Genomic DNA, 51,869 nt, shown 5'->3' with positions numbered 1-51,869 from the left:
TGATACATCGTGGGCTGAAACTCGTAGATCCGCACCCCGGCCTCGAGCAATTCGCCCCAGAAATAGCGCGAAGCTTTCCGGACTATCGGGACATCCGTCAGGGAATTGGGAACGATCACGTCGACGGCCACGCCTCTTTTTCTGGCGTCCAATATCTGTTGTAGGGCGATGTCGTCCGGGACGAAGTAGGCCATGCCGATGCGCAGGTGGTCTTTGGCCGCGGCTATGGCGGCCAGCATCATCAGCTCCATGTTTTCGGAGCCGTTCGGCTGCGATGAAAGGATCAGCTGGGCCTTGAGCGCACCCGCTGCTTCGGGCGGCGGGTAGAACTTCTCGCCCTGCAACGTCTCGCCCACCGCTTCCAGCCAGTTCTCGGCGAAGGCCGCCTGGAACCCGGGCACGGCAGGCCCTTCGATCTGGTAGTGCGTGTCGCGCCACTCATTGGGGTTGCGCGCATCTCCCAGCCAGTTGTCCGCGATGCCGACCCCTCCTGTGAAGGCGACCCGCCCGTCCACAATGAGCAGCTTGCGATGCGTCCGGTTGTTGACGCGGTCGAGCGTGTACCAGTAGATCGGCCGATAGCGCTGGAACCGAACGCCTGCGCTCGTCATGATGTGGATCAGCTTCTCATCGAAGGGAAGACTGCCAAGCCAGTCGACGAGCACGCGCACTTCGACACCCTCTCGGGCTTTCGCAGCCAGCGACGTGGCGAACTCGTAGCCGACCGAGCCCGACCAATAAATGTAGGTTTCCATGTCGATGGTCGATCTGGCCGAACGGATCGCTTGCAACATGGCCGGAAAAATCTCGTCGCCGTTGACCAGGGTCTGCACGGCGTTCGCGTCGAACATCTGCCCCTGCGAATAGCTGCTCATGCTCCTTGCGAATTGCGGATCTGCCGCATCGAAACGGTGCGGCACGATCGTGCGGATGACACGGTTCTCCGGAATCAGGTTGATGGCGAGCAACGTGACCAGACTGGCGACAAGCGCGACGCCCAAATACTTGAGGCTGCTGAGCAGCCTCCGCCGGTTCCGACCAAATCTCACGGTTGGCGCCGCTGGAGGCGCCAAAAGGCAGGAAAGCACATCTCAATCGCCCTGCTGTGTACGGCTGCGATGCTTTTCGATTTCCTCGGGTTCCTCATCGTCAATGCGGGTGATGTTCGAGGCCGCGCTGTTTGATCGCAGCATTTCATCCAACTTGGCGTGGATTGCCTGGGTGTCGCGATGCTCCGCCCGCTGGATAAACAGCGTCATAGCCCAGGTGGAGAGGGTGGCCGCCCCATGCCAATTCAGACTTTCGCGATCGAAAACGACCCACAGCGCCGCGTACGCCAGCAGCACCAGGAATGCCGCGGGACGGGAGGTTAACGTGCCGATTGAGGTCAGCAGACTCGTTATCGGGTGATTTGCCATGCTCAAGAACTGTTGATCCTGACGCAGGTTCCAGCCCTTGAGCCGGGAGTTTGAAGTGCAAGTCTGAAGCAACGACAACTTTCGACAAACGCCTGCATCCTTCGCACGCAATCGGCGTTGAAGAATGATCCTATAGGGCGGGTTTTGACATGGACACGAAGCCAACTGACGCTGAAACGGTTCCCGCTCAGGAGCCGGATGTCATCGTGAACAAGACCGCACATTTCGTCGGGGAATGGATCGACGAGCACAAGGCGGAAGCAGCGGCTGCAATCCCGGCCGAGATCGCCGCCGAGAAGCTCGCCGAACAATGCATCGCCGATGCCGAAGGCCTGGGCATACTGGCCGAGGATATCGACGACGAAGTCGGCGATCTCAAGAAATACATCGCCGAGACGGTGCTCGGAGACGAAACTTCCAGCAAGCGCACGGCTCAGAACCCACCCGATCCGCTCCCGGTGGCGCCGAATGGAGAAACGAATGCCGAAGTTCCGTTTTGAGTTCATTGAAAGTACGGCGCAGCCGGCCATCCAGGTCGACATGGAGAATCTGGATGCCGCCAAGGCCGAGGCGAAACGCGCGGCTAAGGAGGCGATGCTCGATGGGATTGTCGAAGGCGTCGACCCGACATCGTGGGTTACGAAAATCTACGACGAAGCGGGGTATTTGGTCGCCACGATCGGATTCCACGACCTTGTGGCCGCGCCCCAAGCAGTCGGGCAAGCCCACGAACAGACCGATGAGCCCGGCGTGATACGCTCGGGCTGATGCCGCTCCTGGGGCAGGCCATCGGAACCTCAGTCGAGCTTTCCAGGCCAGGTCAGCTCGATCCACGCGGGGGCATGATCGCTTGGCCTTTCCAAAGCTCTTACCGCAGCATCGACGCCGGCGCCTTGCAGCCGGTTTGAAAGCGCGGGACTGATCAGGAGGTGGTCCATGCGCAGGCCGGAGCTTCGGTCGTAACCGCCCCGGTAGGAGAAGTTCCAATAGGTGTAGACTCCCTTCTCGGGATGGATCTGCCGAACCGCATCCGTCCAGCCCATCTCCAGCAAATCGGCGTAAGCGCCGCGACTCTGCGGGAAATACACTGCATCGCCCAACCAGCGCGCCGGCACCACCGCATCGATCGGGGTTGGCACCACGTTGTAATCGCCGCACAGGACCGTCTCTTCTTTAAGCAAGGTCTGGGAATAGCTGATCAAGCGCTGGAACCAGGCCAGCTTGTAATCGAATTTAGGTCCCGGCGCGGGATTGCCGTTCGGCAGGTAGATGCAGCCGATCACCAGCCCATCCACCTCGGCCTCGATGTAGCGGCTGTGCGTATCGTCCGGATCGCCCGGCAGTCGGCGCCTGCGTTCCAACGGCTGTTTTCCACGGGCCAGAATCGCTACGCCGTTGTAAGATTTCTGCCCATGCCAGACGGCGCCGTAGCCAGCCTCCCGGATCGCCTCGGCAGGGAACTTCTCATCGGATGTCTTGAGCTCCTGCAGGCAGACGATGTCATAGCCGGTTTCCCCAAGCCATTTCAGGAGGACCGGCAGCCGCCCGTTGACGCCATTTACGTTGAAAGTAGCGATCCTGGTCATCCGCTTATCTTGGCCGACGATCTCTCCGGGCTGTCACCCCGATACTCGGAATACTAGCTGTCTTTCTTGTAGGATTTGGCAGCCTCATCAATCTTGCGCCAATCGTTTCCGTGGCGCCGCACAAGCTCCCGCGCCTGAGCCGGCGAGATGTTTTGCGTTTCCACGATATGGTTCACTTCCGTTTCTTCGCCTTTCAGCGGGCGCGAGCGTGGCCTTCTGAGCCGGCTCGCCGCTGTTTCATCTGCATCACGTCGTCTCGCCATGGCTGACCTCTCCTGATCCGGATTAACCGTCGAATGCCGGGAAGGTTTCCGCGCGCCGCCCCTCGAGCAGTTCGGCCTATCTCGGCTGCGTGGCTTGAACCCAAGGAACCTGCGCGGCGTTCCTTGCGAGCAGAGCTAGTGAGCGCAAGCCGATGGAAAAATCCGAAGCGCATTCCGAACCGCAGAAGCCCTGTGGTGCAGAAGCGCGCTTCCAGTACGATCGTGCGGCGGTTGAGCGGTTCCAGCTTGCGTTCCCACGCGCGAGGTGGAGCGACGAGCGCAGGAGCTGGTTCGTGCCCGGAAAAACGGCGGCGCGGCGGATCGAACGCTGGCTGGCGCAGGAGACGGCGGCTCGCGCAGCCCATGACGACAGTAAGGGGCGGGATGCCTTCGCCTTCGATCCACTGTCGAGCCACTATCTGGAAGTCGCGGACGACCTGCGCATTCGCACGCCGTATTCGAAGACCGTACTGGAGGAACTGCGAGCGGTTCCATGGGCGAGTTGGGATGACGAGCTGCGGGTCTGGCGGGTGCCTTTTCGCGCCTATGAGGAGCTGCGGCGCCGTTGGCCAAGCATCGAAAGAGCCGCCCAACGCGCCGAGCCTGAGGAGAGGAAACGCCGTCGGGAGGCTGGTAAACACTCCGAAGAGCACAAGGCCGCCAGGCTGTGCCATGCCGAACGTAGGCGGCGACGCTATCCAGTTCCAGCCGAAGACCTGCCTCCACTCGGTCGCGCCGTGGCGACGGTGCAATATGACATTGTTGTCTTCACCGGGATTTCAGGCGAGCTCGCCGACGCCTCTGAACTGGCGCCGTTCTATCCGCAGTTGATGCAGACCGGCGTCGACGCTGTTTGGGCGAGGTGGCGGCCGCCGACCTTGGCTGAATTGATCAAGACATGGCCGGCCCGGCGCCCTCCTGTGTCGGCGGAACGATCGAGAGGGTGGTGGCAGCCGATGCTCGACGAACTCAGGATCGCTCGCCGAAAGGCGAAAAGCCTCGAGCGGAGAAAACGTTCGCGAAGTCCCGATTGATCATTCTTGGCTCTATGACGGCTGTGTGACCTGACATGCGAGCCGGGAAGCCGGGCCACCTCGGGTGCCCGACAGCGTTTTTCAATTTTGAGAACTCTTTGATTGGTGGAATGTCGCAGACCGACAAGGAATTTCGAGTCCGATTTCAGACGCGAGACCCGGCATCACCGAAGCTTAGGCGCGCGAGCTCATCGACCTGATCGGCAGTGACGCAGTTTCGCTTCTTCGGCAGGCGCGCCTTCTCGAGAAGACAGCTCAGGCGCGTTTTCATCACGGCCTCATTTGTTAGCGCGCGAATTGCCAGAGAGGCGTATCACCTCGTTGTCGTTCGTACCGAGTAGTGAGGCAAGCGGACGCTTGAAAGCGGTATCATGCTTTCGCCCCTGGCTAGGAGGCACCGCATGTCCCTGCATGGTGTTTTGGATTCCACCCAACTCGAAATCCTCTCAAAAGCTGTCCATCGCTATTGTTCAAGGCATGGACTTGAGAGCGAGGAAGACCGCCAATTGGTCGCCATGAGGGCCATGTGCCTTTTCGGCCAGGGCACAACTGACCTTGACCGGCTATCCGCCAGACTGGAAAAGCTCGGCGAACCTGGGCACGGCTAAACCGGCTTGCACGCGTAAGCCGTAATAGCCCGAGCGCAGCGCTCCAAATCCCGCCAAATTGCGCCATCGGAAGCAATAAGATCACCAACCCGGCTACCTGCTGCAGTGCAGAGCTTCGGCGAAAGGGAGCGTCGGGAGAAGTGGTGATGGTGCCCAGAGGCGGATTCGAACCACCGACACGCGGATTTTCAGTCCGCTGCTCTACCAACTGAGCTATCTGGGCCTGCGCCGGCTAACGGGATCGTCCGCCGGGTTTCACGAAGGCGCCGGGCGGCGCCCCCTCGAAAGCGCGTGGGTTATAGCACGGGAATTCGGCCTGTCCAGCGCTTAGGTGTTGATAAAGAAAAATCGGCGGGAAACGGCGAATTGCAACGGGTCTTCACTGCTCGTCTGTGGACGAAGGGCCTTGCTTCGGGCCGTCGTCTTCTTCTTCTTCGTCGTCGCGGCCGGGGATGACATAGGCGCCCTTCAGCCAGCGATTGAGGTCGATGTCCTTGCAGCGCGTCGAGCAGAACGGATAATGCTCACGCACCGAAGGCTTGCCGCATTCGGGGCAGGGGCGTTTTGGCCTCAGCGGCGTGACCTTTTCGTCCGGGCTCATGGCCGCGCGACGTGCCAGTTCTTGTGCGGCTTGAAGCCCTCGCCGGACAGCAGCGCGATACTCTCATAGAGCGGCAGGCCGACCACATTGGTGTAGGAGCCGACCAGCTTGACGACGAAGGAGCCGGCCAGCCCCTGCACGGCATAGCCGCCGGCCTTGCCGCGCCATTCGCCCGACGCGACATAGGCGTCGATCTCCTCGCGCGGCAGTCGCTTGAAGCGCACCCTGGTCTCCACCAGTCGCTGCCTGAGCTTGCCGCCCGGCGTGATCAGGCAGATGCCGGAATAGACCCGGTGCGAGCGGCCGGAAAGCAGGCCGAGGCAGTTCACCGCGTCGTCGATCGTCTCGGCCTTGGGCAGGATGCGCCGCCCCACCGCCACCACCGTGTCGGCGGCCAGGATGAAGGCCGGCGCATGGTCTTCCTCGCTTTTCAGCGAGGCGAACGCCTTCTCGGCCTTGTCCTTGGAAAGGCGCTTCGCCAGCGAGCGCGGATGCTCGGCGCGCAGCGGCGTCTCGTCGACATCGGCGGGCAGCACGCGGTCCGGCTCGATGCCGGCCTGCTGCAACAGCTCGATGCGGCGCGGCGAACCCGAGGCAAGCACGAGCTTCTGCAGGATGCTCATCGCGTTCGCGCCGAATTTTTACTTGAAGCGGTAGGTGATGCGGCCCTTGGTCAGGTCGTAAGGCGTCATTTCGACCAGGACCTTGTCGCCGGTCAGCACGCGGATGCGGTTCTTGCGCATGCGGCCGGCCGTGTGGGCGATGATTTCGTGCTCATTTTCGAGCTTCACCCGGAACATCGCATTGGGCAGCAGTTCCGTGACCACGCCCGGAAATTCGAGGACTTCTTCCTTCGGCATTCGATACCTTTGCTTGGATGGCGGTTCCGGCGCCTAGAGCATGATGCCGAAAAGTGTGAAGCGGTTTTCGGACGACATCATGCTCTACTCTTGATCTGGAGTCGGACGATTTCAGGTCCAACAGACCTGAAATCGTCCGACTCCAACCGGAATTTGCGGCGGAACCTATATGATAATCGCCCGCTTGTGAACATGCTTAATCCGCCGCGTTTTTTGCTTCCGGAAGCAAGAAACGTCGGCTTATGCGCGTCTTCAGCCGCTCTCGCACATCGCGATAGGCGGCCATGATATGCTCGCGCGTGCCGAGGGTGTCGGTCGGGTCCGGCATCGGCCAGTACTCGACCTCGACGGCGAGCGAGCGGGTAAGCTCGAGCGCGGCGTGGTGCGCTTCCGGCGCCAGCGTCACGATCAGGTCGAAATAATCGTCTTCCAGCTCGTCAAGCGTTCGCGGCTGCCGCTCGCCGAGCGTGAGACCCTCTTCGGCAAGCACGGCATCGACGAAGGGGTCGCGTTCACCGCTGCGCACGCCGGCCGAGGCGACGAAAGTGGTGGCGGGCAGCATCCGCCGCGCCAGTTGCTCGGCCATTGGCGAGCGCACGGCATTCATGCCGCACACAAAAAGAATCGAATGCGGCAGCGCGGCCAGGACTAACCCCGCCAGTGCAGCACGCAGACCAGCGTGAACAACCGGCGCGCCGTGTCGAAGTCGATCTCGATCTTGCCGGCGAGCCGGTCCATCAGCGTTTGCGAGCCCTCATTGTGCAGGCCGCGCCGGCCCATGTCGATTGCCTCGATATGGCTGGGCGTGGAGGAGCGGATCGCCTCATAGTAGCTTTCGCAGATCAGGTAGTAATCCTTGACGATACGTCGCAGCGGCGTCAGCGACAGGATGTGGGTGACCACATCGGCGCCATTCTGGCGACTGACCGCGAACACCAGGCGCGACTCGGCAAGCGACAGCTTCAGCCTGTACGGGCCGGCGCCATCGTCGTTGACCGGCCGGAAACTGTTTTCCTCGATCAGATCGAAGATCGCCACCGCCCGCTCATGCTCGACATCGGGCGTCGAACGCCCGATCGATTCGTCGAGCTCGACGTCGATCAGCCTGGCGCGGTTTTGGTGGTGGCCGGACATCGCTACATGTTCAGCCTGATCGCCACCGAGCGTGCGTGGGCGTCGAGCCCTTCCGCCTTGGCGAGCGCGATTGCCGCCGGCGCCAGCGCCTTGAGCTGCTCCGGGCCGAGCTTCAGGATCGAGGTGCGCTTGACGAAATCGAGGACGGACAAACCGGACGAGAAGCGCGCCGAGCGCGCGGTCGGCAGCACGTGGTTGGAGCCGCCGACATAATCGCCGATGACCTCCGGCGTGTGGCGGCCGAGGAAGACAGCGCCGGCGTTGCGCATCCCGGCGAGGAAGCTTTCGGGGTCGTCGAAGGCGAGCTCGACATGCTCGGCCGCGATGCGGTCGACCAGCGGCAGCGAAGCCTCGATCGTCGGCACCAGGATCACGGCGCCGAAATCGCGCCAACTCGCCGCGGCCGTCGCGGCGCGCGGCAGGCTCTTCAACTGGCGCTCGACCGCCTGCTCCACCGCCTTGCCGAATTCGGCATTGTCGGTGATCAGGATCGACTGCGCCGACGCGTCATGTTCGGCTTGCGCCAGCAGATCGGCGGCGATCCAGTCCGGATCGTTGTCCGCGTCTGCCACGACCAGCACTTCCGACGGCCCGGCGATCATGTCGATGCCAACGGTGCCGAACACCTGCCGCTTGGCTGCCGCGACATAGGCATTGCCCGGCCCGACGATCTTGGCGACCGGCCGGATCGTCTCGGTGCCGTAGGCGAGCGCTGCCACGGCCTGCGCGCCGCCGACGCGGTAGATCTCGGAGACGCCGGCAAGGTCGGCCGCGACCAGAACCAGCGGATTGATGACGCCGCCCGAGGCCGGCACCACGATCACGATGCGCTCGACACCGGCGACCTTGGCCGGCACGGCATTCATCAGCACCGAGCTCGGATAGCTCGCCGTGCCCCCGGGCACATAGAGCCCCACGGCTTCGATCGCCGTCCAGCGCGAGCCGAGCTCGACGCCGGCGGCGTCCGTGTAGCGGTCGTCCTTCGGCTTCTGCCGCTCGTGATGGGAGCGGATGCGGTCGCGTGCGAATTCGAGTGCCTCGACTGTGGCTGGGTCGGCCGCGGCATATGCCCTTTCGATGTCGGCCCTGGAGACGGCGATGCCGAGCCTGTTGAGATCGGCCTTGTCGAATTTGAGCGTGTAGTCGACGAGCGCCTTGTCGCCTTCGGCGCGCACGCGCGCGACGATGTCGCGCACCACGGCTTCGACATCGGCCGACACCTCGCGCTTGGTGGTGAGGAATGCCGAAAAACGCAGCTCGAAATCGGTGTCGGTTTGGCTAAGCGTGATGGCCATTGTCGGTGCTCAGGTCCTGTGAACCGGGCGCGAGGTGGCTTCCCAGGAGCCGCCGACGTCGGCGAGCCGCGCCTCGATGCACTCGACGTCGAGCATGATGGTGCCGCCCCCGGAAAAGACCAGCTCGATGATGCCGGCCGGCTTGCTGAATGCGACGAAGCTGACCGCCAGCAGCGACAGTACCTCCGCCGGCTTGTCGCGGGCGATGCCGCTGGTCTTGGCGCCGAGCACGCGGTCGAAATGCAGCACGCTCTGCCGCCGTTCATTGTGCTGGCGCAAGAAGCCGGATTTCGCCTCCCAGACGAAGCGGTTCATGGTCAGCACGAAACGTTTGGCCGCCGGCAGGTATTCGAGGTCGGAGACCTTCATCACGGCGTCCTGGACGTGGGCCGAGATGATGCTCAGATCCTGGTCGTCGAGCGCGACGAGCTTGAGGGCCATGCGGAAGGCGCACCTGAAGGTTGATTAGTCAATCTTCTGTTATGCGGTCTTTCCGCTCTGCGCAACCGAGGCGCTTTGTCAGCCCGAAATCCGCTCGATCACCGCGCCGCAGCCGGAAAGCTTCTCCTCCAGCCGCTCGAAGCCGCGGTCGAGGTGGTAGACCCGGTTGACGGTGGTTTCGCCTTCGGCGGCAAGGCCTGCGATGACCAGCGACACCGAGGCCCGCAGGTCGGTCGCCATGACCGGCGCGCCCTTCAGCTTGGCCACCCCGTCGACGATCGCCGTCTGGCCGGACAGCGTGATGTGGGCGCCGAGGCGGGCAAGCTCCTGCACATGCATGAAGCGGTTCTCGAAGATCGTCTCGGTGATGCGCGACTTGCCCTTGGCCATCGTCATCAGGCCCATGAACTGCGCCTGCAGGTCGGTCGGGAAGGCGGGGAAGGGCGCGGTCGTCACATCCACCGGCGCGATGCCGGAGCCGTTGCGCTTGACGCGGATGCCGGCATTGGTCGCCGTGATCTCGGCGCCGGTCTCGGCAATGACATCGAGCACGCTCTGCAACAGGTCGGGGCGCGCGCCTTCCAGCACCACGTCGCCGCCGGTCATCGCCACCGCCATGGCATAGGTTCCGGTCTCGATGCGATCGGGAATGACGCGCACACGCGCCCCGGACAGCGCCTCGACGCCCTCGATGGTGATGGTGGCGGTGCCGGCGCCGTGGATCTTGGCGCCCATGGCGATCAGGCATTCGGCGAGATTGACGATCTCCGGCTCGCGGGCGGCGTTTTCGAGTACCGTCTCGCCCTTGGCGAGCGAGGCCGCCATCATCAGCACATGGGTGGCGCCGACCGACACTTTCGGGAACACGTGGCGGTTGCCGTGGAGACGACCGTTCTTGGTTTTGGCGACGACATAGCCGTTGTCGACGTCGAGCTCGGCGTCCAGCGCCTGCAGGCCCTCGAGGAACAGGTCGACCGGGCGCGTGCCGATGGCGCAGCCGCCCGGCAGCGACACCTTGGCCTCACCCATGCGAGCGAGCAGCGGGCCGATAACCCAGAAGGAGGCGCGCATCTTGGACACCAGCTCGTAGGGCGCGGTGGTGTCGACGATGTTGCGAGCGGAGAAATTGATGGTGCGCGAATAGCCCTCCTGCTGCTTCTCGCGCCGGCCGTTGACGGAATAGTCGACGCCGTGATTGCCGAGGATGCGGATCAATTGCTCGACATCGGCCAGATGCGGCACGTTTTCCAGCGTCAGCGTGTCGTCGGTGAGCAGCGAGGCGATCATCAGCGGCAGCGCCGCGTTCTTGGCGCCCGAAATCGGAATGCTTCCGGCAAGCTCATTGCCGCCGACAATTCTGATGCGATCCATGAAAGAACGTCCCCTCGGCCCGGTCGGGCCGGTTTCAATCGGTTGAGTATGTCCGGCTCTAGACTATCGGCCGGTGCGGTTCAAGAAATAGGATTTCCCCATCTGTGGACCAAGTGTGGTCGGCCAGTGTGGCTGATTTCGGTTAGTCCTTGTGCATTTTTCCAGCAGTCGGCAATCCTTCCGGCCGATCGTCAGGATTGCCATCCCGCCGCGAACGCGCCTGCGCCTTGCGCTTCTGCAGATTGGCACGCAACGCCGCGGCCAGCCGGTCCTTGCGCTGGCCGTCGCCTTTTTTCGGCGGATTTGCCTTGTCGTTCATCGCGTGTCCCCGCCGGCGGATAGCCGGCTGTGGTTCAGGCATAGTTAACATTGTGGCGCCGCCATGTCATGGAAGCCTGCTCGCAAGCGGCTTCCACAGCCGCGGCATTCGACACCTGCCGCCCAAAACTGCGCGGCGATTTCGGACGACGACATGCGTCGTTTTAAGGTTTTCTTGGCCTTGCGCTTGCCGGTTCGTTATGGCAGAAGCGCCGCCATCGCAGGCTGCGGTAGCTCAGTGGTAGAGCACTCCCTTGGTAAGGGAGAGGCCAAACTGTAACCGCGCCGTTTTCCCAAGCAAATTCAAATCGTTGCGCGACCCATCATTTTCGACTGGTGTAAGGTCTCGGTGCCAATATGGTTCGGTGTGGTTACGATGCCGTCGACCGCTTCTTTGAAGCGACACCGCTTTTCGTCTCACTGTCGCCATTCGCCGGCCGTCGAGCCTTCTTCTTTCCGAATACCTTGTCGATGACGCCCTTGCCCTTCTTGGCGTGGGTGTAGTTCTCGACGAGAAGCTTCTTCGTCTTCCAGCGGCCCTTGAGGGCCGTGGTGGCAACATCGACGCCGTTCATCACGATCATCTCGGTCGCGAAGCTGTGGCGGCCTGGTTGATGGGTGCCGAGATATGGGATGCCCGCCTTTTCGCAGATACGCATTATATCCTTGCGCAGAAAGCGGGTCATGAAGCCGAAGAGCCGGTTATTGGGTTTCTTGGCGCCTCGCCCGCTGTGGCGCGGGCCAGCTCGCCTATTTTTCCCCCAGGGAGTGCGCGCCTCCCATGACGCCAATCTTTCCCGCTTCCATTCCCGGAGCTGCTGGATTTCGTAGACCATTTCAACGGTGAGGTCCGCCTCACCATCCTCGCCGTTCTTCATGTCGCGGAAGATCACCTTCCTGTTCACCAGGTCGACGTCGGGGGAATCGTCTTCGAGCTTGATCGCGTCCGAGATGCGGGCGCCGGTCTGGAATATGAACAGCATCAAGGCACTGAGGCGGGGATCGTCGCTCGCCTCACGGAAATCGTCGATGTAAGAGCGATCGACGGCGCGCTTGGGCGGCGCGGTCGAAACCTTGACGTCACGATCCTTCTTCGTGAAGCCCTTGATCAGCACCTCGCGGCATTTGCCCTCGTCGGCGGCGAAGTTGATGACGGCGCGGGCCAGGATCACCACCTGTCGGTTCCAGGTCGTGTAGACCGCTGCCGGATAGATCGCTTTCGCGGCGGCGCGCACATCCGAGCCCGTCATGTCGGAGATCCTGGTCTCCTTGAAATGCTCCAGCAATGGCCGGATGAAGCGCTCGTCTTTGCCGGCGTCGAGGTAGAGCTCAACGGCTTGGGCAAAGGTGAAGCGGTCCTTTGGGTCGAGGTCGATCTCTTCCTGGGCACGCAGCTCGCGATTCAGGCGGACCTTGTTCGCTTTGGCTTCGTCAGTTTCGCCAGTGCTCTCGTGTATGCGCTGCTCGCCTTTTTGGGTGGGGACCGTTCCGGTGAGCCACCAGAACCGGCCGCGCTTATAGATCGTGAGCGGCATGACGCATTACCCCATAAAAACAACTCATCGATCTGCCGCGGCGAGATCAGCACCTGCCTGTCGACAAAGTAGCAGAGGCCCGTCTTGATTGCCTTCTCGCGCAACGACCTCGCGGACATACGCAACCCTTTGTCGTGAAAACGCGACGACCAGTATTCCGGCGTCTGCGACACGGTCAGCACCTCGGGCGGGAGGTCGTTCATGCGCTCGTCCCGATCGCGGCGGCCATCTGCTGGAAATCTTCTTCCTCGGGCTCTCGCTCATGCGCATCGATGCGCGCCAGCTCGTCCCATTCCTCGCAGAGGTATTCGTATTCGGACTCGTCGCCGTCCAAGAACGGATGGCGGCTGAGGTTGCGGTGCATGCGCCAACGGGTTCCGTCGGCGTCGCGTCGGGTATGTGAGGGCATCACCCAATCGGGCGGCGTGGTCTTCCAGGCATCGTAGCTGGCCCATGGATCACCGGCCATCGGAACGCTCCTCGACCAACCAGGTCTGCGAATTTCCCTTGAAGCCGAAGAGGCTGTCGCCGGCCTCGGTCACGGCGACAGCGCCGTCGCGCACCGCCGCGTGAACGACATGCTCGGGAACGGCTTGGTAAGACCCTTCGAACCACCACCGCCTCTGGCCACTGGAGAAGCCGAGGCGCAGTGAATCGCCGCCCGCAAGTCGCTCGATGACGGCGGCGACTTTCATGACGCGCCTACTGGAAGGCGCGGCGCGCGGGCGTCTTGGTGCGGATCGGCGCCGCCTTAGGATGACGGCCGAGGCCAGAGGCTTTCGCCAGCTGCGACCGCGCGGCGGAATAGTTCGGCGCCACCATCGGGTAATCCGCCGGCAAGCCCCACTTCGCGCGGTACGCATCGGGCGTGAGGCCATGGTCGGTCATCAAGTGCCGCTTGAGCGATTTGAACTTCAACCCGTCTTCCAGACAGATGATGAAATCGGGATGGATCGACTTCTTGGGGTTGACGGCCGGCTCTTTCGGCGCGGTCGCGTTGACGATCGTCGGGCCGTCGAGCTTGCGCACAGCGGCATTTACGCTGGCGATCAGGTCAGGTAGTTGCGCGACCGGCACCGGGTTGTTTCCGACATAGGCCGAGACGATCGAGGCCGTCAGCTCGATATAGTTCCTGTCTTCCATGCTTACTCTCCGTGGTAGGGGTTGTGTCGTCGAGGTCAGGTCGCCTCGGGTCGACCTGGTGACGGGCGCGCGAGCCCGATTGGTGCCGGCGTCTCGAGGAGTTCAATCTCCATCATGCCGGGATAGCAGGTGGGGTAGCGGCGCCGGATTTGCCGACGCATAGCCGAGACGTTCAGCTCCTTGTAGCCGTGCGATTGCAGGAACGCCGCGATTGCGTCTGTCGCCACGGTCGGCTGGGTCAGCAACCGCTCGAATGACATGAGGAGCGTCGGGCAACGGCTCTTGGCTCCGACCGCCGCCATGTTCGATGGTCGCTCGCTCCGGATGCCGGCGACCATTGAGCGGATGCTTCTGCGGTTCGTTGCGACGCTGCCGAACATGGCGGAGACCATCTTCAACTGCGACTTGGCCTGCTCGTGCGGCTCCCGGTCGAGCCAGATGACGATGTGCTTGGGCATGTCGAAGATGGGGTGTTCGGCAGGCGCTATAAGCTTGATGGCCTGGCCGCGCAGCGCGGCGAAGGCGTTCGGGTCGAAGCTGCCGAACATGCTGGCGCTGCCTTCAAAAGCCGGCCATTCGCCGACGCAGGAAACCCCTCCGGCATAGAGCATCTGCATCATCAGCGATGTCCCGCAGCGGCCCAGACCGCCGACGACTATTGCGGGCACACTGCTCATGCTGGTTCCCTTGCTACCAAATCGGTGTTTAGTGTAACCATTTTGGTTACAAGTAGGTCAAGCGAAAAAGAGAAAGCAGGTAAGAAATTCACCAGGTGCGTCCCGTGAACAAACCGCCGCATCGAGAGTTGACGGGAATGGCGATCTTCTTCTTCGATATCTACGACACCGGCGAGACCATTCTCGACCCCGAGGGGGTAGAACTGGATGGCATCGATGCCGCCACCGACGAGGCTGCACGAGCTCTAATCGAAATGGCGAATGACATTGTGCCCGATGGTGCTTGGCGCGATCTGGCCATCAAGGTCAGGGATGCGGAGGGGCAAGAAGTCGCTCACGTTCGTATCACAGTGGAAGTGCAGTCTAAAACTTGACCTGCGAAGGCACTTGGCTGGTCGGCAAAGAGGACCTCGGTGCGCCAATGCCGGCGCAGCCGGTGTCCCATCCGGCGAAGCGCCTGCAGGACCTTCCGCTCCAGCCACGGCTTTTCCATCAAGTTGCCGGGAAAGCGAGGATCGCTGTGCGCGGCGAGTGCCGGCGCTTCGATCAAAGGGGAACCCTTGGGGTAGAAGCTCTGCGTTTGCGCGCTGATGGCCGGGAGCATCTGATAGGATTTCAGACTGCTGGCTATCCCACAGGCGGGGTTGAACTTCACATGGTCGACCGCATCCGAGAATACCTTGGTGGCCCGCAAAAGGCGCTCTGCCGCCGGTTTCGAGAGGATGTATCCGCCGGACCCGAAAGAGTAGCTGCGCAGGCGCGCCAGTTCGAAGCCGTCGCGCAGCGCATGTACCGTGCGGTCTAACCACACCCTTCCGACGACACTCTCGACCTTGACCAGGTCCGCATCGCCGGGGATCCAGCTGGACCCCTCAACGAGGAACAGACCTGCCCGCTTGGAGATCAACATGTCGTCTTCGAAAACGCAGCCGTAAGCGTCCTGGCCCGACGCGATCCGCTCCCAGCATTTGCGATGGCTCAGGAAGCAGCCCACCTCTTCCGGCGTCATTGGGGCCGCGCCGGGAACCGGCCTGTAGACGTCGGAAATTTGGGCATCGGTGAGCAGCCGCCCGTCCACCGCCGGAACTCGTTCGAAGTCCGCTCCGATAGCATTGAGGCGGTCAGCCATGCGCTGCATCCTGCCGGGGCTCCGGTCCAGGTTGATGACGTAAGATTTCATGGCATTTGTTGATCGGCAGCTTTGCTGTCGGATCTGACCTCGTTCCGGCTACTTGCATCGCTGGCCTTGCCAAGCCTTCCCTCATCGCTCTTGGCGTGGAAGAATTTCGCCTGCGCGCGAGACATTCTCTTATTGAAACTTCCCAAAAGATAGCCAGCGGGCAATATGCAGATAATCCCGGTTACCACGTTATTTGGAAGGGCGAACGATAATAGAGCTAGATCGACAACAACGAGAACACATGTCCAGAATACGTTGGTCATCGCATCTTGCCACATGCGATTTGCCGGAAGGAATTCCTCCATCCAAGGCATCATAAGCGGGTTCTTATCCCAAAACTGTTCAATTCGGATCGAGTCCGGTGGCATGGGCTCTAGCGATGGGCAGGTTGCTAAAGACGGCTTCGGCAGGCGGCGAAGCAACGTCTCACTGGCAATAGCATTTGGTAGGATCCTCCAAGAAAGCTCGGACTATCCGCACTCGGCCGTGTTGTCTCTGCACTTTTTGCCGGGCTGGCATCACATCTGGGTGATGGACGAAAGTCCGCCCTTTCAGTGATGGACTCATGGAGCGATCCTTCCCTGTCGGGTTTGAAAGTGGGGATTTGGCCGGCTTTGTCGTGGCGCGGCAGCTGTTGCATTCGTGCAACTGCACGTGATCACAATTTCGAGAGGTTAAACGTGTAGTTGTGACCAGCGCGCCTCCAGCGATACGACTGCGTCATCCATGCGGGAGGCTCACATGAAACGTGCATTGCTTTGTTCGGTCGCATTCCTGGCGATCTCGTCACCGGTCCTGGCTGCGGACCTCGTCCAGCCTGTCACGGCCATGCCTTTTTCCTGGACCGGCTTCTATGTCGGCGGGCAGATCGGCGGGGGTGGAATGACACCCACTGGACGGGAAATACCTTTCCGTTCACCACCAAGGGGTCGGGGGGCGTTTTTGGGGGCCAGATCGGCTACAACTATCAGGTAGGCCAATATGTGATCGGCATTGAAGGCGACCTCGCGGGTTCGAGCGTAAAGGGCGACAACGAATTTGTATTCGCAAATTTAACAACCAAGCAGGATTATCTGGGCTCATTGCGTGGCCGTCTGGGATACGCTTTCGACCGCTTCTTGATATATGGCGATGGTGGTGCCGCATTCACCAACTACAAATTCTCCGAGACCTTGGTGTTTCCGCCTTTCTTTCAGAGCCTCGGGGGCGGTTCGCACGTCGGCTGGACCGCAGGTCTCGGTGTGGAATACGCCTTCACTGATCATTGGACCGCCGGAGTGGAATGGAACTACTACGACTTTGGCACCAGGAGCACACTTTCTCCTCCGGTCTACAATCGCGACACAGAGAATGTCGTCGTTGGCAAGATCAACTACAAATTCTGAGCGGTCGGTGGGTTCATAGAAGCCGCCCCTGCCTGTCTTCGCAGTAGCAGCCTTCAGCGCCTGCGGCAGCATCCATTTCGCCGGCACGACTGGCCTGCCGTTCTTCGCGAACGGCACGAGCGAAAAACCCGAGCTGACCGGCGACAGGGATGAACTCGACCGGTCGCGCGTTGGCTATGATCAGACCCTTCGGGCCGAAAAACCACGGGCTATCCAGCTCAGTCACGATGTCGACGATGGTGCCGACACCGACGATCCCGCCGCGCGCCAACTCGGCCGGCGGCGGGCATTGGAAACCGAGAGACCGGCAAAGATCAGCGCAGTCCTCGTATTCGTCGCGCGTCATGCCGGTTGAGGCGTGGATCACGAAATCGCCGCGGAATTTCAGGCCCGGGTTGCCCGCGCGCCAGGATCGGTTCTCTACCGGCTTCCAGCCCATCATGAGGCAGTGCGCCCATGGCTGGCGCACCGATAGAGCCAGCTTCGGAAGGTCCTCCATCACTCACTCCTCGCGATCAGTTTGGGTTTCAGTTTGCCTTGCTTGGCCTTGTTCTCGACCGAGATCGGAACACCCGGCCTCTGCTCAAAGATCGTCTGCAGCACCTTGCGCACCTGGTCGGCGCCGGGCGCGTCGGTGGCGAGGATCATCAGCGCCGCGTCGGCGAGCGCCTGATTGATGTTGGCTGCGGTGGCAGCGACCGAGGAGGCGGCGCGCATCCTGGCCCGGCTACGCCGTCGGGAGAGGCGGAAATATTCTCGCTTTTGATCCTCGTTCAGGCTGGTGAAGCTTCCCGGCTTTGGCGCGTTCTTCGCCGTCAGCAAAGCATAGAGCTTCGTCAGCGCCTCATCGGGCGAAAGTTGCGTTTGGACACGTCCAACTGCAGTTTCCATCACGGCGCCGCCGTCAGCAAAATGCCGATCAGGATCAGCAGCGCGCCGATGAATGAGACCACCGCTCCGAAGACATAACCCTCGATCGGCACCCAGCGACCGGTGATATCGAGGTAGGCGCGCCGTGCGCACGCGCTGATCATGAGGATGAAACCGACGGCCAGAAAGAACGTGCTCATCACGCGCCCGCGATGTTGGTGTGAGTGGTGATGATGTTCGCGCCGCCGTCGGCGCGACCAGGATCCGAGGCGGCCGGCGCAAGACGGTAATAGTCGAGCGCGGCTTCGGCGACCGCGCACTCTGCCAGGTCTTCGACCGTCCGGCCCTTCTCGGCCGAAATCGCCTTCATGCGAGCTGCGGTCAGCTCGTCGACATACACGGAGATGATCGGCATCACTCGCCGCCTTCGCCGCGGTCGCGCTTCCGGGCCTTGGTGATGAGCACCACCTCGCCGTTCGGGTAGATCAGCTCGACCTGCTCGTTGCGGCCGATGCCGTCGAAGATTGATTGCAGGTGAAGCGTCAAGCGCTCGTTGGTCCTCTCGAGCACATCCATCTTCGCCTCGATCTGGGCACGAGCGATGCTGGCCTGGAGGTCGGAGAGACGGAGCGGAGCGGTTACTTGGTCGGTCATGCGGTCGTGTCCCTTCTGGGGTTGAACGGGAGAAAACTCGACGGTGTTCAGGCTTTCGCCAGGATCCAGCGCGAGGTCGGCGCCGGCCCTCGTAAGGCGGAAGAAATCATCGCCGCCTGTGAGGATTGAGCCCGAGCGCCGCGTCGCGTACCCGGCCTCGACCATCGCCAGCCAGTGTGGGTGGTCGGTGCTGCCTTCGCCGGTCACGAAATAGTTGCGGTAGGATTCCTTGCAGCGGCCGTCGAGACCGAGGGCATGGCGGGCAAGATCGCGCTGGACCGGCGTCATCGCTTGTTCACCACTTCGAAGGTGAACACGCCGTCGACCGCCTTCATCGTGAGATTTGAGGAGCCGGTGGAATCAATCGCAGCCACCGGCATCTCGACTTTGTTGCCGAGCCGGCGGACCAGGGCGATGATGAGCTGGCTCTTCATCGCCTCGATCACCATCTGGTGCTCGTAGGAGAGGTCGCGGATGCTGCTCATGCCGTTATGCTGCCTCCTCGTCGGGCGTGCGGTCGGTGTAGGATGCGAAGCGCCGGAACTGGATGCCGGTGTGGAGCAGCTCGGCCCATTCGCCTTGGCTGTCGCGGTAGATGATCCGGCGCTCGCCGTAGGCGGCCAGGCATTGCTCGACGAGGCGCTCGGCGTCGTTGGTGACACTCGGCAAGCCCGGCCTGCAGCGGTCCACGATGAAGACCGCCCCGGGTGTGATGGCCAGTTCGGTGTAGCTGGCGCGCCTCATCGAAAGCCCCTGTGGAGCTTCGGGAAGGGCCGGCTCGGGATCTTCCGTTTCGGCTTACCCTTTCCGGTCCGTCCCTCGATCCGCTTCGTCTTCGCGATCTCGCGCTGGTCGATCGGCGTCTTGACGCCATGCGTCGGCTTGTTCAGCGCGACGATGTTCTCCAGGCAGCACGACGGGGGGATGGTGTCTTGAGCTTCCGGATTCCAGCGTCGCCGTTGCAGCGCCGGATCGTGGTCAAACTGGACCCCTTCGAGCGGGTTGAGCCGCGCGCCGCCGGGCTCCTTGCCCCCTTGGCGCACGACGATCTCAAGCTTCTCGCGGACGCTCAGCGCGCGCGGGCGCCAGTTCTCTGGCGGACCGAGCACCGGGGCGCCGTGGTCGGGAAGGATTGCGATCCGGCCGGCCATGATCAGCCCGCGCTCGGCGGAGTGAGCGCAGCGAGCCGCCGGGCCTTGATCTTGTCGGCCAGCTGGCGACTGCTCTCGTCGTCGTGGAATTGAGCCTCGACGTCGAACTCGGTCCAGATTTCCTCCACGGCCGCGGTCGACTTCGCACCTTGAAGGGCGATCTGGAAATCCTCGAAGAACTTGCCGTAGTCAAAGTCCGCTGGTTGCTCCTCCTCGGCGGCTTCTGCGCCGTCGTGCATGCCCTCGACATCCTTGTCGAACCCGTTCTCGGGAATAGGGTCGACGGCGTCGAGGCTGGGCACCGGTGGCGGCGATGGCGGGGTGAGCCTCGCCCTGGGTGCCGGCTCGTCGTCGTGGTGCTCGATCAGATCGCCGGCGATCTCGCGGGCCTCGAACTCATCTCGCACGCCGCCAAGAACGTCGCCGAATAGCTCGCGCAGGCAGAAGCCAGCTGCGCGCCATTGCTTCATCCGCTTGGGATGGCGGAACCAGGAGGAATCGTTAGGCACGTCGTCCCACACATGCTGGTTGTTTTTCCAGACCTTGCCGCGACGGGTCGGGCGTTCGTCCCAGAGGCCGGCTTGCTTGGCATCCGCGACCGAATAGGCCTCGACCTTCATTTCTCCTGTGTCGGAGCGCACCGCCTTGCACCAGCCGATGGTGCGCTCATCGACGGTGTTCATCTGGGCAACCACGTCCTTGTGCAGGCCGAGATTGAGGAGCGCCTCTTTCGTCGCATCGCGCAGATAGCCCAGCTCGACCGATTTCGCTCTGCCCGACTTTCGAACGACGTTGATCAGTCCGTCGCCGTAAAGCGCCGGCTTGCCGCCGATGACGGTAAAGCTGCGCAGCGCCACCATCGGCGGCAGGCCGAGCTCCGCGCCGGACATGATGACGATGGCCACGGCGCTGGTGCCCCTCTTGCCCCAACGCTTCCAGGCGTCGTCGCCGGCATCCTCAGCCGGCTCGCGACCGACAAGCGCCTGTGGCGCCAGACCGGCCTCGACGATCATGGTGGCGAGACGCCAAGTTTCCTCGATCGACTGAGGGATGATGGCGCTGATCGCGCCGCCGACCATAAGGGCCGGTACCTGAGCCCGTTCGTTCATTTCCAATCCTCGGGGTTGAAGCTGTTGGCGCGCCACGTCCGGCGCATCTCGTCCTGCTCGATGCGCATGTCGTTCCAGGCGAACCAGAAGGCGGCGGGGACTTCGCGGAAGAGCCGTCTGCAAGCGGCGCTGATCATCACGGGAAGCCAGAAAATGACGATGGCAACGCGGACCAAGCTCATGGCTATTTGTCCACGTCGTCGAAAATCGACCGGTTGCCGTTCTCGTCTAGCAGCGTGCCGTCGGGCGACCACTGGTGCCGGCCGTTAGGATGCTTGGCGGCGCGCTGCTCGTCGGTGCGCACGTCGATTGCGAGGATGGCTGTCTTGGCGGCGTCGGAATGATCCTTGATCTCCGCGACCGTGACGGACGTCTCGCGACCGCGAACAGGCACCATGACGCGGGAGCCGACAGCCACGTCGAAGGCGCCGGCGAAATAGTCGTAGGTTTTGTCGCTCTCGCCGAATTTCACGGCGACGATCTTCTGGTCGGTCATGCTGCCCTCTTGTCTGGAACCCGCTCCATGCCAGCTGGCAGGGTGGCGTCCTTGTTGCGCGCGATGCGGCCGGCGATCTTCTCGACCGCCTCCCGCACCTCCGGCTCGTCTTTCAGGGACATGACCAGGGCGGCGTAATCGGTGATGTTCGCGACCCAATAGGTGTGCAGGGACACCTTGGCGCCGGTCCTGCCGGCGAAGACCGGACGGGCCTGAGCCTCGCGCGCAGCTTCCGCTGCGCGATCGTTCAGCCGCTTGGCCTCGGCCTCGGCTTCGAGCCGCCGGGCCTCCTGCTCGCTCTCCTGTGCGAACGAAGATGCGAGGCCGGGTGAAGTGTCGGCTTCGCGCAGGGCCTTCTCCTCCTCGGCCGCGCGCGCGACGTCGGCCGCCCGCTGCTCAGCCGCCTCTGCCTCGCGCCGAATGCGATCTGCGTCCTCGCGAGCCTTGCGCTGGCGCTCCTGCTCCAGGCGGTCCAGTTCTTTCAGCCACGCCTCACCATGCTTTTTCAGCTTCTTGGCGAGGTCCTTGGCATCGGTGCGCAGATCGCGCCATTTGTCATCGACGGCGTTGCCGCCATCGAGCCAAGGGCGCTTCTCGACGTTGAATTGTTCGTCCGCCTTGTTGGCGATGCCGGAGAGCCGCTTTGCCCAGACGCCCGCCTGATCGGCCTGCTCTTGGGTGCTGATCGGCTTTTTCAGGAAGCCCTCGACCGTTTCCTTCTCGGCCGCCAGTTCCAGGGTCAGGTCTTTGTGCAGGTCGCCTGTCTTGGCCGGGAGGTTGTGCTCCTTGGAAACCGGCGGCGGGTCATCTGGCCAAGGCTCGCCGGCCAGCACGGAATGATAGAGCGCTTCGGTGATCGGGTTGCGGCAAGCATAGTTCCAGACCTTGTCGGCCTCCGCTTCCTTGCCGCCCTGGAGGCAGATGACACTGCCCGCCGCGTCGCGCCAGATGGCAACGGGAATCAGGGGCGCATCCTTGAACGGACGGTTCCTGAAAAATCCTGACTCCGGGCTGTCGGCCGAAGGGGCGAGCAGAAGCAGCTGATCGTGGGTCAGCTCGCGATATCCGCCTGCCAGTTTCAATGCCTGACGCCACCATGCGTATTGGTCCGCCGTCATCCGTGTGTATCCTTTTGTGTTACACGTGAAACCATTTTGGCAACACAATGGGCGCGACAAAGCGGTCGCGGGGTGCAGTGCTGCTTAGATCGGGAGAACCCGGCCGAGCTGGTGCGGGCGAATGGTGCGGGGGGTCACACCAGCCCGGCCGGGGGCACGCAGATACTCAACACATGACCGCGAGGCGTGATGGGAAAATACAACCAGGGGCAACTGGGCCATCGGTCTAGCGATCCTTCTGCGTGATCAGGATCGTAACCGATTTGGTACGTTTTGCAAGGGGCGTTTCCGAAATGGTTACACCTCGGGCAAAAAAAAGCAGATCAGAGTGTGGAAATCCTGAGCCGAGCGCGGCCAATGACCTTCAAGTCCGTCGGCTGCACGGTTTCGTTGGTCGCCGCGGGGTTGTCGCTGTGGACCTGAACGGCGCCTGTCGTCGTGGGCGAAAGGTAGCGCCATTGCACCGCGCCTGCGATCTCCAGGGCGAAGAGGCCCGGCCGATTGGGGATGTTGTCGTCCAGATCGATCACAAGCGCATCCCCTTTGGCAACAATGCCATTGGCCTGGTACGCGTCGACCATCATGAACCGAAGGTTGTGGCCCTCCGAGTTCGGCAGCATCCGCGTCAAAAACTCTGGATCGATCACCAGTCCTGGCGCTGCCGGGCGGCTCTTCCCGGCGGAGATCTCGAATACGTGGCTGAATTTGCTTACGTCCACCTCCGCAAGCTCTGGAAACATAAGCTCTTCCGGCCTCACGTTCAGGTGCGGCGCGATTCGCTCTGCCCACTTCAAGGTGAGCTTGCGTCCATTGGGGCCGTCCTCTTCTTCCAAACGGCCCATCTGCGGCCTTGTGGTGCCAACGCGACGCGCCAGCTCGGCCTTGCTGATCCCAGCCTTTTCGCGGAAGTGCTTAATTCCATTCGCCATATCAATGCGGTAGCTCAAAACGAATTCGTGCGAAACTGTGCCAGTTTGGTTACAAACCTTGACGTGTAACCAAATTGGTGACAAAACCCAGCCATGGATAACCTGCATCAACTGACGAAATGGCGTTTGGACCGCAATCTGAGCGCTGCCGACGTGGGCCGGATGATCGATTGTACGCGGCTGACAGTCGATCGGTACGAGGCCGGCCGGATGCCCAGGCAACCATATCTCGACCGCATCGTCGTTATGTCCGACGGTGAGGTGAACGCAAACCACTGGTTGGGCAAGGAGGCGGCAGATGTCGTTGCACGGCGCCGGGCTCCGGCTTGACCCGAGATACGATCAACACGGTTCCTCGTTCCGTCCGAAATTGGTCGGCGCGTTCAACAACTTCCCAGGCCGCAACTCCAAGCGGTTTCCAGCAATCATCGTCATGGGCCATCGGCTTTCCCTTTGCGGTTGTAGCGATGATGGCGGGAAAATTGTTGGATGTGTCCGACAAGGCATCCGAGAATCCCGATGGGTCGTCGTTCCTTCTCCTGTTTTTTGTGAGGAATCGATGCAGGACATCGCTGCAGAGCTACAACAGGTGGTGTTCAAAGCCGCCGGAACTATCAAGCCAGGCATGGGCATCAAAGCCCAGATCAACGCCGCTTGTGACGCGCTAGGCTACCCGCGCGGCCACTGGCGGGTGAGGGAGGCTTGGTATGGCACGGCTTCCAACTGGAACGGCAAAGCCATCTTCGACCTCCTCGGCCGTTACAACCGTTTGTGCCAAAAGACCGGTTCCGACGTTGAGCCAGTTAACGATCCTGTAGCCGTCATCGCGAAAGCTTCGAACACAGGCTGATTTTGACGGAGGTGTGATTTCCTCCATCCATTAGTTCAGCCTTATGTCCGCACGTAATGTTTCGAGCTGAAACATTCCGAGGAGATTTAATAAAAATGAAGCAGAGCGACGGCGGGCAGGTGGTAAACAGTGAAGTAAAGAAAGTGATGGCCGAGTTCTGCCAAACAGCAAGAAACATCGGCTCATCTGCGGCCGAGCGAGCTGCTACGGTGCATCTTGTGGCAGCGGCAGCATACCTTGGGGAAAACATCGGCCCCAGTATGACTAAGCAAATCCTGTCGGCGGTGTTGGCGTCGATTGGATAGGCAATGAACTACCGCATTGAACGGCAATACCATTTGTAGCTTGTAGGATTGCCGCTCCTCGCAATTGAGAGAGCGACATGACGATAATTCGTAAGCATGGCCCGAGACCGGTCCGCGAGGATCCGGGCTTCGTGTATGTGATGACGGCTGAGCACGGCGGGGTCAAAATCGGGATGTCGACCGATCCGACCCGCCGCTGCAAGGCCGTCAATCGCAACAAGGCCATCAAAGCGGTGGTGGTGTTCCAGCGGCACTTCGCAGACCATGACGACGCTGAGCGGCTCACCCACATTGCCCTGGCCAAATGGCGCCTGTCTGGCGAGTGGTATAGTTGCCCGGTCGAAGCCGCGGTCGCGGCAGTTGAGGCACTGCCAGCATGAGCCATGCCGCCACGAATTGGGCCATAACCCAGCGCGGGCTCAAACCTGCCACACGCATCGTCCTCTGGCATCTCTGCGACCGCCACAACCCCGACCTTGGCTGCTTCCCGTCCCAAGACAAGCTCGCCTATGACTGCGAGATGTCGCGCTCTGCGCTCAATGAGCATCTCAAGATCCTGGAGCTGACCGGCCTAATTCGCCGGGAGCAGCATATCAATCCCCGCACCAAACAGCAGGAGAACACGCGCTATCGGTTCGCGTTCGAGGCCGATTTCGGCACGGCACAAGATGTGGTGGAGCCGAGTCCGGAATCTGGACACGGGGCCGAGTCCGGAAAAGAGGGCGGGCCGTGTCCGGAAAATGCCTATAGCCGAGTCCGGAATCCGGACACTAACCCTGTAAGGGAACCAGTAAGAGAACCTCCAGGGCGCGCTGACGCGCCGGGCGGAGGGGATTTCGATATGCTGTGGTCCTCATGGCCAGAGAAGATGCGACCGGACAGCCGGGAAGCGGCTGCGAAGACGTTCGCAAGCCTTGAAGCTGACGGCAAGGCGCTGGCGATTGCGACGGCGGAGACCTATCGAACGACCATGATCCTTCGGAAGGAAAAGCCTCTGATGATCCCCTTCCTGAAAAAGCAGCTCTTCCTCGAGTTCCATGGCGCGCCACCCATCGACAAGGACGGGGATTTCGTGATCACGCCCGAGCGGCCCGAGTGGGGCGCATGGCTGGGCTCGATCCGCCGCCACTATGGTGAGCCGGGCGTGCAAAGCACGATTAAGTGTCGTCGCATCCTGCGTAAAACACGGTGGCCGAGCGATCTTTTGCTTGCCCAAACTGTAACCAAAATGGCAACATCTGGAACCGGAACGGATACTGCTTCGGCGGATCGTGCATGATGAAAATGAAGCGCCTTTTCCTCGATACGACCGCCGAGCTGGAGAAACGGATCGACCGCTTCATCGAGCACATGCGGCATGCCGAGGACATCTTCTTCACCAAGAACAAGCGCGGCCTGCCCACACCACGCGGCCTGCTCTGGCTGCTGTTCGCCGATGCGGTCGACACGGCCCGAAACATGCCCGACGTCGAACGCCGCATGGTCTCCAAGGTCGGATCGGCCATGCCCTCGTCCCGAGATACCGAGCATCAAGCCTTTGTGCGCGAGCTGTCGCGCATGGCCGACGGGATGCCACAGTATGACACCACGGAAGTTCGCATCGTGGTTCACCAGTCGGCCGCCGATCGCATGGTCGACATCATGGACCTACTCCGCTTCGTGCGGGCAGGGCGGCAAGGGCAGGATGCGCAGCGCTACAAGCGCACGTTCCTGGCGCATGCCGGCGGCCACGGTGTCGAGTTCTGCACGCGCGTCTGGGACCGGCACCGCGTCGAGGTCATGTCGCGGCAGGCGCTGCACGACGTCAAGAGCCGAGTCCTGGGCCAAATCCTAGTCGGCATCGAAAAGGAGTTCGGCCTGGTTCGCACCAGCCGCAGTTTCCGGCGCAAGACCGTTCGGGAGATCGACCAGCTTCGAAGGGAACGCAAGCGCGAGGAAAAACGTCGCCGGCGCGAGGAGCAGGAAAACAATGCCGGTTGACATCGCGATGCCGCGGAACCTGGTCGATCGGCGCAAGAACGCCGGCCATGCCGCGATCTGCGCCGTCGGCTTCGAGGCTGACCCGGGCGTCTTCCGGCTCGCGACGGCAGAAAACATCGAGGCGCATCTCCCGCAACTCCAGCCCGGCCGGTGGGAGAGGCTTCATTTCGCGCACGTCGTCTGGACGCCAGGGCTCGCCGTGGCCCGAACCATGGTTCTGGGCGCAGAACGCATTCTGGCTAACTGCCACCTCGGCCAGCACTGGTACCGGGCAAGTCTCGACCTTCTTCACGGTGTGATCCTGGCCGAGGCCGCAGCCCTTAGGTCCCCCGTTTGGTCGCAGTCCGAGATGATGCAGATGCTCAGAGGTCAGGCCATGCACGCGGCCGATCGCTTTGCGGCGGGGATCGTCTGATGTTCCCGACCGCCGACCAGATCGCCCTCGCCATCGTCATGGCCTGCCGGCCGCACCGAGAGGATCCGTTTCAGGTGTGCGCCGGCGAACTCGGCATGCGGGCGCGTCATGTCGCCATAGAAGCCTTGATCATCGCCTTTCCTGACGCCCGTCGAGTGGGGCTCGGCAAATGTCTCGCCTATGGCACACCGCGCTCGGCGCAGGGCCAGGTGATCGGCGCCAAGAAAGGCAAGTGGTGGAGCGACGACCATGTCGACGAGATCGTCGGCGCCCTCGTCGCCGAGCAATACGGCGAGCAAGCGCAATGATCGCCCGCCTTTCCCGTTTCATCCGCCGTTTTCGCGGCCGCGCAATCCCGCGCGTGTCGTGTCGCCGCATCTACCTGAGGATCAACTGAAATGGACATGCCTGCAGTGCAAACGCCCCTCGTGAGTGAGGAGGAGTTGTCGACCGCTTTGGACGAAACGCTGGAGCAGGACACTCCGCCGTCGGTCCGCTCGATGATCGCCAACACCGGCAAAACGCTCAAGCGCTTCGTCGATCAGATGCGGCGCAAGGAAACCGAGCTGGAAGGGGTTAAGGCGGCCGCCACGGCAGAGTTTGAACGCGTCGTCGCTCTCGCGAAAATGGTGCGCGATAACTGCCACGCTGAAACCGACGCGGATCTCCACCAGATCAGGACGACACTCGAGGTGCTCGATCCGGCCCGGGCCAAGCTGTCTGAAATGGCATAGGCCATGGAGGCGGTTGTTCCTTTCGACGATTCCGGACTCGCTCAGGTGATCGAGCGAGCTCGGATACTGTTCGACGACGGCGACGTCGCTTCGGCGCGAATGCTGGCGTCGGGTGCGTATGACCAGGCGAAGGCCGCCGGCAGCTATGCGATGCGCTTCCATGCCGGCGAGCACCTGATCTTCAAGGCGCGCAAGCTCCAGGGCGACGCCCTGCTGATCGAGGCACGTGCCAAGATCACGATCGCCAACGAGTGGACTGCCGCCCAGGAGAAGGGCGAGGCGTCGAAGGGCGGCAGGCCGAAAACCGTTCCAGACGGGAACGGTTTCACCGCAGCCGAAGCCGGGCTCACTCGAAAGGAAATCCACGACGCGCGCAAGCTGGCGGACGCCGAGCGCCGAGATCCTGGCATCGTGGAGCGGGTGATAGCAGGGCGTGTCGCGGAAGGACTCGAGCCGAGCCGGGCGAACCTCCGCGTGGCGATCGGCACCGACACCGCGAGCGCGGCCGAGCGCGGCAACAATCTCTACGAGACGTGTCCGGAAGCGATGCACACGCTCCTGGCGCTGGAGACCTTCGGCCCTCGCATCAAGGAACCGGCATGCGGTCGCGGCGCGATATCGCGCATGCTGGAGGCAGCCGGCTATGACGTCGTGCTTTCCGACCTCATCGACTATGGCACCGCAGATCGCCATGGCGTCTTGCAGGACGTGCGGGACTTCCTCACCAGCGAGGCAGGCGACGACTGCGACGATATCGCCACCAACCCGCCCTACGGCGGCGTGCTCAACGCTTTCGTCGCGCATGCGCTGCGCGTGCACCGGCCGCCGAAGATGGCGCTGTTGCTCAACCTGAATTTCCTCTGCGGCTTCGACGATCCCGACCGCAACTACGCCATGGACGACTGCAAGCCAGCGCGCATTCACGTCTTCACGCGGCGCCTGCCGATGATGCATCGCGACGGATGGGACGGCAACGAAGCCTCGAGCCGCATGAACTTGGCCTGGTTCGTCTGGAAACAGAACCTGGTCGGCGACTATGCCGGGCCGACGGTCATCAACCGCGTCGACTGGAAAGACTATCAGTCGGGGCAATCAATACGCCAGGAGAGCACGCTTTGAACCACTTCGCAGGCTTCACGACGCCGGTGGTCGGCGGTCATCACGCCATGCTGCGCTTTGCCGAGGATGGCCAACCTGAGCCGGTCCTCGCACCAGGTGGCAAGCCGATGATATTCCCGACCGAGCTGGAGGCATGGAAGGCCGTCACCCAGAACCTTCTGCGATACATCAATGGGCACATGAGGCGAGACGGTGAGACCATCACCAGCGCCCGCGATGCGGCCGAGCGCATCTTTCGCAAAGGCCGGATGATCCCGGTGGAGCACAGATAAATGGCGAGTTTCCGCGAGGGCTGGGCGATCAAATCGCCGACAGCCACCAAGACGCACTACTTCCGGCGCCCCGGCGTTGGCCTGGCCGTCTCGCTATGCGGCTCGCAGGACGCGGCCGCCGGCTGGCTGCAGGATCCGAGCGACATCGACAAATGCGAGCGGTGCGCCCGGGCATTGGCGAAGGAAGTCGCGAAATCGGCTGCTGTGCCGCCAGAGGCAGGCCATGAAGAGCGCGGCGACCATCGGAAGTGTGATGGGAAGGCCAACGACTGACGATTGCGGGCAAAACCGCTACACTGCCGACTTCCGGCGGTTATCTTCTGCGCAAAGCATCTGACAGTTGATGGCCGCTGTTTTCCCACGCTTGCTCGGCTCATCCATCTGGGATAAGGCGCGATGATTGATCGGAACTCACAATTGACTTAGAATTCAAATTGGGTACTCGGTACAACGCACCGTCGGTGCGGTAGCTTGCAAGGCTGACAGCGGTAAACTACCTTCGCCCAATGCTCTGGTCAGCTTAGGATCCATCAACCAAGTCGTCACTGCTGCGCCTGCTCGCGGCAGTCGTGCCCGCATGGCCAAGACTGAAGCAGGTAACGGACTGATCAGCGGCGGAACTCGAGGTCAGTTCCGAGAATCACGTTCTTCACGCGCAACGACGCCATCGCAGTGCTCGATCATGCGGTCAGCCTGACGCCCGATCGGGCGCCGGGAGATTCCGTTGTTGCCGAGGGAATATGCGAGAGGAGACCTATCATGGCTGAACTATTCGAAACCCGGGTGGCGACCGCCGGCGACGACGTCGAGGAGAAAGGTTCCGGCTCGATTTCGACCAACATCAACGATCTGGAACTGGGTTTTGACAGCAGCACCCGCCAGACGGTCGGCATCCGCTTCACCGGCCTCGATATCCCGCAAGGCGCAATCATCACCAGCGCCTATATCCAGTTCCAGGCCAACGAGGTGAAGACCGGCGCGACCTCGCTGCTGATCAAGGGCCAAGACACCGACGACGCAAGCGCCTTCACCAGCACCAGCTTCAATGTATCGTCACGGGCAACGACCGACGCGTCGACGGCTTGGACGCCGGACCCGTGGACCACGGTGGGCGAACACGGCTTGGCCGAGCGCACGCCAGACCTTACGGCTATTGTCCAGGAGATCGTCAGTCGCTCGGGCTGGGCGGCGCTCAACGACATGGCTTTCCTAGTCACCGGCACCGGCACCCGCACGGCCGATTCCTACGAGTACAATCCCGCCAGTGCGCCGCTGCTGCATATCGAATATACCTTGCCAGGGGCCGGCAATCCGGTGGCCTTCAACACACCCGCCGATAGCAATTCCGCCGCCAACCAGATTGACGAGCTCGCCGCGGCCGGCGCCCCAACCGGGATCACCGCCTCGGCCACGGATCCCGATCCGGGATCGACCGTCACCTACAGCCTCAACGATTCGCGTTTCGCGATCGATGCCAGCACCGGGGTCATCACGCGCTCGGCCACCGGCACGCTCGACTTCGAGACCCAGACATCGATCAATCTGACGGTGACGGCAACCTCCTCCGACGGCAGCACCGCCAATAAGGTCTTCACCCTCGCCGTCCTCGACAGCCCGGAACCGGTTGCGTTCAACACGCCGCCCGATGCCAACACCGCGGCCAACCAGATCACCCAGAACGCCGCCGCCGGCACAGCTGTCGGCATCACCGCCTCGGCTAAGGATCCCGATGCCGGATCGACGGTCACCTACACGATCGATGATACGCGGTTTGCCATCAATTCCAGCACCGGCGTCATCACGCGTTCGGCCAACGGCACGCTCAACGCGCAGTCCGAGCCGACGGTCACGCTCACCGTCACCGCCACCTCGTCCGACGGCAGTATCGCCACGCACCCCTTCACCGTTGACGTCACGGCCAGCCAACAGCCGGTGGCCTTCAACACTCCGCCCGACTCCAACCCCGCCGCCAACCAGATCGCCGAGCTCGCCGCGGCCGGCGCCGCAACCGGGATCACCGCTTCGGCCACGGATCCCGATGCTGGCTCGGCCGTCACCTACAGCCTCAACGACACGCGCTTCGCCATTAATTCCAGCACCGGCGTCATCACGCGCTCGGCCACCGGCACGCTCGACTTCGAGACCCAATCTTCCATCAATCTGACGGTGACGGCGACCTCCTCCGACGGCAGCACCGCCAACAAGAGCTTCACACTCGCCGTCCTCGACAGCCCGGAACCGGTTGTGTTCAACACGCCGCCCGATGCCAACAGCGCGGCCAATCAGATCCTGCAGAATGCCGCCGCCGGTACTGCCGTCGGCATCTCCGCTTCGGCCTCGGATCCCGATGCCGGTTCGGCGGTCACCTACACGATCGACGACACGCGGTTTGCCATCAATTCCAGCACCGGCGTCATCACGCGATCGAGCAGCGGCACGCTCAACGCTCAGTCCGAACCGACGATCAATCTCCACGTCACAGCCACCTCGTCGGACGGCAGCGTCGCCACGCACACCTTCACCGTTGACGTCACCGGCGGCAGCCAGTTGCCGACATCCGTAACGCTGGCGCATACCATTCTGACGTCGCAGTGGTCGCCGCCGAGCCCCGACCCAACGGATATTGTCTATATCTCCCACCTCGGCACGCTGCTGGTTGCCGACAGCGAAGTCGACGAGATGTCCATTTTTACCGGCAAGAATCTCTTCCAGATGAATCTCAACGGCACCCTGACGGGTACGCTCACCACCATCAATTTCTCCGATGAGCCCGCCGGGGTCACCTATAATCCGGCGAACCACCATCTCTTCTTCTCGGACGATACCGGCACGAAGAGTGTCTACGAGTTGAACCCGGGCAACGATGGGCTTTACAACACGTCCGACGATATCGTGACCTCATTCAGGACCGCCGCGTTCGGCAGTACGGATTCGGAGAGCATTGCCTACGACACAAACCGCGGCGTGCTCTATCTCTTGGATGGCTCAACCCATAGGATTTACACCATCGCTCCCGGCCAGAACGGGAAATTCAACGGCGTCCCGAGCACGGGCGGTGACGATGTAGTGACGAGTTTTTCTACACAATCCCTCGGAACCCCTTCTGACGGGGGCCTCGCGTATGATCCGGTCCACGACCTGCTTTATGTCATCGTGTCACGCAACTCGGTGGCAATGTTGACCCCAACCGGAAATCTGCTGGGCACCCTCGATATCTCCGCCGCCCACGCAAAGAAACCGGCGGGACTTGCGCTGGCGCCGAGCAGCGACGATCCGAGCCACCAAATGAGCCTCTATGTCGTCGATCGCGGCGTGGACAACGACTCGAATCCAACCGAGAACGACGGCAAGATCTATGAATTCCATTTGAATGACTGGCTGCTTGCCTGATCCGGCGGGCGCTATGGTAGGCGTCATCACTCGCCTTGGCCAGCGGTACGCTCAAATTGGGCCCGGGGTTACGCATCTGCTGATTGCGCCCAACGGCGGACTGGTCCTTTCCCTCAGACCTCGCGACCGCGACCGTATCGATTGTTGCGGCGGTCGCGATGCAAGCTCTACCGCGCCAAACGCTTGCGTTTTCCGTTCTGGTATTGTCTGGTCTGCTGGTCGAGAATTTACATTGGCAGTCACTACCCCACCGACGTGATCGCTGGGACGTCACCGGCTTTTGTAGGTGCCGTTGCCGTGCGTTTGGCCTACCGCGAAAACTCACGGCTGGACAAGCTGGTTACCAAAATATTGTAGGTGGAATGTCGCTCTGACATTTATGCGAACGAGTGGCGCCAGACCGCGTTGAAGTTAGCACGAAGTACTTGAAAAACTCTCGTAAGGGCAATTTCAAAGGAATCTTTTCGCTTAGCCGCTCTCTGTAATGCCTAAGCTTTCGATGGACTTTGCAGCGTGAGGTTCACTATGGCGTTACGTTCGCAGTGCTCGGATGGTATTTGTGCAGCGGCCAGTAATTGTTAGTGCGAATCTCTCGTGTCACAGCCATATACGTTACTCAACTAATGAGATGGAGCAATCGTAAATGGCACAGCCGGGTTTGGTGCTGTCGCCAATCTTCCCTAAAGCTTCCCCGTTAGTAGTCTGAAAAGCCCGCCGCGAGGACGAGTCGCGGCGGGCACCTCAGCCCCACGGAGAAAAGGCCGAGGCTGTTACATCAGCATCGTGCGGGCATGTGCCTGGCGCAGCTGCGACTCCATCGAACGGATGGAGCGCGACGCCGCCGCCAGCGTGTCGGCCCATTTGTCAGCCTTGGTGGGATCGACCGACTTCAAGGCGATGCACTCGCCGTCCTTGAAGCCGCCGGCGATCGCGGCGATGATCCGCTCGACGGTCTTCTCCATCCTGCTCATGGCAGCGATGTCGTCCTTCGACGGCTCCGGCCTGTTCTCGTCGTCGAACATGCCGCCCTGCTCGATCCGGTCGCGGACGGCTTGCGCCGCTGCCTTGATGCTCGACCAGTCTTTCAGGGAGAACAGCCGCACGATGTTGACCTGATCGGCCGTGGGCAGGTCAACCAGATCGTTTGCGTGGCCGAGCGGGAAGGCGCCACTGTCGACCAGCTTCTGGATCGTCTCGTCCAGATTCAGCAGCGCCGTGCGGGCCTTGATGCGCGTCGGCTGGACGCCGATGTCCTTCGCCAGCTGCTCGACCGTCCAGCCGCGATCGATCATCGCCTGAAACGCGCGCGCTTCCTCCAGCGGCTTGATGTCGGCGCGGGCGAGGTTTTCCACGATCGCCTGCAGCGCCATCTCGTTGTCGTCGATCTTCACGACCTCGCACAGAATGTCGGCCGCCTCGATCAGCTGGTGAGCGCGCCAGCGGCGCTCACCACCGACGATCTCATAGACCGCCCGGCGGCTTGGCGAGGCCGAGGGCTCGACGTTGATGTCGGACGCTTGTAGCGCTTCGTCTGAGCTGTTCGCCGATCCAGTCGTCGTGCCGCCGCCATTGATCTCCGAGGAATTTGATCTCCTCCGGCGACCACCGGCACCGATGCCCATTGTTGAGGAAGTCGTTGACTCTGAGTCCGACTTGCTCTGCCGCGCTTCGTTTGACGTGGAAGTAGGGAAGGCAGCAATCGATGACGTGTTTGACCTCTCTCGCCGCCGCCACGGTCCAGAACCATTGCTCCCAGGTTTTCCCGTGAAAGACTCGGTGTGATGGAGCGACGGTGCCGACGCACCATGCGTCTCGCAACCATCGGCAGATCGTTGCGCCGTCGTTTGTGACTGACTGGCTGACGACGACGCGGAACCGGTTGCCTTTGAAGCTGATCGTTCCCTCTCCGTCGATGAAGCCGGCCGTGTAGGCGACGACTTCGATTGGAGGTCGAGCAAAGTGTTCCATTCTGCGATGTTCTCCGATGTGATTTCCTCGATTCGACCGTCGGTCAGGAAAACCGGGCGGACCGTAATGGCCTGGATCAGGCCGCGCTCGCGGATGGATTCCGCCAGTTCGCGAAGCTTCAGCGGGTCGAAATGCTTGCGAGGCTGATCGGGGTTGGGGATCACCAGGTTGAGGGGGATGCGCTTCTTCATGGACGGGTCTCCGTGATAGGGAATTTCTTAGCAATATCAAAAACTTAGCTTGTAACCGATCTGGTTACAAGTGGATTACTAAGAAAAGTTTCGGACCAGTTCTGCAGCGCGTTGCGGAAATGCCTTTGCGACTGATCGTGTCCAGATCGTCGCTCAATAGCCCTGCCCGCAATCGAGATCGCAAGAGAGACCGCCGACTGCACGCGCGGAAATGCGATCTTCTGGCTATTGGCCAGCGGAAGCAGTATTATCGATCTAGCGGGCATGATCCTGGAGGGGAAATGCGAGCGCTGTTTGTGTCCATCGTGACCTTCATTCTCCTAGGGGCTTCTGGGTGTGGCTCCCTGACTCAACCGTTTTTCTGTCCCATAGGTTGTCTTCCTCGTGGTGGCCCGGCATACGGATCTAACGATGCCTCGGTGGTTGTGGATCTCGCGTTCATAAAGAAACCAAGTGGGGCAGAGGTGAAAACCTACGACGGTAATGCTGTTCTTCAACAGTATACGAAGTTCAGAGGCCGGAAATCTGAGGTCGCGAGACACACAGACTGGCAAGTGACGGCGACACACTATCCGGGAGAAGCTGTCGCAACCGTTCTCATCACTGCGAAGGCGCGGGTTTTTTGGAATTATGGAGATCCCTCGTCAGACAGTCCGAATAACGCAATGACGAATAATGGTTATGTGTTCGTGTTCATGAGAGGCACCCAATCGTGGCCGCCACGGGCGATTAGACACGGGTATATTCGTGCTACCGGTTGTAGCCGGACGACGAGAAACATAAATTTTCGTGAGTTCACCATCCCCTTCCAAATCTTCGAAAACATGGACCGGATGAAGTTAACAGTTAAGAGAGAAGCCTTCCTTCCCTGCCCAAACCCACCTAGGCGACGCAGAGTTTGAGCGCCGCCAGGATGTCCGGCCGCGCCCGTTCGCGCGGGATCGCGGCGCGCAAACTGGCCAGGATGTCACCGACGCCCTTCTGCAGCGGATCACTCTCGAAGCCGGAAATGAACGACTCGGCCCGAGTCAGAGCGTCGACGGTGTCGCTGGCGTGATCGAACGGGAGCCTTTCGACGAGCTCGTCGCGGAGCGTGGCGGCGGACTCGAGCGTGAGTGTTTCACACGCCCGCGACCCGCCCTTCGGGCCGTAGAACGAAAGCACGACTTCGCCCTTGCCTCGCGCGGCGCTGTTCAGCGATTCCATCGTGCCCTTGGCGGCGATGCTGATGTAAATCGTGTCCATCACATTTCCCCTTCGATCTTGTCGGCCAAGGGCGAAATAACCTCGTCCCAGATCGCATTGCAGATTTCGTTGTCGGCGTGGTCGGACACGACATCGTAGCCCGAATTGCCATAGATCAGCTGGAACCAGCCGAGCTTGTCGCCGGTCGGGCTCCGCAGATGAATGCCGTCCTCGTCGGTCGAGAACAGCGCCAGCATGATCGCCGCCTTGTCGTCGGACCGCCTCACCACCCAATCCTCGCTGTCGTAGACGGAAATCATGTAGCCCCGGTCGAGGCAGGCCTTCACCAGCGCGCGGGCGATGCGGCGCTCGGCGCGGATGCGGTCAGCGGTCTCACGCGACCGGCGCGCCAACGCCTGCTCGATCGCTTCGTCGAAGCCGGTCTTCGGCTCGCCCATCTCGGCATCTTCGGCCAGCCGCGCGGACAGCGCCTGGTTGCCCGAGGCGGTGAGAGCATTGCAGATCGCCAGCATCTCAGCCGGCGTAACGTTGATGGTCATGGTCATTCTCCGTGGTAGGGGTGGATCTCGAGGAAGGCGCGGGGATCAACCCCACGCCAGTCCCCAGCGTTTGGCGCACACCGGCCCGTAGCCGACGTCGATGGAGCGGTGGTCGGTCAGCTCGGTCGCGCAGAAACAGCAGTTGCCGGTGCGCTTGCCGTGCGCCGCGCCGGCCTTCGAGGGGTTCTCGGCCAGAGCGGCGAGAGCGGCAACCAGACCGTCAGGACCGGGCGACCGGCGCGAGCGGGTGAACTCGCCCTTGCGGTCGATGCGGCCGTACCAGTCGCGGCTCTCGAAGGGTCCCGGCGACGATACGTTGATCTGGCCGGCGTGAGCGGAGCGCTCACCCGCCAGAGCGAGGACGACGGTCCGCCGTTGACGTCGAAGCGAATCTTCGGATGCTTGAGCTTGTTGGCGATCGCCGTGTCGAACAGCGCAATCAGGCCATCCATCGAGCCGACCTTGGCCTTCGGCGCCGCGGGCTCGCCGGCTTGTGCGCGCTGGGTCAAGGTCGCCACCCAGGGCCACTGCCGCTCCGAGAGACTCGAGCGGCTGTCATACTGGTGCAGGAGGGATGCGGCGAACTCCGCGTCGCGGCCGTGCAGCTTCGGGGCTGACTGGCGCAGAGCTTCGATTTCGAGGTTCATGTCTGGTCTCCGTGGTAGGGATTTCCCAGATCGGTGCGGCTCCGGCGGTTATGCTAGGCCTGGCCCGTCCCCGGTCCGATTTCACTCGGCCGGTCAGTTTGACGAGAAGTCACCAATCGCCGGCCCGTTGCTGAAAGGGGAGTTCCGGCGAAGGCTGCAGCGGTGAAAGGAAACGGCTTTCTGCTGCACCGATCTGAAGTCTAAGTTACTTCAATAACTTAGCTTGTAACCAAATCGGTTACAAGTGCGTGCAGGCGAAAAAGAACAATAATTTCAATGACTTCGGTGGCGGTCAGTTCACCGGCTTGAACCGGGATTCCAGGACGGCGCCGGAAATCGAGCGCTGGTCGTCGCCGCATTGCACGAGTGCCTGGTCGACGTGTTCCGGATTGACGCCGATCACCTTCCAGACGCGGCCCTGCTGGTCGGGCGCTTCGGCGCCGAGGTAGGGCGCGACCTGGAGGGGCTGCGGTGGCTGACGCAGGCGGTATTGCGCCGGCAGCTTGGGATGGTGCCAACCACAGCCCTCGGCCTCCAGGCCATGTTCGAACACTTCGAGCCGGAGCTTTTCTTTCAGCCAGACCGAGATGTAGGCGCGATGGCAATACTGGTTGTCGGTCGGGGCCTCGTAGCAGAGCAGGGCGACGTCCCTGCCGCCCGAGAGGTCTTCCATCTTGGCGACGATCCGGCCAGGATTAAGCCTGTCGAGTCCTTCGAAGTAGAGCTGCTTATACTCGCGCTCGCTGGCGGTCTTGAACCATTCGCCTGGGGCGAGTTCCGGCATCTTGCGATAGCCTGCCGGGTATCCTCGCGGCGTTCCCCTGGACACCCCGATCTTCTGGATTTCGGGCGGCAGCTTGGTGAACCAGGAGCTGGTGAAAATGCGCATCTTCGTCTCTTTCGGTGGTAGGGCTTTGGACAGGTCCAAATGTAAATCCGGTGAACTTCTCAAGCAACCAAAATGACACTGTGTGTTACCATTTTGGTAAGGTTGCCTCACCGGTACATCTGCATTAGGTATGGGTTCTCTCCAGCGCCTTCGGGCGCTGTCCTGTGGTAGGGATGGAGAGGAAGGCCGATCAGGGGCAACCCGGTCGGCCTTTGATATTTTCGGCGTGGCTGTGGCGCCTCGAAGCGCACTTCGGGATAATTGACCCACGCCGTCACCGTCTCGAAACTGATGGCGCGCGGCAAGCTCTTGACGTCGTCGAGCAGCGTTCGTCCTGCCAGGATCCCATTGCCCGCGAACTCGGCGCCCGAGCGGAAAAACTGGAACGTCCTTCGCCATGGTCCGGTTGAGAGCCAGAGGTCCAGGCCCGGCGCCAACTCCACGCGGTCGAGGCTGTCGCTCTCAAGAAGTTCGCAGAAGAGCTGGTGCCCCAGAGGGCGCGGCGTCTGGTAGTCAATGGCGCGCCGGAGTGTGGAATCGATCAGGATGAAGCGCATTGCAGTTCTCGTGCCTCGAGGCGTTGGTTGATGGTGGGGAGCGTCTCGCTGGCGAACAATTCGAGCCACCACTTGATCAACTCGGCCTGGTAGCGGTCGTCGGCCGCACGATGGCGGGGCTCGCGTAGCTGTCGCTCGATCCAGTCAAGCCGGTCGCGAAGCTCCGGCCGGTAGAGCAGATTGCGGAATGCATCTGCGAGCCGCATGTCCAGCGCGTAATCCCCGGTGCAGCCGAGGGGCGACCAGTCGCTATGCCAGGACGACCACATCTCGAGGGCCTGGCTGATGGTGGGGAGCCGGCGCCGCCGCTCCTCCTCGTCTTCTGGTAACGGGCGAAACACTTTTGGACTCCGTGGTAGGGATAACGATCCAATGATGTAACCAATTTGGTTACAATATGGTCAAGCTAAAAGTAATTTCTGCGGCCGTCCTTCCATAGCTTGACCGTGACGGTGTTCACGTAGGTCCCGACCTCGGCGAAGGATCCGTGCGGCAGATCGCGGAACTGGCCGTTCAGCCTCTCGATCAAGGCCCGGAAAGCGATGGCCTTGCGAGTTTCGCGAAACTCGGTGCCGGCCGACATGATGGCGGCGAGGCACCCGCCGTCTTCCAGGAAATCGAGGGCGTGCACCACATGGTCGATATCGCGTTCCATGTCGAACGGCGGGTTCATGATGATGCGATCGTATTTTCCCGTCACGGAGGGCCGCAGCGCCAGGAAGTCGGCGGCGTACACCTTGCGGAATGTGCCCTGCGCCTCGAGCGCGGCGGCGAGCGCTGGCTGGAGCTCCACGCAATCGACCTGGTTGTCGAAGCGGTATTCCTTGCGCCAGCGGTCCATACGGGCCTCGTCCCCGTAGCCGTAGTGATCGGCGAAATCCTTGATGCTGGTGAGGCAGCGGCGCGCCAGATTGCCGGTGCCGGCGCTGGGCTCCAGGATCCGTAGGCGCGGCTTCTCGATCGGCTGGAGGAGGGGGATACCTTTGAGCAACTCCTCGGCCGCGGCGTCGGGCGTCGGGAAGAAACCGAAGTTCTTCGCCGGCGTGGTCTTCCGGTTGCGGAACAGATCGTCCTGCTCGCGCGTCTGGCCGTCGCCGATCACCTCGCCATAGTATTCGGCGAGCATCTTGTTGACCCTTTCCACCAGGTCGTCACGCGTGAACCAGAGATGCGCGTTGCCGTTCTTGTAGGCGACGATCCTGAAATACTCGCCGTGATGTTCGGACTCCTGAGGCTGAAAGCCCCTGCGCTCGGCTCGCACCTGGTTCTCGATGCTGTTGTAGGTCGGCTTCTTGCCGTCGAGGACGGAGAAGGTGCGTTCGATATCGCGCACGGTGTCCCAAGTGCCGCCCCACGAAACGTGGCCGTGGTCGCGGTCGAAGGCATAAGTCAGGATCAGGCGACTCCCGACCTTGAAGCCGTCGTGAGACCGGAACCGGCGATCCAGCTTGGAGAAGGCCGTCGCTATGCCGCGCCGGAAGATCATCTCGGATTCGCCGGCCCACTTCTCGATCGTGGCGTACACGTTGTCGACCGTGACCGGGGGAATCCCCATGATCTCGTCGAGGTTGACCAGCTCCTTGCCGTCGCCGCGGTCATAGCGCTCCGGCACCCACCTCAACGTGTCGCGCAGCTCGTCCTTGGCCTGCTTGTCCATGAGGACTTCAAGGTCCGTCATCTTCACCAGATAGTGCCAGCACGAGATGTCGATGAGGCGGATGGCGGTACGCTTCCACTGCTCGGCGTCAGGCAAATCGACGGCCTCGAAAAAAGCCCTCACCTCGCGGTTGTCGCGGTCGCCGTACCTGGAGCAGGCATGCTCGCCAGCGGCCGCCTTCCAGAGAGCGGCCGCCTTTTTCAATTCCCGATCAGCCTGCTCGATCGAGGCGAATGCGCCATGATAGGCGGCCACGGCTGCATCGCGATAGGCGACGATCTGCTCGATCGTGTTGCGAGGGATCAGCGCGTTCATGGCTTCGCCTCAACCGGCTTGGCGCTCACGGCGGCGTGCATCCTCTGGAAGGTGAAGATGTCCTTGCGCTCGATGACGATCTCGTAGCGCTTGCTGCCGTCCGGCAGCGTGAACTCGTATTCAACTGGCTTGGTCATTGGTCTGGTCTCTGTGGTAGGGATTGGTGGGCGACGGGACCTCTCCCGCCGCCCTATCGAAGGGATTGTTTGTCTCTCTCAGTGCATCGCGCCTCCTTCTGCTGGTGCGTCAGCTTCCATGTCCGCTTCGGCCGCCTGGAGGTCGGCCAGCCGATCGCGGCAGGAAGGGCAGCGGCAGCTTTCGCTACCGTCGAAGGGAAAAGGGGTCAGGCAGTCATCGCAGTAGGGCATTCGTTTCAACCGTGGTAGGGAAAAACCTTGTAGCCACAGTAACTTAGCCCTGTTACCAATTTGGTTACAATGCAACCACGGACAAAAAGTCGTGTTCGCCCAAGTGCGGTTGTCGGGAGGCGGCCCTAGCGGTCGCGATCGCGCTTGTAGTCGATGGCCGCCCAGAACGCGCCGGCGGCGACCAGCACGCCCAAGATGCGACTGCTGTGGAAGGCCGGGGTAACGATGATGAGCACGCCTGCAAGCGCGCCGGGCGATGTTGCCCGGCCGTCGACAGGGTGGGCGACCGCCAAACTCGCCTAACCAGGCGAACTGCGAGCAAGCCAATCCGGCTCAAGTTGCAATGCTTCAATCTGACGTCGAGGGCTTGGCTCGTGTGAGCAGCATCAGAGCATCAAAGCCGGGCGCGCCAGCCTGGCCGCGGGACCAGCTTTTCCAATTGCTCTTGCGCAATTCTGGGAGTCGATATCAACTGAGCAGCGTGTCGCCGGAGCTGCCGGAGGTCAGTTGTGGCTGAAGAAACCATCGTTTCTGCCGATCCCCTTTATCTGACCGCGCTCGCAAGCCTCGGCGCAAGCGTGCCAGAACGTCTGACGGCCTTTGTCCCCAATAACAGTATCGCCGTCCTTCCTTTCGTGAACATAAGTGGCGAGACCGCTGAGGAGCAGTTCACCGACGGCCTGACCGAAGACATCATAACGGACCTATCAAATGTCTCGGGCTTTCTCGTCATCGCACGCAATTCAACGTTCGCATACAAAGGCAAATCCGCTGATGTTCGTGAGATCGCTCGCGACCTAGGTGTCAAATACATACTTGAAGGTAGCGCCCGGCGATCCGACAAACGCCTTCGCATCAATGTGCAGCTTATCGACGGTGCAGACCGGGGCAATCACGTCTGGGCCGAACGCTTTGATCGGGAACTATCTGATATTTTTGAGCTGCAAGACGAAGTTACCCGACGAGTTGTGGAAGCGATTTCCGGCAAGATAGGTGTAAAAAACATTTCTTCGCGGTTAAAGCCATCCAATCTCGAGGCCTATGACCTTTGCGTTAGGTCGCGAGGAAAATGGGACATTTCGAGATCAGACACCAATGAGGCGTCTGCTGATCTGGAGCGTGCTGTCTCGCTGGACCCAAATTATTGCGAGGCCCACAGCAATCTTGCCGTCTCACTGCTACACGGCTGGATGATTTGGGGAGGGCCGCAGATGCCCGGCCGCGCCAAGGCTCTGGTGCACGCGCGACGAGCGGTGGAAATCGACCCGGATGATTCTCACGCTCGCGCGATTCTAGCTTACGTTCAGCTTTATGAGCGCAATTGGGATGAAGCAAAGCTCCAACTAGAAGCTGCGGTTCGGCTAAATCCCAACGACGCACATGCGGTTGCGTTGAAAGGTGAGCTTCAATTCTACTTAGGCAATCCGCAAGCGGCGCTGGTGGCTTGTGCGGAGGCACTGCGTTTGAATCCTCGTCCGCCGGGTGGGTATTTCTGGATCATGGGAATGGCGCAAATATCCTCCGGTCAGTACGAAGAAGCTGTAGTGTCCTTGAGCCGGGAAGAAACCTATGGGACGGGTTCGAGAGAGTCTCTGATTGCCGCGCTTGCCCTTTCCGGTCGCCTCTCTGAGGCACAGGAGGAAGCTCGTCTATTTCTTGCGGTCAATCCAAATTGGAGGTTCGGTGATCTGGCGGCGAACTCACCCTTCAGAGAGGTGAGCATTGGGCAGCCATTCATTGATGGTTGGCGTTTGGCGGGCCTACCAGAGTAGGCAACGCGGGTCCTCTCGCAAACATCGAAAAAGCGCCTCGGATAGGCTCCCGGCCTCTTCCCATTGACAGGCACTACAACACCCGTAAACTCGAATGGTGGATGAAAGTAGCTTTCGTTATGCCCGACGAAAAGCCAACGCTTACGCTTCCCCTAGTGGGCATAGACCCGCTTCTGTTAGACGCGTTCTCGCAATATGAAGGGCCATCCCAACAAAACTCACTGAGACAAGATCGAACCTCTACCGGCGCTGGGGCGAAGATCGTCGACAGGATGGGCGCAGGACTGGAGCTCGATGCTCCGCCAGACGCGCCGGTCCCAATTTTCGCATCTATCGCGGTACTTCCATTCTCCGACGTCGGAGGCGGATCGGATCACGCGTATTTCGCCGAGGGAATATCCGAGGACATCCTGACCGAACTTTCGCGATTTAGAGGCTTGTTGGTCATCGCGAGAAATTCGTCATTCGCGTTCAAGGGTGAAAACGTCGATATCAGGGCCGTCGCAAAAGAGCTGAACGTCGACTACGTCGCGACGGGCAGTGTGCGGCGAGCGGGGAGCAGGGTCCGGGTGGCTGTTCAACTGACCTATGCTCCTACTGGGCATGAAGTTTGGGCCGAGCGCTATGATCGCGATGTCGTAGACATATTCGCCGTGCAGGACGACATTGTCAGGACGGTTGCGGTGACGCTTGAAGCGCGCCTCGGGCAGGCAATAGCAAGTCACGCGGCCCCTCGGAGTGTTCCGACGTTGGCCGCGTATGAATGTATCCTGTTGGCGCGAAAGTACGATGAGTTGCATGATTCAGCCCGCGCCAGGCCCTTTGCAGAGAGGGCGCTCGCCCTTGATCCAAGTTCATCGCAAGCTCATTCCGCAATGAGCTATTGTGCCTACATCGATTGGTTGCAAGAACCCGATGACGAAACCCTCGAAAAGATGGTCGCGTATGCGAATGCCGCCGTGCTGCTCGATAGGGGGGACGCTTCTGCTGAAGCACTTTTGGGCATGGCTCTGACATGTCAGCAGAAGTATGACGAAGCGGGCTCTCATCTCCAGCGCGCTCTAAGCCTTAATCCGGGTGAAACGAAAGCGCTGGCCTATTATTCAGAGTGGCTCGTCCGCACGGGCGACGCCGAAGAGGCTCTGCGGAACATGGACGAGGCCCTTTTGCGAGACCCTATTCCGCCGCCATGGCATTGGGAGATCCGCGGAATGGCGTTCTTAGTGCTGGAAAGGTACGCCGAAGCCATTCAAGCTTTCGCCCGTCAAACGAAGCAATTCTGGTACATCGCCGCCTACCTTGCGATCTGTTTCGCTAGGCTTGGCAGGATGAATGAAGCTACAGCCGAACTGAATAAGGCGCTACAGGTTGTACCTGATCACGAAACTCTTCGCATTCAAGTTGTGAACGAGTTTGTCAGCCAAGGCACCCGCGATAAACTTTCTTACGGGCTTTCCCTCGCCGGGCTCGACTAAGGCGAGGAGTCTTGCGCAACTGGACGGTCTTAGTGCCTAATCTTATCGCAGTGGGGATGCCAATGGCGATTCACGAAGAACTGCAGCGTTTCTGGGAAGCCTATGTCGCAGCCTATCGTGCCGCCGACGCTTTAGCATTGGGAGCAATGTTCACTCACGACGCCGAGTTGCATTCGCCCTATGCACCACCAGCTCGCGGCCGTGATGAGATTGCCGCGCTCCATGCAACTTGGACAGAGGGCCATGGGGAAGCAGGCGACAAGGAGATGAGGGTCATACAAGCAGGTGTGTCGGGCCAATTGGCTTGGAGTCTCGCAAGTTATTCGGAAGGTCTTGAGACGGGAAACGGCACGTCGGTATCTGTCTTCGAGCAACAAGGCAACGGTTCGTGGCTGATACGAATGTGCTCCCTAAATAGCACCGATTGACCTCTTCCCGCGAAGTGGGAACGACCCTGCCGAGGGCGTGAATTGCCTCGCATCATTGACTGCGGCATTCAGGTCCTTAAGCTATCGCTAAAAAGGCGGGCGCGTGGATTGGATCATAAACTACCAAGGTATTTTGGGCACACTAGTTGCTCTCTTCGCGGCATTGATCGGCTTCGGAGGAGTAATCTATTCGCAAAGGGCGCTGGCAAGGGAATCCGCTAGGCAACGGTCGCACGAAGAGGCCCTTGCCAAAGCGGATGCCGAGGCGAACCGCCGACAAAAGCTCGCGTCTGTCGTCAACGCAATTCTTGGCGAAGTGCAGGCGCTTGGGTTGGCGCTTGCGGACGCATCGCGCTTATTGACCGCACAAATCCAGATCGCCGAGGCTATCGCCAAGGAAAGCGGAGACAAGAAAACGCGCCCACGCATCTCCTTCCGATTCGAGACACCGATTTTCAACGCTTACGTTGCGAGCATCGGGTTGCTTGAACCGGAAATGGCCTTCAAGGTTGCCAACTTCTATGGCCGCCTGATGTCGCTCGGAGTACATGATTCTGCGGAAGCGCCCGAAATGGTAGCGAGCTTAGCCGTGCGGGTAATGCGTTCAGTGGAGGTGGCTCTATCGACAGTCCAGTCTGAGGCTGACGGCCTCGTCGATCTGCTCAAGTCCCACAAGCTCAGGTAGCCAGAACAAATGCCTACCGGTTCTAAGATGCCCGCCGAGTCTCCGTGGTAGGGGATTGTTGCCAAAATGGTTGCAAAACACACTTGACAAAAAGCCAGGGGAGCAGGCAGAAATCGCGCAGCCTGATATTGCTTTGCGATTCGGCCGGTCCCTGAAAAATCAGTTGGTGTTGAAGCGGTCCGGCGATGGCTGAATGCGAGCCTCTTTCGCCACAAAGCCTACGACGTCGAGCACGTCGTCAGAGCTTAGTTTCTCGATGGTTTCGGCGAAGCGCCGCTTGAAATAGGTCTGGTGCTCGGCACCGGCGTAGCGGGCCAAGCCGATGGCAGCGGCGAAGGTGATCGCTTCCAGGCGAGCGCCGCCGAAGCCGGACTTCTGATGAAGGCTGGCCGCGAGGTCGTTGAGGGTCATTGGTCGGTGATCCGTGGTAGGGAAAGTAACCGTTCTGGTTACAAGTAACTTATTCGGTTACACCTCCGATGCAAGTGAAAAAGCGAGGCCCTCGGCGTTATGTTTCAAGGCGTTGTGCCGAAGGAATGCATCGCGCAAATCCTTCGCGTGTCTGAGGTCGACAAGTGGGGCCGGGTCTATAATTGCTGCTCTGGAACGTTCCGGTTCGAGCAGATCACGCTCGCCACTTTCCCCGGCGTTGAGACGCATTCCAACGACGTCAGCCTCTACTCGTCAGCCATCGCCGGTCACGTGCTGGGCAAGCCGATAGACTATGAGTTTCACGGCGCGCTCGACTTCGTGAACGAGTTCGACTTTCGGGAGCCCGATCAGCGCCTCGCCGCGCTGGCCGTCGGCTTCAATCTCGGCCGCTTCGCTGGCGGCAAGGCGAACGCCTACAAGACCAGCCATCGCGAGCACCTGGTTGCGAACTTCGGCAGCTATGTCGAGCGCACCCTGGAGAAGGTCCGCAAGCTTCCGGGCATGATCCCGATCAAGAGCTACTCGCCGCGCGACTGGATCCTGCATCTCGAGGAGGCCATCGACCGCAAGGCCGCGATCTTCTCCTACCCGCCGTTCTACAAGGGCGGCTACGAAAAGATGTTCGAGTTCCTGGCCGAGAACATCAAATGGGAAGCTCCCCGATATGAGCTGTTCGACCCCAAGGCGCTGCGCGGTCTCATCGAGCGCGTGCGGCAGGCGGGCGTCCCCTATTGCATCCTCTCGGACCAGATTTACGACGATCTGAAACCGGAGCTGGAATTCGTCTCCGGCCGAGGCCACCCGCACTACTGCTACGTGTCGACCGGCAAGTCGTCCTACCTGCAGCTCGTGCCGCGGTCGGCGCCGTTCCGCTACAAGCCGGTCGACCTCGACAAGATCAAGCCGGATTCGGTGGTGACGATTGGTCGGGCCGACGCCGCCCAGATGACGTTCCTCAAGGACGTCTACCTCAAGAAGGGCATCACCCACACGCCCGGCATGGTGAACTATCTGGTGCGCGTCGACGACATGCTTGTCGGCGGCCTGATCTACAACCTCGACAAGTTCGCGAAGCGGTCGATCTACCTGCTGTCCGACTTCGCCATCTCGCGCGAGGGCAGACTGTCGAAGCTCGTCACCAGGCTCGCCTGCAACGGCGAGCTGCTGCGCGACATGGGCAAGCGCTTCATCGACCGTTTCGACAAGGTGCAAACCTCGGCGTTCTCGGATCATCCGGTCTCGATGAAATATCGCGGCATCTTCGAGCAGACCAAGCGCGAGGAGATCGACCCGGAAGGCAAGTTCCGCCTGCATTACGTCGGCGCCCGCATCGACGAGACGCCGCAACAAGCGTTCGAGTGGTGGCATGGCAAGCACTTCAAGCGTTGACTGGAAGGCCCTCGATATCGAGGCGCGCCAGGTTGATCCGAACACGCTTCGCCGCCGCGAGAAGAACGCGCACTACATGGCACCGGCCATGTTCAAGCGCCTTGTCGAGAACGTCAAAATCGATGGCCGCCTCACCACCACGGTCCTGGTCTGCCAGAACAAAGACGGCTCTCTCGAGATCCTGTCGGGACATCATCGCACGGCCGCCGCGATCGAGGCCGGCCTGCCGCTGGTCGACGCGCTCGTCATCACCACCCCGCTGACCGAAAAGCGCAAGGTCGCGATCCAGCTGAGCCACAACTCGATCAACGGCGAGGATGACGCCTCGCTGCTCGCCCAGCTCTACGCCTCGCTCGACATCGATGCGAAGAAGTTCTCCGGTCTCGATGACAGCGTGTTCTCTGGCGACAAGGGACCAGGTGCGACAGCACTCGGCGGGGCGAACATCAAATACGACGAGCTGCTTTTCTCCTTCCTGCCGGAAGACCGCGTGCGTTTCGAGGTAGAGCTGGAGGCACTCGCCAAAAGGGCCAAGCGCTTCCGCATCCATGCCGCGCCGCAGTCGAAGTTCGACGAGTTCTTCGACGCCATCGTGCGCACCAAGAGCCAGCTCAACATCGTCAATTCAGGCATCGCCCTCTCAGTCATGGCGCGCCTTGCCAGCGAGCGGCTGGATCAACTCGAAGCGGAACCGGAGGACAAATCCGATGCGGCATGAACTGCCCAGCTTGCGCGGCTCTTTCTCCAAGCCCGAAGCGCCCATCGCCGGCCCGCCATTCGGCACGCCGTTCATCGTGGTGCTCGCCATCCTGTCGTTCACCTTCGCCGTGTGCCTCGCACGCGTCCTCCTTCCGTGATCCAGATGCATTCGTGTGTGTGTAACGCAGTGCCGGTGGCTAGCGTGGCCGCAGCGTCAAGCATCATGGGTCAGTTTGCATTTCGGCGCGCAGACCTTATGCCCAGCAACGCTTTGCGGCCCGATTTGACCAGCACAATCGCATTCGGTTCGGCTCGCGGCATGATGTCCATGGGTTGCGGGATGGGTGGCAAAAAAAAGAGCCATCCCGAACATTCCGAACACTCGCACGCGCGAGTCGTCCGGTGATCAAGACCACGACCAGCGTGACGACATCGAAGCCGAAGGCCAAGGCCAAGGCTGAAGCGGCCACAGCGAAGCCGAAAGCCGAGCCGAAAAAAAAGCCGGCGCGCGGCAAGAAGAAGCCGGCCGGCAAGGCATCGCCCCCTGTGGCGCCGAAGCCTGCTCCCAAGCCTGAGCCGACGCCACAGCCGAAGCCGGCGGAAGGCAACCGGGGCGGGGCATCGCCGAAGCTGACCGAGCGCGATGTGCCGCGCGTGATCGCGATGCTGCGCCAGTGCGGCGGCATTAAGACGGTCGCGGCGGAGAAGCTGAACGTCGGCCGCACCACGCTCTACGCCTTCCTGAACGAGCATCCTGAAATCCAGGAGGCCGATTCCGAGATCGCCGACGAGCTGCTCGACGTTGCCGAGGGGCAGGTGGTGATCGCGCTTCGCTCTGGCGATCTGCAGACCGTGCGCTGGTACCTGGAGCTCAAAGGCAAGGACCGGGGCTATGTGCGCCGCGTCGAGCAGACCGGCAAGAATGGCGGCCCGGTCGAGACGCAAGCATGGGCGAACCCGAAAGACTACACCGACGAGGAGTTGGACGTCCTGATTGCGGCAGCGCAACGACGGAAGGCCGGCGAAGCGCAAGGGTGAATTGAATGGCGCAGAAGTCTGCCGCCGCTCGCGCGCCGCTCATTGCCCCCGACCTCGAAGACCTGCTGATCGAGCGAGACCGGCGCAAGGCCAAGGGATCGTTCGCCGAGTTCGTCAAGATGGCCTGGCTGGAACTCGAGCCAGAGACCCCGCTGGTCTGGAACTGGCACATGCAGGTGGTTTGCGACCATCTGCAAGCGCTGGTCGAGGGCAAGTTTCTCGAGCTGGGCCTCCGCAACCGCCTCGTCATCAACGTGCCGCCCGGCACATCGAAATCGCTGCTCGTCTCGGTGCTGTTGCAAGCCTGGGAGTGGGGACCGGCCGGCCGGCCCGGCATGCGGTATCTGTCGACGGCGTATAACGACGGGCCGGTCAATCGCGACACCCGCAAATGCCGCGATCTGATCCTGTCGCGCTGGTACCAGGACCGCTGGCCCGAGGTTTATCTCAGCCGCAGGGCCGAGACCTCGTTTGCCAACAACAGCACCGGCACCCGTGAGGGCGTGGCGTTCGGCTCGCTCACCTCGCAGCGTGGCGATCGCCTGATCATCGACGATCCGCACTCGACCGAGACGGCGGAATCGGCGACCGAGCGCACCGCCACAACCCGCAAGTTTCGCGAGGGCGCGCAAAACCGCCTGAACGACCAGAAGCGCAGCGTGATCATCGTCATCATGCAGCGCCTGCATGAGGCTGACGTCACAGGCGTCATCCTCGACGGCAAGATGGATTACGTCCATCTGTGCCTGCCGATGCAGTTCGAGCCCGACCGCTGCTGCTACACCCCGGTCAAGGTTTCCAGCTCCGTCGGCGAGCCAATCCTGGCGCGCTATGACGCGAGCAAGCAGCACTGGTACGGCGAGAACGACAATCTGCCGGACGAGCGTCGCGCCGAGATCGAGGCGATCAAGCTCCAGCTCGTCTGGCGGCAGGATCCTCGCACCGTCGACGGCGAGATCCTCGATCCGATCCGCTTCCCGCCTGATGAGCTGAAACAGCTCTACAACGACATGACCTCGTATGCCGTCGCGGGCCAGTATCAGCAGCGGCCAGCGCCGCGCGCCGGCGGCATGTTCCAGCGCGCCTGGTTCGAGGGTCGCATCGTCAGGGCAGCGCCGAAGGGCACGATCTGGGTCCGCCATTGGGACTTGGCCGGCACGCGCGGCGGCACTGGCGCTCGCACCGCCGGCGTCAAACTCGGCCGCGATCCCGAGGGCCGCTACTATGTCGGCCATGTCGTGACGCTGCGCGAGGAAGGCAAGTCGGTCCGCAAGACGATCGAGACGCAGGCCGCGCTCGACGGTAAGACGGTCCACATCAGCCTGCCGCAAGATCCTGGGCAGGCCGGCAAGGCGCAGGTGCAGGATTTCGTCGCGCAGCTCGCCGGCTACAAGGTGCATGCCGAGGGTGAGACCGGCGACAAGATCACGCGCGCCGAGCCGTTCGCGGCGCAATGCGAACACGGCAACGTCTACATCGTCGAAGGCGAGTGGAACACGCTCTACCTCGACGAACTCTGCCTGTTCCCAGCCTCCAAGCTGATGGACCAGGTGGACGCATCTTCCGGAGCCTTTACGAGGCTGCTCAACATCAAGGGGGCCATGGTGATCAGCGACGACGTTCTTCGGCGCGCTGCCCAGCCGGCGCCGCGATGATCAAGAAACTTTGGGGCGCATTGCGCCGTCGTTGGACACGCGGGCCAGTCGCCGACGTCCCTGCGTCGGCGCCGCCGGCAGCAGTTCCTCCTGGAGCGCGTCCTCCCACGCGCATCTCGGATGCGATGCTGTCGGCGATCCGCGCGCAAGCGGCCGCACCGAAACAGCCGGTGCCGGTCTTCACCCTGCCCAAGCACCCGGATGGCGTGCTCCCGTCGGGCAACACCGGGCTTGCCATGGACAGCGCCGTCGGCGCGGTTCAGAGCTGGGCGAACGGCTTCGCGCTGAGCGGCTACTTCTCGGAGGGGATCACCTTCCTCGGCTACGCCTACCTCTCGGAGCTGGCTCAGCGCCCGGAATACCGGGTGATCTCCGAGACCATCGCGACCGAGATGACGCGCAAATGGATCCGCTTCACCTCGAACGACGGCGATGACAAGGCCGACAAGATCGCGGAGCTGGAGGCCGAGTTCAAGCGCCTCAACGTGCGCGACATCTTCTGCCGCGCCGCCGAGCAGGATGGCTTCTTCGGCCGCGGTCACATCTACATCGACACCGGCGACACCGACGATCCCGAAGAGCTGCAAAAGCCGATCGGCGACGGCTGGGACAAGCTCAGCGTCACCAAGTTCTCCAAGAAGCCGATCAAGGCGCTGCGCACCGTCGAGGCGGTCTGGTGCTATCCGACCAATTACAACTCGAGCGATCCGCTCAAGGACAACTGGTATCGGCCCGAAAGCTGGTATGTGCAGGCCAAGATCGTCCACACCACGCGGCTGATCACCTTGATCGGGCGCGAGGTGCCAGACCTGTTGAAGCCGACCTATTCATTCGGCGGCTTGTCGCTGTCGCAGATGTGCAAGCCCTATGTCGACAACTGGCTGGAGACGCGCCAGTCGGTGAACGACATCATCTCGATGTTCAGCGTTTTCCTGCTCGCCACCAATCTCGGCGAGACGCTGCAGGCCGATGGCGATCAGCTCTTCCGGCGCGCCGAACTTTTCAATTTGGTCAGGTCCAATCGCGGCCTGATGATGATCGACAAGGACAGCGAGGACTTCAAGAACGTCTCGGCTCCGCTCTCCGGGCTGGACGTGCTCCAGGCGCAGGCGCAAGAGCACATGGCGTCAGTGAGCCACATCCCGCTGGTGAAGCTGCTCGGCACGCAGCCGGCGGGGCTCAACGCGTCCTCCGAGGGCGAAATCCAGGTCTTTTACGACTACGTGCACTCGTTCCAGGAACACCTGTTCCGGCAGCCGCTGCACCGCCTTCTCGGCCTGGTGATGATCTCGCTCTGGGGCGAGACCGACCCCGGCATCGACTTCGAGTTTGAAAAGCTCGAAGAGACCAACGAGAAGGAAGCGGCCGAGGTTGAAAAGATCAAGGCCGAGCGCGACGTGATCCTGATCGACGGCGGCGTGATCTCGCCTGAGGAATCGCGCCAGCGCGTTGGCGCTGATCCGGACTCGGACTTCTCCTCGATCGACGTCGGGGACATGCCCGACCTCCTCGAAGAGGAAGAGGATGGGCTGGTGCCGAATGGCGCTCGGGTAAAGGATACCGAGAGCGCCGAGGGGTAGTGGGTCGGGTCCCCGATCGCAATAGGCGCTTTCGCGTAAGTCGTCTTAGTCCTGACTTCGGAGAAAGATGGCGGCTAGGTCATCCTCAAAAATCGCAAGGGTTTTCTCGAATAGGACGAGCAAGTGTTCAGCCTCCAA

Annotated in this window: 73 protein-coding genes and 1 tRNA gene (1 of these 74 cut by a window edge); 28 read left to right on the top strand and 46 right to left on the bottom strand. The window is 61.6% G+C overall.

Going from position 1 to position 51,869, the window contains the following annotated elements; genetic code table 11:
* Both CK220_RS24580 and CK220_RS24575 read right to left on the bottom strand, forming a co-directional pair.
* Positions 1 to 1,001, bottom strand: partial view of a phospholipase D-like domain-containing protein gene (locus tag CK220_RS24580; protein ID WP_245429385.1) — the 5' portion only. Its footprint begins 250 nt before the window's first position; the window shows 1,001 of its 1,251 coding nt (coding positions 1-1,001); its start codon is at positions 999 to 1,001; the stop codon falls past the left edge of the window.
* Positions 1,002 to 1,091: 90 nt separating this feature from the next.
* Positions 1,092 to 1,418, bottom strand: a complete 327-nt coding sequence (locus CK220_RS24575) for a low affinity iron permease family protein (RefSeq protein ID WP_095814013.1) — start codon at positions 1,416 to 1,418, stop codon at positions 1,092 to 1,094.
* A gap of 206 nt (positions 1,419 to 1,624) precedes the next feature.
* Between CK220_RS24575 and CK220_RS24570 the strand changes: the two genes are divergently transcribed.
* Complete coding sequence (locus CK220_RS24570; RefSeq protein ID WP_176479188.1) at positions 1,625 to 1,918, top strand: DUF768 domain-containing protein; 294 nt, start codon at positions 1,625 to 1,627, stop codon at positions 1,916 to 1,918.
* Positions 1,899 to 2,186, top strand: coding sequence for a hypothetical protein (locus CK220_RS24565; protein ID WP_095813986.1), 288 nt, complete (start codon positions 1,899 to 1,901; stop codon positions 2,184 to 2,186). The genes CK220_RS24570 and CK220_RS24565 overlap by 20 nt, the downstream gene beginning before the upstream one ends.
* Before the next feature lie 29 nt (positions 2,187 to 2,215).
* On the opposite strand, the gene xth is transcribed toward CK220_RS24565, so the two are convergent.
* Both xth and CK220_RS24555 read right to left on the bottom strand, forming a co-directional pair.
* Complete coding sequence (gene xth, locus CK220_RS24560) at positions 2,216 to 3,004, bottom strand: exodeoxyribonuclease III (protein WP_095813985.1); 789 nt, start codon at positions 3,002 to 3,004, stop codon at positions 2,216 to 2,218.
* Positions 3,005 to 3,057: 53 nt separating this feature from the next.
* Positions 3,058 to 3,267, bottom strand: coding sequence for a hypothetical protein (locus CK220_RS24555; RefSeq protein ID WP_141245219.1), 210 nt, complete (start codon positions 3,265 to 3,267; stop codon positions 3,058 to 3,060).
* 152 nt (positions 3,268 to 3,419) lie between these two features.
* Between CK220_RS24555 and CK220_RS24550 the strand changes: the two genes are divergently transcribed.
* Positions 3,420 to 4,301, top strand: a complete 882-nt coding sequence (locus CK220_RS24550) for a hypothetical protein (RefSeq protein ID WP_095813984.1) — start codon at positions 3,420 to 3,422, stop codon at positions 4,299 to 4,301.
* 145 nt (positions 4,302 to 4,446) lie between these two features.
* Here the strand turns inward: CK220_RS24550 and CK220_RS32840 are convergent, their stop codons facing one another.
* The 16 genes from CK220_RS32840 to CK220_RS24470 form a co-directional block, all read right to left on the bottom strand.
* Positions 4,447 to 4,572, bottom strand: a complete 126-nt coding sequence (locus CK220_RS32840) for a hypothetical protein (protein ID WP_280952754.1) — start codon at positions 4,570 to 4,572, stop codon at positions 4,447 to 4,449.
* Between the two features lie 484 nt (positions 4,573 to 5,056).
* Positions 5,057 to 5,132: transfer RNA gene (locus CK220_RS24540), tRNA-Phe, on the bottom strand.
* Positions 5,133 to 5,288: 156 nt separating this feature from the next.
* A complete protein-coding gene (gene yacG / locus CK220_RS24535; RefSeq protein WP_095813982.1) occupies positions 5,289 to 5,510 on the bottom strand; it encodes a DNA gyrase inhibitor YacG in 222 nt (73 codons plus the stop codon).
* Complete coding sequence (locus CK220_RS24530; protein WP_095813981.1) at positions 5,507 to 6,133, bottom strand: Maf-like protein; 627 nt, start codon at positions 6,131 to 6,133, stop codon at positions 5,507 to 5,509. The genes yacG and CK220_RS24530 overlap by 4 nt, the downstream gene beginning before the upstream one ends.
* Before the next feature lie 18 nt (positions 6,134 to 6,151).
* Positions 6,152 to 6,370: a translation initiation factor IF-1 gene (gene infA, locus CK220_RS24525; RefSeq protein ID WP_006200926.1), complete on the bottom strand. Its 219-nt coding sequence runs from the start codon at positions 6,368 to 6,370 to the stop codon at positions 6,152 to 6,154.
* A 196-nt stretch (positions 6,371 to 6,566) separates the two neighbouring features.
* A complete protein-coding gene (locus tag CK220_RS24520) occupies positions 6,567 to 7,031 on the bottom strand; it encodes a low molecular weight phosphatase family protein (RefSeq protein WP_095813980.1) in 465 nt (154 codons plus the stop codon).
* Positions 7,019 to 7,504 carry a UPF0262 family protein gene (locus CK220_RS24515; protein WP_095813979.1) on the bottom strand — a complete coding sequence of 162 codons (486 nt, stop codon included), beginning with the start codon at positions 7,502 to 7,504 and terminating at the stop codon, positions 7,019 to 7,021. The genes CK220_RS24520 and CK220_RS24515 overlap by 13 nt, the downstream gene beginning before the upstream one ends.
* Positions 7,505 to 7,506: 2 nt before the next feature.
* The gene (gene hisD / locus CK220_RS24510) at positions 7,507 to 8,799 is read right to left on the bottom strand and encodes a histidinol dehydrogenase (protein ID WP_095813978.1); all 1,293 of its coding nucleotides are present in this window, start codon (positions 8,797 to 8,799) and stop codon (positions 7,507 to 7,509) included.
* 9 nt (positions 8,800 to 8,808) lie between these two features.
* Positions 8,809 to 9,240, bottom strand: coding sequence for a DUF2948 family protein (locus CK220_RS24505; RefSeq protein ID WP_095813977.1), 432 nt, complete (start codon positions 9,238 to 9,240; stop codon positions 8,809 to 8,811).
* 78 nt (positions 9,241 to 9,318) lie between these two features.
* Positions 9,319 to 10,611, bottom strand: a complete 1,293-nt coding sequence (murA, locus tag CK220_RS24500; RefSeq protein ID WP_095813976.1) for a UDP-N-acetylglucosamine 1-carboxyvinyltransferase — start codon at positions 10,609 to 10,611, stop codon at positions 9,319 to 9,321.
* Positions 10,612 to 10,753: 142 nt separating this feature from the next.
* On the bottom strand, positions 10,754 to 10,930 hold the full coding sequence (locus tag CK220_RS32085) for a hypothetical protein (RefSeq protein ID WP_095813975.1): 177 nt from the start codon (positions 10,928 to 10,930) through the stop codon (positions 10,754 to 10,756).
* Between the two features lie 370 nt (positions 10,931 to 11,300).
* The gene (locus tag CK220_RS24490; protein WP_095813974.1) at positions 11,301 to 12,464 is read right to left on the bottom strand and encodes a tyrosine-type recombinase/integrase; all 1,164 of its coding nucleotides are present in this window, start codon (positions 12,462 to 12,464) and stop codon (positions 11,301 to 11,303) included.
* Positions 12,465 to 12,663: 199 nt separating this feature from the next.
* Complete coding sequence (locus CK220_RS24485; protein WP_095813973.1) at positions 12,664 to 12,933, bottom strand: hypothetical protein; 270 nt, start codon at positions 12,931 to 12,933, stop codon at positions 12,664 to 12,666.
* Positions 12,923 to 13,159: a hypothetical protein gene (locus tag CK220_RS24480; protein ID WP_095813972.1), complete on the bottom strand. Its 237-nt coding sequence runs from the start codon at positions 13,157 to 13,159 to the stop codon at positions 12,923 to 12,925. Before CK220_RS24480 ends, CK220_RS24485 begins: the two co-directional genes overlap by 11 nt.
* A 7-nt stretch (positions 13,160 to 13,166) precedes the next feature.
* Positions 13,167 to 13,607: a MucR family transcriptional regulator gene (locus CK220_RS24475; protein ID WP_095813971.1), complete on the bottom strand. Its 441-nt coding sequence runs from the start codon at positions 13,605 to 13,607 to the stop codon at positions 13,167 to 13,169.
* 35 nt (positions 13,608 to 13,642) lie between these two features.
* Positions 13,643 to 14,284 carry a hypothetical protein gene (locus CK220_RS24470; protein WP_095813970.1) on the bottom strand — a complete coding sequence of 214 codons (642 nt, stop codon included), beginning with the start codon at positions 14,282 to 14,284 and terminating at the stop codon, positions 13,643 to 13,645.
* A 104-nt stretch (positions 14,285 to 14,388) separates the two neighbouring features.
* On the opposite strand from CK220_RS24470, the gene CK220_RS24465 reads away from it, so the two are divergent.
* Positions 14,389 to 14,658, top strand: a complete 270-nt coding sequence (locus CK220_RS24465; RefSeq protein ID WP_245429383.1) for a hypothetical protein — start codon at positions 14,389 to 14,391, stop codon at positions 14,656 to 14,658.
* Here the strand turns inward: CK220_RS24465 and CK220_RS24460 are convergent.
* Positions 14,619 to 15,464, bottom strand: a complete 846-nt coding sequence (locus CK220_RS24460) for a glycosyltransferase family 25 protein (RefSeq protein WP_095813968.1) — start codon at positions 15,462 to 15,464, stop codon at positions 14,619 to 14,621. The genes CK220_RS24465 and CK220_RS24460 overlap by 40 nt on opposite strands.
* Entirely contained in the window at positions 15,461 to 15,769 is a 309-nt protein-coding gene (locus CK220_RS24455; RefSeq protein ID WP_141245218.1) for a hypothetical protein, read from the bottom strand. Before CK220_RS24455 ends, CK220_RS24460 begins: the two co-directional genes overlap by 4 nt.
* 453 nt (positions 15,770 to 16,222) lie before the next feature.
* On the opposite strand from CK220_RS24455, the gene CK220_RS24445 reads away from it, so the two are divergent.
* Positions 16,223 to 16,849 (top strand): outer membrane protein, encoded by a 627-nt coding sequence (locus CK220_RS24445; RefSeq protein WP_245429381.1) that lies wholly within the window; start codon positions 16,223 to 16,225, stop codon positions 16,847 to 16,849.
* 13 nt (positions 16,850 to 16,862) lie between these two features.
* Here the strand turns inward: CK220_RS24445 and CK220_RS24440 are convergent, their stop codons facing one another.
* From CK220_RS24440 to CK220_RS24380, 13 genes are all read right to left on the bottom strand, one after another.
* Positions 16,863 to 17,348 (bottom strand): hypothetical protein, encoded by a 486-nt coding sequence (locus tag CK220_RS24440; protein ID WP_176479187.1) that lies wholly within the window; start codon positions 17,346 to 17,348, stop codon positions 16,863 to 16,865.
* The gene (locus CK220_RS24435; protein ID WP_095813965.1) at positions 17,348 to 17,740 is read right to left on the bottom strand and encodes a hypothetical protein; all 393 of its coding nucleotides are present in this window, start codon (positions 17,738 to 17,740) and stop codon (positions 17,348 to 17,350) included. The genes CK220_RS24440 and CK220_RS24435 overlap by 1 nt, the downstream gene beginning before the upstream one ends.
* Complete coding sequence (locus tag CK220_RS24430; protein WP_095782995.1) at positions 17,740 to 17,919, bottom strand: hypothetical protein; 180 nt, start codon at positions 17,917 to 17,919, stop codon at positions 17,740 to 17,742. Before CK220_RS24430 ends, CK220_RS24435 begins: the two co-directional genes overlap by 1 nt.
* Positions 17,919 to 18,134 (bottom strand): hypothetical protein, encoded by a 216-nt coding sequence (locus CK220_RS24425; RefSeq protein WP_095782996.1) that lies wholly within the window; start codon positions 18,132 to 18,134, stop codon positions 17,919 to 17,921. Before CK220_RS24425 ends, CK220_RS24430 begins: the two co-directional genes overlap by 1 nt.
* Complete coding sequence (locus tag CK220_RS32080) at positions 18,134 to 18,661, bottom strand: hypothetical protein (protein WP_176479186.1); 528 nt, start codon at positions 18,659 to 18,661, stop codon at positions 18,134 to 18,136. The genes CK220_RS24425 and CK220_RS32080 overlap by 1 nt, the downstream gene beginning before the upstream one ends.
* The gene (locus CK220_RS24415; protein ID WP_095813963.1) at positions 18,658 to 18,858 is read right to left on the bottom strand and encodes a hypothetical protein; all 201 of its coding nucleotides are present in this window, start codon (positions 18,856 to 18,858) and stop codon (positions 18,658 to 18,660) included. Before CK220_RS24415 ends, CK220_RS32080 begins: the two co-directional genes overlap by 4 nt.
* Before the next feature lie 4 nt (positions 18,859 to 18,862).
* Complete coding sequence (locus tag CK220_RS24410) at positions 18,863 to 19,117, bottom strand: hypothetical protein (RefSeq protein WP_095813962.1); 255 nt, start codon at positions 19,115 to 19,117, stop codon at positions 18,863 to 18,865.
* The gene (locus CK220_RS24405) at positions 19,114 to 19,524 is read right to left on the bottom strand and encodes a hypothetical protein (protein WP_095813961.1); all 411 of its coding nucleotides are present in this window, start codon (positions 19,522 to 19,524) and stop codon (positions 19,114 to 19,116) included. The genes CK220_RS24410 and CK220_RS24405 overlap by 4 nt, the downstream gene beginning before the upstream one ends.
* Before the next feature lie 2 nt (positions 19,525 to 19,526).
* Entirely contained in the window at positions 19,527 to 20,633 is a 1,107-nt protein-coding gene (locus CK220_RS24400) for a hypothetical protein (RefSeq protein WP_095813960.1), read from the bottom strand.
* Positions 20,630 to 20,815 carry a hypothetical protein gene (locus CK220_RS24395; RefSeq protein WP_095813959.1) on the bottom strand — a complete coding sequence of 62 codons (186 nt, stop codon included), beginning with the start codon at positions 20,813 to 20,815 and terminating at the stop codon, positions 20,630 to 20,632. Before CK220_RS24395 ends, CK220_RS24400 begins: the two co-directional genes overlap by 4 nt.
* A gap of 2 nt (positions 20,816 to 20,817) precedes the next feature.
* The gene (locus tag CK220_RS24390) at positions 20,818 to 21,129 is read right to left on the bottom strand and encodes a hypothetical protein (RefSeq protein ID WP_095813958.1); all 312 of its coding nucleotides are present in this window, start codon (positions 21,127 to 21,129) and stop codon (positions 20,818 to 20,820) included.
* Complete coding sequence (locus CK220_RS24385) at positions 21,126 to 22,247, bottom strand: hypothetical protein (protein WP_095813957.1); 1,122 nt, start codon at positions 22,245 to 22,247, stop codon at positions 21,126 to 21,128. Before CK220_RS24385 ends, CK220_RS24390 begins: the two co-directional genes overlap by 4 nt.
* A 323-nt stretch (positions 22,248 to 22,570) precedes the next feature.
* Positions 22,571 to 23,194, bottom strand: coding sequence for an XRE family transcriptional regulator (locus CK220_RS24380; protein WP_176479185.1), 624 nt, complete (start codon positions 23,192 to 23,194; stop codon positions 22,571 to 22,573).
* A 75-nt stretch (positions 23,195 to 23,269) separates the two neighbouring features.
* On the opposite strand from CK220_RS24380, the gene CK220_RS32075 reads away from it, so the two are divergent.
* The 13 genes from CK220_RS32075 to CK220_RS32595 all read left to right on the top strand — a co-directional run bounded on the left by CK220_RS32075 (position 23,270) and on the right by CK220_RS32595 (position 32,241).
* A complete protein-coding gene (locus tag CK220_RS32075; RefSeq protein WP_176479184.1) occupies positions 23,270 to 23,506 on the top strand; it encodes a helix-turn-helix transcriptional regulator in 237 nt (78 codons plus the stop codon).
* Positions 23,475 to 24,026, top strand: coding sequence for a hypothetical protein (locus CK220_RS31610; RefSeq protein ID WP_141245216.1), 552 nt, complete (start codon positions 23,475 to 23,477; stop codon positions 24,024 to 24,026). The genes CK220_RS32075 and CK220_RS31610 overlap by 32 nt, the downstream gene beginning before the upstream one ends.
* 95 nt (positions 24,027 to 24,121) lie before the next feature.
* Positions 24,122 to 24,331 (top strand): hypothetical protein, encoded by a 210-nt coding sequence (locus CK220_RS24370; protein WP_095813955.1) that lies wholly within the window; start codon positions 24,122 to 24,124, stop codon positions 24,329 to 24,331.
* 131 nt (positions 24,332 to 24,462) lie between these two features.
* Positions 24,463 to 24,711, top strand: a complete 249-nt coding sequence (locus CK220_RS24365; protein ID WP_176479183.1) for a GIY-YIG nuclease family protein — start codon at positions 24,463 to 24,465, stop codon at positions 24,709 to 24,711.
* Positions 24,708 to 25,610, top strand: a complete 903-nt coding sequence (locus CK220_RS24360) for a helix-turn-helix domain-containing protein (protein WP_095813953.1) — start codon at positions 24,708 to 24,710, stop codon at positions 25,608 to 25,610. The genes CK220_RS24365 and CK220_RS24360 overlap by 4 nt, the downstream gene beginning before the upstream one ends.
* Entirely contained in the window at positions 25,607 to 26,311 is a 705-nt protein-coding gene (locus tag CK220_RS24355) for a hypothetical protein (RefSeq protein WP_095813952.1), read from the top strand. Before CK220_RS24360 ends, CK220_RS24355 begins: the two co-directional genes overlap by 4 nt.
* Positions 26,301 to 26,726, top strand: coding sequence for a hypothetical protein (locus CK220_RS24350; protein WP_095813951.1), 426 nt, complete (start codon positions 26,301 to 26,303; stop codon positions 26,724 to 26,726). Before CK220_RS24355 ends, CK220_RS24350 begins: the two co-directional genes overlap by 11 nt.
* A complete protein-coding gene (locus CK220_RS24345; protein WP_095813950.1) occupies positions 26,726 to 27,034 on the top strand; it encodes a hypothetical protein in 309 nt (102 codons plus the stop codon). Before CK220_RS24350 ends, CK220_RS24345 begins: the two co-directional genes overlap by 1 nt.
* Positions 27,035 to 27,124: 90 nt before the next feature.
* Complete coding sequence (locus CK220_RS24340) at positions 27,125 to 27,460, top strand: hypothetical protein (RefSeq protein WP_095813949.1); 336 nt, start codon at positions 27,125 to 27,127, stop codon at positions 27,458 to 27,460.
* Positions 27,461 to 27,505: 45 nt separating this feature from the next.
* The gene (locus CK220_RS24335) at positions 27,506 to 28,579 is read left to right on the top strand and encodes an SAM-dependent methyltransferase (protein ID WP_245429380.1); all 1,074 of its coding nucleotides are present in this window, start codon (positions 27,506 to 27,508) and stop codon (positions 28,577 to 28,579) included.
* A complete protein-coding gene (locus tag CK220_RS24330; protein WP_095813947.1) occupies positions 28,576 to 28,851 on the top strand; it encodes a hypothetical protein in 276 nt (91 codons plus the stop codon). The genes CK220_RS24335 and CK220_RS24330 overlap by 4 nt, the downstream gene beginning before the upstream one ends.
* Positions 28,852 to 29,124, top strand: a complete 273-nt coding sequence (locus tag CK220_RS24325; protein ID WP_095813946.1) for a hypothetical protein — start codon at positions 28,852 to 28,854, stop codon at positions 29,122 to 29,124.
* Positions 29,125 to 29,610: 486 nt separating this feature from the next.
* Positions 29,611 to 32,241: an RTX toxin gene (locus CK220_RS32595; RefSeq protein ID WP_245429379.1), complete on the top strand. Its 2,631-nt coding sequence runs from the start codon at positions 29,611 to 29,613 to the stop codon at positions 32,239 to 32,241.
* Between the two features lie 770 nt (positions 32,242 to 33,011).
* Here the strand turns inward: CK220_RS32595 and CK220_RS24310 are convergent.
* From CK220_RS24310 to CK220_RS32065, 10 genes are all read right to left on the bottom strand, one after another.
* Positions 33,012 to 34,400: a ParB/RepB/Spo0J family partition protein gene (locus tag CK220_RS24310; RefSeq protein ID WP_095813944.1), complete on the bottom strand. Its 1,389-nt coding sequence runs from the start codon at positions 34,398 to 34,400 to the stop codon at positions 33,012 to 33,014.
* 882 nt (positions 34,401 to 35,282) lie between these two features.
* The gene (locus CK220_RS24305; RefSeq protein WP_095813943.1) at positions 35,283 to 35,645 is read right to left on the bottom strand and encodes a hypothetical protein; all 363 of its coding nucleotides are present in this window, start codon (positions 35,643 to 35,645) and stop codon (positions 35,283 to 35,285) included.
* A complete protein-coding gene (locus CK220_RS24300; RefSeq protein ID WP_141245214.1) occupies positions 35,645 to 36,145 on the bottom strand; it encodes a hypothetical protein in 501 nt (166 codons plus the stop codon). Before CK220_RS24300 ends, CK220_RS24305 begins: the two co-directional genes overlap by 1 nt.
* 116 nt (positions 36,146 to 36,261) lie before the next feature.
* Complete coding sequence (locus CK220_RS24295) at positions 36,262 to 36,792, bottom strand: hypothetical protein (protein WP_095813941.1); 531 nt, start codon at positions 36,790 to 36,792, stop codon at positions 36,262 to 36,264.
* A 292-nt stretch (positions 36,793 to 37,084) separates the two neighbouring features.
* On the bottom strand, positions 37,085 to 37,681 hold the full coding sequence (locus tag CK220_RS24290; RefSeq protein ID WP_095783024.1) for a hypothetical protein: 597 nt from the start codon (positions 37,679 to 37,681) through the stop codon (positions 37,085 to 37,087).
* A gap of 107 nt (positions 37,682 to 37,788) precedes the next feature.
* Positions 37,789 to 38,238 (bottom strand): hypothetical protein, encoded by a 450-nt coding sequence (locus CK220_RS24285; protein ID WP_095783025.1) that lies wholly within the window; start codon positions 38,236 to 38,238, stop codon positions 37,789 to 37,791.
* On the bottom strand, positions 38,223 to 38,579 hold the full coding sequence (locus CK220_RS24280) for a hypothetical protein (protein ID WP_095783026.1): 357 nt from the start codon (positions 38,577 to 38,579) through the stop codon (positions 38,223 to 38,225). The genes CK220_RS24285 and CK220_RS24280 overlap by 16 nt, the downstream gene beginning before the upstream one ends.
* A 65-nt stretch (positions 38,580 to 38,644) precedes the next feature.
* Positions 38,645 to 40,210 carry a DUF4942 domain-containing protein gene (locus tag CK220_RS24275; protein ID WP_095813939.1) on the bottom strand — a complete coding sequence of 522 codons (1,566 nt, stop codon included), beginning with the start codon at positions 40,208 to 40,210 and terminating at the stop codon, positions 38,645 to 38,647.
* Positions 40,207 to 40,347, bottom strand: coding sequence for a hypothetical protein (locus CK220_RS32070; RefSeq protein ID WP_176479181.1), 141 nt, complete (start codon positions 40,345 to 40,347; stop codon positions 40,207 to 40,209). Before CK220_RS32070 ends, CK220_RS24275 begins: the two co-directional genes overlap by 4 nt.
* 356 nt (positions 40,348 to 40,703) lie before the next feature.
* Positions 40,704 to 40,871 carry a hypothetical protein gene (locus CK220_RS32065; RefSeq protein ID WP_176479180.1) on the bottom strand — a complete coding sequence of 56 codons (168 nt, stop codon included), beginning with the start codon at positions 40,869 to 40,871 and terminating at the stop codon, positions 40,704 to 40,706.
* 216 nt (positions 40,872 to 41,087) lie between these two features.
* Between CK220_RS32065 and CK220_RS24270 the strand changes: the two genes are divergently transcribed.
* From CK220_RS24270 to CK220_RS24255, 4 genes are all read left to right on the top strand, one after another.
* Entirely contained in the window at positions 41,088 to 42,350 is a 1,263-nt protein-coding gene (locus CK220_RS24270) for a tetratricopeptide repeat protein (RefSeq protein WP_095813938.1), read from the top strand.
* Positions 42,351 to 42,451: 101 nt separating this feature from the next.
* On the top strand, positions 42,452 to 43,825 hold the full coding sequence (locus tag CK220_RS24265; RefSeq protein WP_095813937.1) for a tetratricopeptide repeat protein: 1,374 nt from the start codon (positions 42,452 to 42,454) through the stop codon (positions 43,823 to 43,825).
* 62 nt (positions 43,826 to 43,887) lie between these two features.
* The gene (locus CK220_RS24260) at positions 43,888 to 44,253 is read left to right on the top strand and encodes a nuclear transport factor 2 family protein (protein WP_095813936.1); all 366 of its coding nucleotides are present in this window, start codon (positions 43,888 to 43,890) and stop codon (positions 44,251 to 44,253) included.
* A 103-nt stretch (positions 44,254 to 44,356) separates the two neighbouring features.
* Positions 44,357 to 44,938 carry a hypothetical protein gene (locus CK220_RS24255; protein ID WP_095813935.1) on the top strand — a complete coding sequence of 194 codons (582 nt, stop codon included), beginning with the start codon at positions 44,357 to 44,359 and terminating at the stop codon, positions 44,936 to 44,938.
* 159 nt (positions 44,939 to 45,097) lie between these two features.
* On the opposite strand, the gene CK220_RS24250 is transcribed toward CK220_RS24255, so the two are convergent.
* Complete coding sequence (locus CK220_RS24250; RefSeq protein ID WP_095813934.1) at positions 45,098 to 45,349, bottom strand: hypothetical protein; 252 nt, start codon at positions 45,347 to 45,349, stop codon at positions 45,098 to 45,100.
* A 147-nt stretch (positions 45,350 to 45,496) separates the two neighbouring features.
* Between CK220_RS24250 and CK220_RS24245 the strand changes: the two genes are divergently transcribed.
* The 6 genes from CK220_RS24245 (at position 45,497) to CK220_RS24225 (ending at position 51,731) form a co-directional block, all read left to right on the top strand.
* A complete protein-coding gene (locus CK220_RS24245; protein WP_141245213.1) occupies positions 45,497 to 46,759 on the top strand; it encodes a hypothetical protein in 1,263 nt (420 codons plus the stop codon).
* Positions 46,737 to 47,477 (top strand): ParB/RepB/Spo0J family partition protein, encoded by a 741-nt coding sequence (locus CK220_RS24240; protein WP_095813932.1) that lies wholly within the window; start codon positions 46,737 to 46,739, stop codon positions 47,475 to 47,477. The genes CK220_RS24245 and CK220_RS24240 overlap by 23 nt, the downstream gene beginning before the upstream one ends.
* On the top strand, positions 47,467 to 47,616 hold the full coding sequence (locus CK220_RS32060) for a hypothetical protein (protein ID WP_176479179.1): 150 nt from the start codon (positions 47,467 to 47,469) through the stop codon (positions 47,614 to 47,616). The genes CK220_RS24240 and CK220_RS32060 overlap by 11 nt, the downstream gene beginning before the upstream one ends.
* 244 nt (positions 47,617 to 47,860) lie before the next feature.
* Positions 47,861 to 48,496, top strand: coding sequence for a helix-turn-helix domain-containing protein (locus tag CK220_RS24235; protein ID WP_095813931.1), 636 nt, complete (start codon positions 47,861 to 47,863; stop codon positions 48,494 to 48,496).
* Between the two features lie 5 nt (positions 48,497 to 48,501).
* Positions 48,502 to 50,151, top strand: a complete 1,650-nt coding sequence (terL, locus tag CK220_RS32590) for a phage terminase large subunit (protein ID WP_245429378.1) — start codon at positions 48,502 to 48,504, stop codon at positions 50,149 to 50,151.
* A gap of 125 nt (positions 50,152 to 50,276) precedes the next feature.
* Positions 50,277 to 51,731: a DUF1073 domain-containing protein gene (locus CK220_RS24225; RefSeq protein WP_095813930.1), complete on the top strand. Its 1,455-nt coding sequence runs from the start codon at positions 50,277 to 50,279 to the stop codon at positions 51,729 to 51,731.
* The last annotated feature ends 138 nt before the right edge of the window (positions 51,732 to 51,869 follow it).

The organism is Mesorhizobium sp. WSM3860, assembly GCF_002294995.1.
Classification (GTDB): Bacteria; Pseudomonadota; Alphaproteobacteria; order Rhizobiales; family Rhizobiaceae; genus Mesorhizobium.
This window is presented reverse-complemented; position numbering and strand designations above follow the sequence as displayed.

Excerpts from the sequence above, each read along its gene's own strand:
- CK220_RS24480 (WP_095813972.1), bottom strand. The coding sequence starts at position 13,159 with ATGAAAGTCGCCGCCGTCATCGAGCGACTTGCGGGCGGCGATTCACTG.
- CK220_RS24555 (WP_141245219.1), bottom strand. The coding sequence starts at position 3,267 with ATGGCGAGACGACGTGATGCAGATGAAACAGCGGCGAGCCGGCTCAGA.
- CK220_RS24350 (WP_095813951.1), top strand. The coding sequence starts at position 26,301 with ATGCCGGTTGACATCGCGATGCCGCGGAACCTGGTCGATCGGCGCAAG.
- infA (WP_006200926.1), bottom strand. The coding sequence starts at position 6,370 with ATGCCGAAGGAAGAAGTCCTCGAATTTCCGGGCGTGGTCACGGAACTG.
- CK220_RS24470 (WP_095813970.1), bottom strand. The coding sequence starts at position 14,284 with ATGAGCAGTGTGCCCGCAATAGTCGTCGGCGGTCTGGGCCGCTGCGGG.
- CK220_RS24490 (WP_095813974.1), bottom strand. The coding sequence starts at position 12,464 with ATGCCGCTCACGATCTATAAGCGCGGCCGGTTCTGGTGGCTCACCGGA.
- CK220_RS24305 (WP_095813943.1), bottom strand. The coding sequence starts at position 35,645 with ATGGACACGATTTACATCAGCATCGCCGCCAAGGGCACGATGGAATCG.
- CK220_RS24430 (WP_095782995.1), bottom strand. The coding sequence starts at position 17,919 with ATGAGCACGTTCTTTCTGGCCGTCGGTTTCATCCTCATGATCAGCGCG.
- CK220_RS24435 (WP_095813965.1), bottom strand. The coding sequence starts at position 17,740 with ATGGAAACTGCAGTTGGACGTGTCCAAACGCAACTTTCGCCCGATGAG.
- CK220_RS24550 (WP_095813984.1), top strand. The coding sequence starts at position 3,420 with ATGGAAAAATCCGAAGCGCATTCCGAACCGCAGAAGCCCTGTGGTGCA.
- terL (WP_245429378.1), top strand. The coding sequence starts at position 48,502 with ATGGCGCAGAAGTCTGCCGCCGCTCGCGCGCCGCTCATTGCCCCCGAC.
- CK220_RS24275 (WP_095813939.1), bottom strand. The coding sequence starts at position 40,210 with ATGAACGCGCTGATCCCTCGCAACACGATCGAGCAGATCGTCGCCTAT.
- CK220_RS24515 (WP_095813979.1), bottom strand. The coding sequence starts at position 7,504 with ATGTCCGGCCACCACCAAAACCGCGCCAGGCTGATCGACGTCGAGCTC.
- CK220_RS24405 (WP_095813961.1), bottom strand. The coding sequence starts at position 19,524 with ATGGCCGGCCGGATCGCAATCCTTCCCGACCACGGCGCCCCGGTGCTC.
- CK220_RS24440 (WP_176479187.1), bottom strand. The coding sequence starts at position 17,348 with ATGGAGGACCTTCCGAAGCTGGCTCTATCGGTGCGCCAGCCATGGGCG.
- CK220_RS24395 (WP_095813959.1), bottom strand. The coding sequence starts at position 20,815 with ATGAGCTTGGTCCGCGTTGCCATCGTCATTTTCTGGCTTCCCGTGATG.
- CK220_RS24505 (WP_095813977.1), bottom strand. The coding sequence starts at position 9,240 with ATGGCCCTCAAGCTCGTCGCGCTCGACGACCAGGATCTGAGCATCATC.
- CK220_RS32085 (WP_095813975.1), bottom strand. The coding sequence starts at position 10,930 with ATGAACGACAAGGCAAATCCGCCGAAAAAAGGCGACGGCCAGCGCAAG.
- CK220_RS24370 (WP_095813955.1), top strand. The coding sequence starts at position 24,122 with ATGAAGCAGAGCGACGGCGGGCAGGTGGTAAACAGTGAAGTAAAGAAA.
- CK220_RS24295 (WP_095813941.1), bottom strand. The coding sequence starts at position 36,792 with ATGAACCTCGAAATCGAAGCTCTGCGCCAGTCAGCCCCGAAGCTGCAC.
- CK220_RS24400 (WP_095813960.1), bottom strand. The coding sequence starts at position 20,633 with ATGAACGAACGGGCTCAGGTACCGGCCCTTATGGTCGGCGGCGCGATC.
- murA (WP_095813976.1), bottom strand. The coding sequence starts at position 10,611 with ATGGATCGCATCAGAATTGTCGGCGGCAATGAGCTTGCCGGAAGCATT.
- CK220_RS32070 (WP_176479181.1), bottom strand. The coding sequence starts at position 40,347 with ATGACCAAGCCAGTTGAATACGAGTTCACGCTGCCGGACGGCAGCAAG.
- CK220_RS24345 (WP_095813950.1), top strand. The coding sequence starts at position 26,726 with ATGTTCCCGACCGCCGACCAGATCGCCCTCGCCATCGTCATGGCCTGC.
- CK220_RS24355 (WP_095813952.1), top strand. The coding sequence starts at position 25,607 with ATGATGAAAATGAAGCGCCTTTTCCTCGATACGACCGCCGAGCTGGAG.
- CK220_RS32080 (WP_176479186.1), bottom strand. The coding sequence starts at position 18,661 with ATGACGCCGGTCCAGCGCGATCTTGCCCGCCATGCCCTCGGTCTCGAC.
- CK220_RS24460 (WP_095813968.1), bottom strand. The coding sequence starts at position 15,464 with ATGAAATCTTACGTCATCAACCTGGACCGGAGCCCCGGCAGGATGCAG.
- CK220_RS32595 (WP_245429379.1), top strand. The coding sequence starts at position 29,611 with ATGGCTGAACTATTCGAAACCCGGGTGGCGACCGCCGGCGACGACGTC.
- CK220_RS24415 (WP_095813963.1), bottom strand. The coding sequence starts at position 18,858 with ATGAGCAGCATCCGCGACCTCTCCTACGAGCACCAGATGGTGATCGAG.
- CK220_RS24340 (WP_095813949.1), top strand. The coding sequence starts at position 27,125 with ATGGACATGCCTGCAGTGCAAACGCCCCTCGTGAGTGAGGAGGAGTTG.
- CK220_RS24425 (WP_095782996.1), bottom strand. The coding sequence starts at position 18,134 with ATGCCGATCATCTCCGTGTATGTCGACGAGCTGACCGCAGCTCGCATG.
- xth (WP_095813985.1), bottom strand. The coding sequence starts at position 3,004 with ATGACCAGGATCGCTACTTTCAACGTAAATGGCGTCAACGGGCGGCTG.
- CK220_RS24410 (WP_095813962.1), bottom strand. The coding sequence starts at position 19,117 with ATGAGGCGCGCCAGCTACACCGAACTGGCCATCACACCCGGGGCGGTC.
- yacG (WP_095813982.1), bottom strand. The coding sequence starts at position 5,510 with ATGAGCCCGGACGAAAAGGTCACGCCGCTGAGGCCAAAACGCCCCTGC.
- CK220_RS24385 (WP_095813957.1), bottom strand. The coding sequence starts at position 22,247 with ATGACGGCGGACCAATACGCATGGTGGCGTCAGGCATTGAAACTGGCA.
- CK220_RS24485 (WP_095813973.1), bottom strand. The coding sequence starts at position 12,933 with ATGGCCGGTGATCCATGGGCCAGCTACGATGCCTGGAAGACCACGCCG.
- CK220_RS32840 (WP_280952754.1), bottom strand. The coding sequence starts at position 4,572 with ATGAAAACGCGCCTGAGCTGTCTTCTCGAGAAGGCGCGCCTGCCGAAG.
- CK220_RS24360 (WP_095813953.1), top strand. The coding sequence starts at position 24,708 with ATGAGCCATGCCGCCACGAATTGGGCCATAACCCAGCGCGGGCTCAAA.
- CK220_RS24390 (WP_095813958.1), bottom strand. The coding sequence starts at position 21,129 with ATGACCGACCAGAAGATCGTCGCCGTGAAATTCGGCGAGAGCGACAAA.
- CK220_RS24475 (WP_095813971.1), bottom strand. The coding sequence starts at position 13,607 with ATGGAAGACAGGAACTATATCGAGCTGACGGCCTCGATCGTCTCGGCC.
- CK220_RS24325 (WP_095813946.1), top strand. The coding sequence starts at position 28,852 with ATGGCGAGTTTCCGCGAGGGCTGGGCGATCAAATCGCCGACAGCCACC.
- CK220_RS32075 (WP_176479184.1), top strand. The coding sequence starts at position 23,270 with ATGGATAACCTGCATCAACTGACGAAATGGCGTTTGGACCGCAATCTG.
- CK220_RS24290 (WP_095783024.1), bottom strand. The coding sequence starts at position 37,681 with ATGCGCATTTTCACCAGCTCCTGGTTCACCAAGCTGCCGCCCGAAATC.
- CK220_RS24300 (WP_141245214.1), bottom strand. The coding sequence starts at position 36,145 with ATGACCATCAACGTTACGCCGGCTGAGATGCTGGCGATCTGCAATGCT.
- CK220_RS24250 (WP_095813934.1), bottom strand. The coding sequence starts at position 45,349 with ATGACCCTCAACGACCTCGCGGCCAGCCTTCATCAGAAGTCCGGCTTC.
- CK220_RS24310 (WP_095813944.1), bottom strand. The coding sequence starts at position 34,400 with ATGAAGAAGCGCATCCCCCTCAACCTGGTGATCCCCAACCCCGATCAG.
- CK220_RS24225 (WP_095813930.1), top strand. The coding sequence starts at position 50,277 with ATGCTGTCGGCGATCCGCGCGCAAGCGGCCGCACCGAAACAGCCGGTG.
- CK220_RS24530 (WP_095813981.1), bottom strand. The coding sequence starts at position 6,133 with ATGAGCATCCTGCAGAAGCTCGTGCTTGCCTCGGGTTCGCCGCGCCGC.
- CK220_RS24240 (WP_095813932.1), top strand. The coding sequence starts at position 46,737 with ATGGCAAGCACTTCAAGCGTTGACTGGAAGGCCCTCGATATCGAGGCG.
- CK220_RS32060 (WP_176479179.1), top strand. The coding sequence starts at position 47,467 with ATGCGGCATGAACTGCCCAGCTTGCGCGGCTCTTTCTCCAAGCCCGAA.
- CK220_RS24260 (WP_095813936.1), top strand. The coding sequence starts at position 43,888 with ATGGCGATTCACGAAGAACTGCAGCGTTTCTGGGAAGCCTATGTCGCA.
- CK220_RS24455 (WP_141245218.1), bottom strand. The coding sequence starts at position 15,769 with ATGGAGGAATTCCTTCCGGCAAATCGCATGTGGCAAGATGCGATGACC.
- CK220_RS31610 (WP_141245216.1), top strand. The coding sequence starts at position 23,475 with ATGTCGTTGCACGGCGCCGGGCTCCGGCTTGACCCGAGATACGATCAA.
- CK220_RS24285 (WP_095783025.1), bottom strand. The coding sequence starts at position 38,238 with ATGCGCTTCATCCTGATCGATTCCACACTCCGGCGCGCCATTGACTAC.
- CK220_RS24565 (WP_095813986.1), top strand. The coding sequence starts at position 1,899 with ATGCCGAAGTTCCGTTTTGAGTTCATTGAAAGTACGGCGCAGCCGGCC.
- hisD (WP_095813978.1), bottom strand. The coding sequence starts at position 8,799 with ATGGCCATCACGCTTAGCCAAACCGACACCGATTTCGAGCTGCGTTTT.
- CK220_RS24575 (WP_095814013.1), bottom strand. The coding sequence starts at position 1,418 with ATGGCAAATCACCCGATAACGAGTCTGCTGACCTCAATCGGCACGTTA.
- CK220_RS24265 (WP_095813937.1), top strand. The coding sequence starts at position 42,452 with ATGAAAGTAGCTTTCGTTATGCCCGACGAAAAGCCAACGCTTACGCTT.